Origin of the sequence: Paenibacillus sp. FSL R7-0297 (assembly GCF_038009025.1) — a bacterium.
Lineage (GTDB): Bacteria > Bacillota > Bacilli > Paenibacillales > Paenibacillaceae > Paenibacillus_AQ.
This window is the reverse complement of the sequence record NZ_JBBPAQ010000001.1, coordinates 1,322,099-1,379,769: the sequence shown is the minus strand read 5'-3', so window position 1 is coordinate 1,379,769 and position 57,671 is coordinate 1,322,099. Positions and strand designations below refer to the sequence as shown.

General features: G+C 52.9%; 48 protein-coding genes and 1 riboswitch (2 of these 49 running past the window's edge). Of the genes, 10 read left to right on the top strand and 38 right to left on the bottom strand.

Annotation, left to right across the window (positions count from 1 at the left end):
* On the bottom strand, nt 1–1,173 hold the 5' portion of the coding sequence (locus MKZ24_RS06045; RefSeq protein ID WP_340781688.1) for a DUF2339 domain-containing protein. 1,398 nt of this gene lie to the left of the window's left edge; 1,173 of the gene's 2,571 nt are visible here — the first part of the coding sequence; the start codon lies at nt 1,171–1,173; its stop codon lies off the left edge, out of view.
* Between the two features lie 147 nt (nt 1,174–1,320).
* On the opposite strand from MKZ24_RS06045, the gene MKZ24_RS06040 reads away from it, so the two are divergent.
* Entirely contained in the window at nt 1,321–2,358 is a 1,038-nt protein-coding gene (locus tag MKZ24_RS06040; protein WP_340781686.1) for a copper amine oxidase N-terminal domain-containing protein, read from the top strand.
* A 90-nt stretch (nt 2,359–2,448) separates the two neighbouring features.
* Here MKZ24_RS06040 and MKZ24_RS06035 read toward each other — a convergent pair whose 3' ends face one another.
* From MKZ24_RS06035 to MKZ24_RS05945, 19 genes are all read right to left on the bottom strand, one after another.
* Entirely contained in the window at nt 2,449–4,023 is a 1,575-nt protein-coding gene (locus tag MKZ24_RS06035; RefSeq protein WP_340781684.1) for a sensor domain-containing diguanylate cyclase, read from the bottom strand.
* Nucleotides 4,024–4,494: 471 nt separating this feature from the next.
* Entirely contained in the window at nt 4,495–4,743 is a 249-nt protein-coding gene (locus tag MKZ24_RS06030; RefSeq protein WP_039304788.1) for a type B 50S ribosomal protein L31, read from the bottom strand.
* A gap of 241 nt (nt 4,744–4,984) precedes the next feature.
* Nucleotides 4,985–5,773, bottom strand: a complete 789-nt coding sequence (locus tag MKZ24_RS06025; RefSeq protein WP_340781682.1) for an SDR family oxidoreductase — start codon at nt 5,771–5,773, stop codon at nt 4,985–4,987.
* Nucleotides 5,774–5,823: 50 nt separating this feature from the next.
* A complete protein-coding gene (locus tag MKZ24_RS06020) occupies nt 5,824–6,678 on the bottom strand; it encodes a diguanylate cyclase domain-containing protein (RefSeq protein WP_042240708.1) in 855 nt (284 codons plus the stop codon).
* Nucleotides 6,668–8,764: a cellulose biosynthesis cyclic di-GMP-binding regulatory protein BcsB gene (locus tag MKZ24_RS06015; RefSeq protein ID WP_340781681.1), complete on the bottom strand. Its 2,097-nt coding sequence runs from the start codon at nt 8,762–8,764 to the stop codon at nt 6,668–6,670. The genes MKZ24_RS06020 and MKZ24_RS06015 overlap by 11 nt, the downstream gene beginning before the upstream one ends.
* A gap of 43 nt (nt 8,765–8,807) precedes the next feature.
* Nucleotides 8,808–10,058: a glycosyltransferase family 2 protein gene (locus MKZ24_RS06010; protein ID WP_042240711.1), complete on the bottom strand. Its 1,251-nt coding sequence runs from the start codon at nt 10,056–10,058 to the stop codon at nt 8,808–8,810.
* Nucleotides 10,059–10,095: 37 nt separating this feature from the next.
* Entirely contained in the window at nt 10,096–11,676 is a 1,581-nt protein-coding gene (locus MKZ24_RS06005; RefSeq protein ID WP_340781680.1) for a hypothetical protein, read from the bottom strand.
* Entirely contained in the window at nt 11,673–13,220 is a 1,548-nt protein-coding gene (gene wsfD, locus MKZ24_RS06000; RefSeq protein ID WP_340781679.1) for a glycan biosynthesis hexose transferase WsfD, read from the bottom strand. The genes MKZ24_RS06005 and wsfD overlap by 4 nt, the downstream gene beginning before the upstream one ends.
* A gap of 18 nt (nt 13,221–13,238) precedes the next feature.
* Nucleotides 13,239–14,402, bottom strand: coding sequence for a hypothetical protein (locus MKZ24_RS05995; protein WP_340781678.1), 1,164 nt, complete (start codon nt 14,400–14,402; stop codon nt 13,239–13,241).
* A 189-nt stretch (nt 14,403–14,591) separates the two neighbouring features.
* Nucleotides 14,592–15,608 carry a potassium channel protein gene (locus MKZ24_RS05990; protein WP_340781677.1) on the bottom strand — a complete coding sequence of 339 codons (1,017 nt, stop codon included), beginning with the start codon at nt 15,606–15,608 and terminating at the stop codon, nt 14,592–14,594.
* A 99-nt stretch (nt 15,609–15,707) separates the two neighbouring features.
* On the bottom strand, nt 15,708–16,100 hold the full coding sequence (locus MKZ24_RS05985; RefSeq protein ID WP_042240724.1) for a DUF350 domain-containing protein: 393 nt from the start codon (nt 16,098–16,100) through the stop codon (nt 15,708–15,710).
* On the bottom strand, nt 16,097–16,750 hold the full coding sequence (locus MKZ24_RS05980) for a hypothetical protein (RefSeq protein WP_042240727.1): 654 nt from the start codon (nt 16,748–16,750) through the stop codon (nt 16,097–16,099). Before MKZ24_RS05980 ends, MKZ24_RS05985 begins: the two co-directional genes overlap by 4 nt.
* Nucleotides 16,737–17,960, bottom strand: coding sequence for a glutathionylspermidine synthase family protein (locus MKZ24_RS05975; protein ID WP_042240730.1), 1,224 nt, complete (start codon nt 17,958–17,960; stop codon nt 16,737–16,739). Before MKZ24_RS05975 ends, MKZ24_RS05980 begins: the two co-directional genes overlap by 14 nt.
* The gene (locus tag MKZ24_RS05970) at nt 17,957–18,661 is read right to left on the bottom strand and encodes a hypothetical protein (RefSeq protein WP_340781676.1); all 705 of its coding nucleotides are present in this window, start codon (nt 18,659–18,661) and stop codon (nt 17,957–17,959) included. Before MKZ24_RS05970 ends, MKZ24_RS05975 begins: the two co-directional genes overlap by 4 nt.
* Before the next feature lie 29 nt (nt 18,662–18,690).
* Nucleotides 18,691–18,897, bottom strand: coding sequence for a hypothetical protein (locus MKZ24_RS05965; protein WP_042243779.1), 207 nt, complete (start codon nt 18,895–18,897; stop codon nt 18,691–18,693).
* Between the two features lie 207 nt (nt 18,898–19,104).
* Nucleotides 19,105–20,241 carry a response regulator gene (locus MKZ24_RS05960; RefSeq protein ID WP_340781674.1) on the bottom strand — a complete coding sequence of 379 codons (1,137 nt, stop codon included), beginning with the start codon at nt 20,239–20,241 and terminating at the stop codon, nt 19,105–19,107.
* A gap of 39 nt (nt 20,242–20,280) precedes the next feature.
* Nucleotides 20,281–23,349: a hybrid sensor histidine kinase/response regulator gene (locus MKZ24_RS05955; RefSeq protein WP_340781673.1), complete on the bottom strand. Its 3,069-nt coding sequence runs from the start codon at nt 23,347–23,349 to the stop codon at nt 20,281–20,283.
* Nucleotides 23,350–23,488: 139 nt separating this feature from the next.
* Complete coding sequence (locus tag MKZ24_RS05950) at nt 23,489–24,787, bottom strand: nucleobase:cation symporter-2 family protein (protein WP_039304744.1); 1,299 nt, start codon at nt 24,785–24,787, stop codon at nt 23,489–23,491.
* Nucleotides 24,781–25,410, bottom strand: coding sequence for a xanthine phosphoribosyltransferase (locus MKZ24_RS05945; protein WP_042240744.1), 630 nt, complete (start codon nt 25,408–25,410; stop codon nt 24,781–24,783). Before MKZ24_RS05945 ends, MKZ24_RS05950 begins: the two co-directional genes overlap by 7 nt.
* 166 nt (nt 25,411–25,576) lie before the next feature.
* Nucleotides 25,577–25,680, bottom strand: a riboswitch (purine riboswitch).
* Nucleotides 25,681–25,925: 245 nt separating this feature from the next.
* On the opposite strand from MKZ24_RS05945, the gene MKZ24_RS05940 reads away from it, so the two are divergent.
* Together MKZ24_RS05940 and MKZ24_RS05935 are read left to right on the top strand one after the other, a co-directional pair.
* The gene (locus tag MKZ24_RS05940; RefSeq protein WP_340781671.1) at nt 25,926–29,552 is read left to right on the top strand and encodes a response regulator; all 3,627 of its coding nucleotides are present in this window, start codon (nt 25,926–25,928) and stop codon (nt 29,550–29,552) included.
* Between the two features lie 8 nt (nt 29,553–29,560).
* A complete protein-coding gene (locus MKZ24_RS05935) occupies nt 29,561–30,736 on the top strand; it encodes an ATP-binding response regulator (protein ID WP_042240745.1) in 1,176 nt (391 codons plus the stop codon).
* A gap of 155 nt (nt 30,737–30,891) precedes the next feature.
* On the opposite strand, the gene MKZ24_RS05930 is transcribed toward MKZ24_RS05935, so the two are convergent.
* Nucleotides 30,892–31,284 carry a winged helix-turn-helix transcriptional regulator gene (locus MKZ24_RS05930; RefSeq protein ID WP_197073007.1) on the bottom strand — a complete coding sequence of 131 codons (393 nt, stop codon included), beginning with the start codon at nt 31,282–31,284 and terminating at the stop codon, nt 30,892–30,894.
* A gap of 170 nt (nt 31,285–31,454) precedes the next feature.
* Here MKZ24_RS05930 and MKZ24_RS05925 point away from each other — a divergent pair, with 170 nt between their 5' ends.
* The gene (locus tag MKZ24_RS05925) at nt 31,455–32,660 is read left to right on the top strand and encodes an MFS transporter (RefSeq protein WP_340781670.1); all 1,206 of its coding nucleotides are present in this window, start codon (nt 31,455–31,457) and stop codon (nt 32,658–32,660) included.
* A gap of 446 nt (nt 32,661–33,106) precedes the next feature.
* The gene (locus MKZ24_RS05920; RefSeq protein WP_340781669.1) at nt 33,107–33,949 is read left to right on the top strand and encodes an aldo/keto reductase; all 843 of its coding nucleotides are present in this window, start codon (nt 33,107–33,109) and stop codon (nt 33,947–33,949) included.
* Nucleotides 33,950–34,338: 389 nt separating this feature from the next.
* Here the strand turns inward: MKZ24_RS05920 and MKZ24_RS05915 are convergent, their stop codons facing one another.
* From MKZ24_RS05915 to MKZ24_RS05905, 3 genes are all read right to left on the bottom strand, one after another.
* Entirely contained in the window at nt 34,339–35,265 is a 927-nt protein-coding gene (locus tag MKZ24_RS05915; protein ID WP_340781668.1) for an AEC family transporter, read from the bottom strand.
* A gap of 569 nt (nt 35,266–35,834) precedes the next feature.
* Nucleotides 35,835–36,317 (bottom strand): transcription elongation factor GreA, encoded by a 483-nt coding sequence (gene greA / locus MKZ24_RS05910; RefSeq protein ID WP_042240755.1) that lies wholly within the window; start codon nt 36,315–36,317, stop codon nt 35,835–35,837.
* Nucleotides 36,318–36,486: 169 nt separating this feature from the next.
* The gene (locus MKZ24_RS05905; protein WP_340781667.1) at nt 36,487–37,950 is read right to left on the bottom strand and encodes a DHA2 family efflux MFS transporter permease subunit; all 1,464 of its coding nucleotides are present in this window, start codon (nt 37,948–37,950) and stop codon (nt 36,487–36,489) included.
* A 258-nt stretch (nt 37,951–38,208) separates the two neighbouring features.
* On the opposite strand from MKZ24_RS05905, the gene MKZ24_RS05900 reads away from it, so the two are divergent.
* The 3 genes from MKZ24_RS05900 (at nt 38,209) to MKZ24_RS05890 (ending at nt 40,667) form a co-directional block, all read left to right on the top strand.
* Nucleotides 38,209–38,646 (top strand): MarR family winged helix-turn-helix transcriptional regulator, encoded by a 438-nt coding sequence (locus tag MKZ24_RS05900; RefSeq protein WP_340781666.1) that lies wholly within the window; start codon nt 38,209–38,211, stop codon nt 38,644–38,646.
* An 88-nt stretch (nt 38,647–38,734) separates the two neighbouring features.
* On the top strand, nt 38,735–39,904 hold the full coding sequence (locus MKZ24_RS05895; protein WP_340781665.1) for an ATP-grasp domain-containing protein: 1,170 nt from the start codon (nt 38,735–38,737) through the stop codon (nt 39,902–39,904).
* 13 nt (nt 39,905–39,917) lie between these two features.
* Nucleotides 39,918–40,667 (top strand): esterase family protein, encoded by a 750-nt coding sequence (locus tag MKZ24_RS05890; RefSeq protein WP_340781663.1) that lies wholly within the window; start codon nt 39,918–39,920, stop codon nt 40,665–40,667.
* 67 nt (nt 40,668–40,734) lie between these two features.
* Here MKZ24_RS05890 and MKZ24_RS05885 read toward each other — a convergent pair whose 3' ends face one another.
* The 7 genes from MKZ24_RS05885 to MKZ24_RS05855 all read right to left on the bottom strand — a co-directional run bounded on the left by MKZ24_RS05885 (nt 40,735) and on the right by MKZ24_RS05855 (nt 47,201).
* Complete coding sequence (locus tag MKZ24_RS05885) at nt 40,735–41,022, bottom strand: DUF6509 family protein (RefSeq protein ID WP_042240761.1); 288 nt, start codon at nt 41,020–41,022, stop codon at nt 40,735–40,737.
* A 124-nt stretch (nt 41,023–41,146) separates the two neighbouring features.
* Nucleotides 41,147–42,244 (bottom strand): 23S rRNA (adenine(2503)-C(2))-methyltransferase RlmN, encoded by a 1,098-nt coding sequence (gene rlmN / locus MKZ24_RS05880; protein WP_042240763.1) that lies wholly within the window; start codon nt 42,242–42,244, stop codon nt 41,147–41,149.
* 193 nt (nt 42,245–42,437) lie between these two features.
* Nucleotides 42,438–43,757 carry a polysaccharide deacetylase family protein gene (locus MKZ24_RS05875; protein WP_340781661.1) on the bottom strand — a complete coding sequence of 440 codons (1,320 nt, stop codon included), beginning with the start codon at nt 43,755–43,757 and terminating at the stop codon, nt 42,438–42,440.
* A gap of 5 nt (nt 43,758–43,762) precedes the next feature.
* Nucleotides 43,763–44,485, bottom strand: coding sequence for a hypothetical protein (locus MKZ24_RS05870; RefSeq protein WP_042240764.1), 723 nt, complete (start codon nt 44,483–44,485; stop codon nt 43,763–43,765).
* Nucleotides 44,486–44,815: 330 nt separating this feature from the next.
* Nucleotides 44,816–45,172: a nucleotide excision repair endonuclease gene (locus MKZ24_RS05865; protein ID WP_197073008.1), complete on the bottom strand. Its 357-nt coding sequence runs from the start codon at nt 45,170–45,172 to the stop codon at nt 44,816–44,818.
* Between the two features lie 108 nt (nt 45,173–45,280).
* On the bottom strand, nt 45,281–46,249 hold the full coding sequence (locus MKZ24_RS05860) for an NAD-dependent epimerase/dehydratase family protein (RefSeq protein WP_042240768.1): 969 nt from the start codon (nt 46,247–46,249) through the stop codon (nt 45,281–45,283).
* Between the two features lie 403 nt (nt 46,250–46,652).
* Complete coding sequence (locus tag MKZ24_RS05855) at nt 46,653–47,201, bottom strand: TetR/AcrR family transcriptional regulator (RefSeq protein ID WP_042240770.1); 549 nt, start codon at nt 47,199–47,201, stop codon at nt 46,653–46,655.
* Nucleotides 47,202–47,647: 446 nt separating this feature from the next.
* Here MKZ24_RS05855 and MKZ24_RS05850 point away from each other — a divergent pair, with 446 nt between their 5' ends.
* Nucleotides 47,648–48,763: an IS110 family transposase gene (locus tag MKZ24_RS05850; RefSeq protein WP_340781212.1), complete on the top strand. Its 1,116-nt coding sequence runs from the start codon at nt 47,648–47,650 to the stop codon at nt 48,761–48,763.
* Nucleotides 48,764–49,320: 557 nt separating this feature from the next.
* Here MKZ24_RS05850 and MKZ24_RS05845 read toward each other — a convergent pair.
* Nucleotides 49,321–50,598: a nitric oxide synthase oxygenase gene (locus MKZ24_RS05845; protein WP_042240772.1), complete on the bottom strand. Its 1,278-nt coding sequence runs from the start codon at nt 50,596–50,598 to the stop codon at nt 49,321–49,323.
* 173 nt (nt 50,599–50,771) lie between these two features.
* On the opposite strand from MKZ24_RS05845, the gene MKZ24_RS05840 reads away from it, so the two are divergent.
* The gene (locus MKZ24_RS05840) at nt 50,772–51,095 is read left to right on the top strand and encodes a putative quinol monooxygenase (protein WP_039294950.1); all 324 of its coding nucleotides are present in this window, start codon (nt 50,772–50,774) and stop codon (nt 51,093–51,095) included.
* A 141-nt stretch (nt 51,096–51,236) separates the two neighbouring features.
* On the opposite strand, the gene MKZ24_RS05835 is transcribed toward MKZ24_RS05840, so the two are convergent.
* The 6 genes from MKZ24_RS05835 to MKZ24_RS05810 all read right to left on the bottom strand — a co-directional run.
* Nucleotides 51,237–52,079, bottom strand: a complete 843-nt coding sequence (locus MKZ24_RS05835; RefSeq protein WP_042240775.1) for an EcsC family protein — start codon at nt 52,077–52,079, stop codon at nt 51,237–51,239.
* A 315-nt stretch (nt 52,080–52,394) separates the two neighbouring features.
* Nucleotides 52,395–52,676, bottom strand: a complete 282-nt coding sequence (locus MKZ24_RS05830; protein WP_042240778.1) for a hypothetical protein — start codon at nt 52,674–52,676, stop codon at nt 52,395–52,397.
* A gap of 78 nt (nt 52,677–52,754) precedes the next feature.
* Nucleotides 52,755–54,176, bottom strand: coding sequence for a hypothetical protein (locus MKZ24_RS05825; RefSeq protein WP_042240779.1), 1,422 nt, complete (start codon nt 54,174–54,176; stop codon nt 52,755–52,757).
* A gap of 272 nt (nt 54,177–54,448) precedes the next feature.
* A complete protein-coding gene (locus MKZ24_RS05820; RefSeq protein ID WP_340781657.1) occupies nt 54,449–54,997 on the bottom strand; it encodes a hypothetical protein in 549 nt (182 codons plus the stop codon).
* Between the two features lie 74 nt (nt 54,998–55,071).
* Nucleotides 55,072–57,063, bottom strand: a complete 1,992-nt coding sequence (locus MKZ24_RS05815; RefSeq protein WP_340781655.1) for an FAD-binding protein — start codon at nt 57,061–57,063, stop codon at nt 55,072–55,074.
* A gap of 121 nt (nt 57,064–57,184) precedes the next feature.
* Nucleotides 57,185–57,671 carry the 3' portion of a MerR family transcriptional regulator gene (locus tag MKZ24_RS05810; protein WP_340781654.1) on the bottom strand. Its footprint extends 356 nt past the window's final position, so 487 of the gene's 843 nt are visible here — the last part of the coding sequence; its start codon lies off the right edge, out of view — the gene reads right to left on this strand; it ends in the stop codon at nt 57,185–57,187.

Here is a 57,671-nt window from a genome sequence, read left to right as displayed (position 1 = left end):
CATGCCCGCTGCACTGCTGTCCGACAGATTAATCAGCAGCAGCATGGAGGGTATATTAAACAGGAAGCTGATGTAATTGACAATAACCCAGCGCTTGCGCAGGGAGACCAGCAGAATGAGCAGGTTCAGCACGAACAGATACCCCATAGCCGCATACACTGCGCTGCCTTCCAGCCCGAACGCCCCTATATAAGAGAACAGCGGCAGATAACCGCCGACAAGCCCCATGGAACAGATCGTCCGCGACTCATAGCGCAGCGATAACAGCACAGCGGATAGAGTGACCAGTACGGATAGACCGATCCCGGCCCATAAACCGATAATCTCCAATAAAAAATAGCTGTAAAAGATCGAGCCGTAGAGTACGGATACCCCGCCTCCGATCAGACCCAGGGCAAAGGCTCCCCTGCCTTTGCGGAACAGCCACTCGCCGCCGCCCAGCATGATAGCGCCAAGCAGAAAGAAGGCGCTGCCCTTCATATAGTCGTTGAACCAGGTGGAATAACTGTATCTGAACCCGGCCCCCACTGCCAGAATCAGCAGCAGAATCCCCAGGCGGTTGATCCAGTTCAGCCCGATCTTCATTTCAATCCGGTTCTGCTTGCGGCGGCGCAGCAGCGTCTCCTCACTGACCCCCTCAGCGGCAAAGACATCCATACGGCTGTCAAGCGCCCCTGTCAGTGACTGTTCCACCTCACGCTGCCGTTTTCTGCGCAGCAGAATACTCTCATTCAGTCTCCCTTGCACCTCTCCCAGCATGGCGGCTATCTGCCCCTGGTCTTGCCCCAGCTCAGCTTGGGCACGTCTGAACGTGACATCAATACGCTGCCTGGTCTCCAGCTCGAAGGAAGTCAGCCTGTCGAGGTAGGCATTATTCTGCGAGCCAAAGTAGGTCTGCAGCTTCTGCCGCGATACCCGGAGAATGCCCAGCTTCTCATCCAGAATCTGCTCACTCAGTGCCGTCCGCAGCTCGGAGTTATCCTGCCGCAATATAGAAGCCTGAATTTTCAGTTCCCTGAGGATCAGCTTATTCTCTTCATTCTCCTTCTTCAGCGCTTCGTTCTCATGAACCAGATCACTGCTCTCATACTCCTCAATCAAAGCCTGGTATTCTTTCAAAAGCCCGTCCTGCTGCTGCTGTACAGCCCTCAGCCGATCTCTGAAATCCTCCATAGCGCCCCCCAGTGCCTGCTATCAGCAATTGTTAATATTTTCATTTTACTATATCTGCCCAGGTAATCCAGTGCAACATAATGCGTCCAACCAGCGTTAGAGAAATAACACATACTTACCTACTGACATACCCAAAGGAGCTGTCCCATGAAAACTTCGCTCAAAACAAGTGCAGCGCTCCTGACGCTGTCGCTGGCCCTCACTACCGGAGTGGTCTCCGCTGCTCCTGCAGCAACCGGCTCGAACCAGACCAAAGCAGCCCAGAGCAAAGCTGGCGCCTCATTACGCGTATATGCCATTGCCATTAACGGCACAGCCATCACAGAGACCGGCTTTCAGCCTTCCGGCACCAAGGAGCCGCTGATTCCGCTGCGTACCGTCGCTGAGTCACTGGGCTTCAAGATTACCTGGAACATGGCAACCAAAGCTGCCGACTTAAATAAAGGAAATATATACACAACTGTGAAGAACGGCGAAGACCGCTATGTGATTAATAAAATGTACACCTCACTCGGAATCGCTCCGCTGACTAAGGCAGACAAAATGTATGTCCCCGCATCCTTTGTAAGTGAGGTACTGCATCAGACCGTTAGTGTGGAGGGGAACAATATCGTGATCACTTCAGCCGTAGAGCATGTCCTTGAGACCGGCGTCATCACCGCCATCCGGAATTCCGGCGACACTTCCTCCATTCAGATTAAGGGTACCGGAACCGCAGGGCTCGTACTGAATGTCAGCGGAGATACGTTATATGAGAAGACCGACGGCACCAAGCTGTCCTTAGCCGATCTCCAGATTGGTATGACGGTAGAGGCCGAGCACGCAGTGTTCTCCACCCGCAGCCTGCCGCCGCAGACGCCCGCTTACCGGATAACTGTCCAGGATACAAAGGCTCAGGCCGATATGCTGGGTACGGAAGGCACGCTTGAAGAGATCATCAGGGCCGAAGACGGCTCACTCAGCCTCCGCATCAAGGGCAGCGCCCTCAGTGACCTGTCGCAAAGCGAGATCGTGCTTCGCCTGACGGAAGATACCCTGCTGGTGAACGGGAGCGGAGAAGCTGTAGAACCATCTGCTCTGGTGCAAGGCATTACGGTTATGGGCTTCTACTCCCCTGTAATGACCCGGAGTCTGCCGCCAATCGGAACCGCGCTCAAAGTCGCTGTGCAGGCCGATCAGCCTTAAAGAATATTATACCTATAGTTCAATAGAAAGCCCCCGGCCTCTGCATCGGCAGAAACCGGGGGCTTTGCTGTATGATGTCCGGGTAACCGGCTAACCCTTGGCCGCCTGCCGCACAGCGGGCTGGCGGCCGAGCGTGACTCTGTTCTTGCCCCTGGCTTTGGACTGATACAGCGCTTCGTCCGCCTCGCGGTATAAGTCCTCGAAGGTCACATCGCTGCGCTCGGTGAAGGCTATGCCAATGCTGACAGTCAGCTGGATGCTGTGCCCCCCGTCAAGCAGGACGATGTGCTCGCCCAGGGCAGCGCGGAAACTCTCCGCTTCTCTCAAGGCCTCAGCCTCGCTGCCGGCAAAGAAGCAGACCGCGAACTCCTCGCCCCCCACCCGGCCGGAAATTCCGTTATGTTGGTACACCTTCATAATCTTCCGGGACAAATCTACCAGCGCCTGATCTCCGGCCAGATGTCCATATGTATCATTAATTAACTTGAAATCATCGATATCGAACAGCAGCAGCGCCATTCCCGCCCCGTACTGCGCGGAATAATTCTGCACCAGCCGCATGAAATGCCTACGGTTGTACAGGCCGGTCAGATCATCAACGGTAGCCTGATGCAGCAGCTCGCGTTCGTACCTCTTCTTCTCACTGAGATCACTGAAGACCATCAGCATACCTGTGGTTTCTGCGCGGGCCCGCTCTGTGGCAATCAGTGCGACGCCGAAACAGGCGCCGTCCTTACCGGAAGGCTCGATCTCGAACTGACCTTCCAACCGTTTGGTATAATGGTCCGAAATCTGCCCGTACTGCTTCAGTAGCAGATGTATGCTTCGGCCCCTCCAGGTCTCCGCCTTCTCCTCCAGCAGCCCGGAGAGCATCGCATCCGCGGCTTCATTGACATCAATAATACGGTCATAGCGATCCGTCAGCACAATGCCGTCTTTCATATTCTCGAAGATTTTATTCTTGGCAAGCGGATATAAGGATAGCCGCGGATCACGGAACAAGGAGAGGTACGCCACGATGATGGGCGGAAGATAGGTAAATGCAGTGAACCCGGTAATCGTAATTTTGAGCAGCGGAAGCAGAAAGACCGTCAGTACCGGAATCACCAGCCCGAGCAGCAGCATCAGATTACGGCGGAAATAATATGCCGGAGCATTCAGGAGGGAGATCGCCAGTAAATAGACAGCATACAACCCGAACAGCTGGTCATACGCAATAAGGATCATACTTAACACCGTAGGCTTCACAGTAATTCCGGTAACACCTGCCACGGTTGCGAGCCCCACCTCGCTGCGCATCAGATGATGATAGGAATCGGTGAAGATCAGCACAACATCGAGCACGACCGGAATACAAAAGAAAATAAGCCTCTTGGCCAAACCCTCAGAGGAACGGGATACATACTCTTTAATAACGGCATAGGTAAAGATCGTACTCAAAAAAAGCGGGCCCTGCTGCATGTTCTTCCACCCTAGCTTGGCTTGAAAGGAATCCGACAGAATCTCTCCGGCCGTAGCCGCGAATATCAGACTGACCAGCAGCATCAATATCCATAAATAGCATCTTCCCGGTGTGTGGCGGTGCTTGAAAGAACCGATGCCCATGTAGAGACTTAGAACGCTGCCCATTACTAAATAAAACGGATAACCCTGCATCCACGGCATGTCATATTTCTCCTATTTTTGAGATAACTTTGCCTTATTATATCCTACTCCTTCGTACAAATGAATCATTCTTCCAAAAATACTACCTGTACCCAAAGTATAACCGTCCGTCCGCCGTTTCATGGAGATGCCTGAACATACACGAAGACCCTACGGGCAGCCCGTAGAGTCTTCAAAAGGTGAGAAGCGAATTTATAGTTATGCAGGATTCCAGTTGCTAGGGTGCTAAACCGGAGTAGAATCGGCGTAATCTCGATCTTCTCCGTCTTTTCAAGTAGTACATGGGTTAATCAACTACCTTTCGGAAAACACGCAGGCATGCCCTTCCAAACGTCTAATTGATACCTTCCACTTCCCACCTAAGCATTAATACCCGCAATGCAGGCCGCTTAAACAAGCGTACATAAACAAAGAGGATACTCCTTCACCATCTGCATGGATGCGGGAATATCCTCTATAGTAGGAATACCATTATTTCTTCTGTGCCAACCGTTGTTTGAACTTGTCAACACGGCCGCCAGTTTCGGTATCTCTTTGTTTACCTGTGTAGAACGGGTGGGATGCGGAGCTGGAGTCTACACGGATCACTGGATAAGTGTTGCCGTCTTCCCATTCCATCGTTTCACCGGAAGACTTGGTGGACGAGCTCAGGAATTTGTAGCCTACGCTTGCATCGAAGAAGATAACCTGGTTGAACTTAGGGTGTATGCCTTCTTTCATTGTAATAACCTCCTTTCCGTACTAATACAACTTCTATGGTATTATGAAGCCATCTCTTGGTCTATTTAAGAATTCCGGTTAGACGAAGGGAGATGCGTAAATCTTCCGATTTTTACACGCCATACTATCATACGTGAAAGCGGGCCGTGAGTCAACCTTTTGAACTGGAAAAAAGGCAGTTTGTCCATCGGTTATCCACCATCTGCAACCAGGCTGTTTCCCTCCGGCTCCGGGATAAACGTTAGAGCGATTTCACCATTCCGCCGTCGACAAGCAGGGATTGGCCGGTAATATAAGTATTGGCAAAAGAACCGAGAAATACTGCCGCTTTACCGAACTCCTCCGGAGTTCCTGTTCTGCCGAGCGGAATCCCTTTCAGCGCCTCCGCCTGGACCTGCTCAAGCGAAGTCCCCACCGCTTCCGCCCGTTTGCCGTCGAGCTGTAGAATCCGGTCTGTACCGATGCGTCCGGGCGCCAGACTGTTGATCAGAATGCCTTCGGGCGCAAGCTCCGTGGCCAGGCTCTTGTTCAGCGCGTTCACCCCTGCGCGGAACACATTTGAGAGAATCAGCCCCTGGATCGGCTGCTTGATCGAGACCGAGCTGATGCTGACAATCCGCCCTCCGCCAGCGCTGCGCATATGCGGCAGCGCTTCACGGATCAGGCGGACCGTGCTCATCAGCGTAAGCTCGAAGCCGCCGCTCCAGTCCGCGTCGGCCATATCCCCGAAGCTGCCGCCCGGAGGCCCGCCGGCGTTCGTGACAAGCACATCGAGGCCGCCTCCGAATCCGGCGGCCGTCTGGACCGCCCGTTCAATATCCTCCGGGCGGGTCACATCCATCTCTGCCACCGCTACCTCTTGCCCCGTTGCTTCAAGTATTGCCAGCCGCGCCGCTTCCAGCTGCGCGAGGCTCCGGCTCGCGATCGTTACCTTCGCTCCCTCACGCGCGTATTCTAGCGCGGTAGCCAGCCCCAGCCCTTTGCTGGCGGCAGCCACCAGTACCGACTTTCCCTCAAGACCCAAATCCATAATGATGTCCTCCTGTCAGAATGGTCTCAAACATGTAACCTTACTCTGCATTATACATCGTACTCCAGCTGCTTTTTAGCCTGGACAATGAAATCCAGCGGATTCTCAATCTTGTCCGCCTCATACTCCACTGCCCCAATCTTCAGCCCCAGGTTCACTTTATACTTGCCGGAGAACTCGGTATCATTCAATTCCTGCAGCCGGAGCTTAATCCGCTCAATGACAATCTTGGCCCCTTCACGGTCTGTGAAGAGCAGGAGCCCCCAGGTGGCGTCCTCCTTGTCCAGCAGATACAGCGCGTCATTGGTGCGGATACTGGACTGGCTGAGCTGGGAGACATCATAGATCGCTTCGGACAGCTGCTCTTCCGGAATCAGACGGCGGATCTCATTCCAGTATTTCACCTTGACGACAAGCAGCGTCAGCGGAATGTGATACCGTGTCGATATCCCGGTGAACAGGCTGGCATCCTTCTGAAAAGAAATACTGTTACGCAGATCCGTATTCTCATCCACGGCGGCAAGATTGGCCGTCCGCTTCTGCAGGCGCTCATTCTCGGCCTGCAGCTCACGGCTGCTGGACGTGAAGACCCAGAGGACGACTGTAATCAGTGGAGTCATAATTAGCCAGAAGTACGTATTTACGCCAATCGATGCCCCTTCGGACACCGTTTGATAGACCACGAAGAAGCCGTATCCGAAGATAAACGCCAGATTCAGCGTCAGTCCCGCAGTTACCGTGGTGAAATACGTGACCAGCGCCAGTAGGAAGGCCACATTCAGAATAATGATGTTCTGGATATAGTGATCCGGAGAGCCGGCAATGAATACGGTGCAGGCAAACATCAGGACCAGGAAGGCCAGAAACCCGAGATCAGAGATTAGGCTGCTGCGGTTACGTCTCACGCTTATCACCACGTTTCTTCATATGTTTGCGGAGCAGGAGCAGCAGCGATACAATGACCAGCGTGATCATAAGAACAGCCGCAACCACAAAGCCCAGCACATCTGAACGCTCAATAATCTGCGCCACTGTTGATTCTTTGGCCGCGCCTGAGAGGGTTTTGAAGCGGTACGCATGAACCTGGCCGTCTTTATCTGCAGCCACACCGTCCCCGTAGACCTTCCAGCGGTCTTTCTCGCTGGCAATCAGCTTCGAGACCAGGTAGTAGCTCTCGGAGCTGACCGCTGTAACCGCAAGCAGGCCCCGTCCGCTCTCGTAGGGTGAGTCCAGCAGCTGCAGCGTACCGATGCCGGCCCCGTACTGCTCCTCGATCGCTATTTTCTCATTGGACAGCAGGGTCGAGCCGTCTTTGTTGTATTTGAAGAAGAGCTTGTCGTTGTTGTCGCGGATCACCTTGTTGTTCTTATAAGTGCCGATGGCAATGATGTTGTTGTCCTTCAGATTATCCGCAGCCACATCATCGCTGTAATAATGGACATCGCCGGTGTTGCCTCCGGCGTATTGGCCAAGCATGTTGAAGATGTTGCCCAGACTCTTATAGGCATAGTCGTCCATCTCCTGCGGCAGAACGACCGCTACACGGTTGAAGATGCCGTCCCGCAGGAACGGGTACGGATAGTTGCTCAGCAGCAGCTCTGTGCGGTCCTTCGTGTTCAGGCGCATCATCGATTCCTTGCTGATATATGCCCAGGGCATCTGCTCCGTATTCGGTGTACAGATGGCATTCGCCATCTCCAGATCAAAAGCCACCGTGACCGAGAAGTTGCCGGAGATGTTCAGGCTCTGCGGCACATCCAGAGTCAGCACATCACCGTCAGCCAGTTCCTTCGTCAGCTTCTTGCTGCCGACCGGCGTATTATTAATGCTCACCGTCACCAGTGAGCGCTCAAAATCCAGATTCCCCGCATAGCGGAAATCGAGGCTGATTTTGCCGTCATCCGCAATCGAGCGGTTGGACGGCAGCGAAACGAAATAAGTCTGCTCCTGATGATTCGGTCCGGTCAGCTTATCCCCAGTCTCTGTGAATGTAACATTCGAGCTGATGGGCGGCGCCGGGTCTGCTACAGCGGTAGCATCATCCACTAGCTTCAGGTCTTCGCTGCTCTGGCTCAGCAGCTCCCCGCTGGCCATGAAGCGTCCGGCCTTGATCAGCAGGCTCTCATCCCTGGAGGTAACCACCAGCACCGGTGAGGAATCCTTGTTCACCAGCTGGATCACGGCATGGGTGCTAAGATCAGCTGTAGTGCTCACCAGCTTCTTCAGCGGGCCCGGCAGATGATCATACATCGCTACCAGCACTACTGCACGCTTGTCCTTCAGGGCTTTCTCACGGTAGGGCAGCAGCGGAATCGTCTTATCGTTCAGCGTATTGCCTTTGGCGAAGCCCGTCAGGGCGTAGGTAGCGCTCTCCAGTTCAGACCCTGTGGCATTCTCCGGCACGGCCAGCAGGCTTTGTCCTCTTTTCACCGTATCCATCCCTGAGAATCTGGCACTGAAATCGGCAATCCCGCCCGTTATCGCCTTAGGCACGTACTTCACGGATATATTGGAGGTATTGAACAGATGCAGCCAGTTGTCCTGCGTATTGTCTATACTGCAGAGCTGATAATCCCCCGTATCGGTCTTCAGATTTCCCTGAATACTTAGCGTGTTGCTGCCTTCCTTAAGGAAGCCCTTGGGCGCTGGAACGCTCAGGCTCTGCTCCCCGTTATTCTCAGTAGACGGTCTGAAGGAGTAGAACGGAATGCCGTTAAGCGACAGTGTCACACTTGACTGCTGGTCCGCATTAATCTGTGACACCTGAAAATGCAGCCTGATGTTCACCGCCTCGACGTTCCAGTAATCCATGACTGTGAAATACTGCTGCTGGGAGCTTGTGCCCGTCAGAGAGATCTCACTGCCCGTAAATGAAGTCTCGTAAGTCATCGTGGCGTCACCGGGAAGCACTGCTGCTGCCAGTGCCGCAGGAATTTGAACCAGGAAAAGGGAGAGGCAAATCAGCCCTATCATTATCTGTTTTTTCATCATGTTCCGTATCTCCTGTATCGCTTATTTCTTCTCCTCCGGCGCTTCAGTAGCGCTCGGTTTTGTACCATTTGGCTTCCCGTTTGAAAATGACGTCTTTGAGATAGTTATACAGTCCATAAGCCGCAACCACCATCCACAGCTGGCAGTACGAAACATACATCAGCAGAATGATCCACAGGTTCGACAGGCTCATCTCGCCTTTCTCCGTTGTCAGCGTAACGAAGATTCCGACCACGAATAGAACAATGGCGAGCAGCCACAGGAAGCTGCTGAGCCCGGCAATGGTCGTATGGACGTACCCCATCGCATGAAGGACAAGCAGAACATCAGAGGTGACCAGCGAGATCAGGAGCAGGAAATAGATCGAGACATAATACAGGATATCGAAGCGGATCTTCGCCGCCTTCCGGTCGAAGAGGAGCGGAAGATTCTTCACAATGACATAGATATTCCCCTTCGCCCAGCGTGTCCGCTGCTTGAACCAGACCTTCACCGTCTGCGGCTCCTGCTCCCAGGTGACCGATTTCGGCTGGAACTTGATCCGGTACCCCATCATATAAATGCGGAAGCTAATCTCCGTGTCCTCGGCAATTGCCTTGACATCCCAGCCGCCGATACTCTCTACAATAGACCTGCGCATAATGAAATTCGTTCCCGGAATCGTACAGAGCTTAAACAGCTTCCAGCGGCCGGCTTGTGCCATCCATTGAAACGACAGCGTCTCAATATTAATAAACCGGGTCAGCAGGCTTGCATCGCGGTTGCGGGTTCTGAACTTGCCGATGACTGCTCCCAGGGTGGAGTCATTCATGATCTCAGCCACAAGATAGCGCAAAGCGGTGCGTTCCGGTGTATTGTCAGCATCATAGATGGCAATGAGCTCCCCCTTGCTGCGGGTGAAGCCAATGTTCAGCGCATTGGATTTGCCTTTGCCGCCGCTAATAGCATCCGTATTAATGATGATCAGATTGCGCTGCGGATTCCTCTGCTGGATATCGCTAAGCAGCTCCGCGCTGTTATCCGAGGAATTATCGTTGATGACGATGATCTCATACCGGTCATGCGGGTAATCGAGCGCCAGCAGGGATTCCACCGTTTTGCTGATGACCACGCCCTCGTTATGCGCAGGGACCATAATCGTCACCATCGGATACTCACCCCTGATCTCCGGCACTGCCTTATTCTCAGTTTCAATATAGTACAGGTAGCCCGCTATAATCAGCGCTACATTCACCAGCAGCAGTGACCAGATGCAGATCACCGCAATGACCATCAGCACGTCTGAGACCGTCATATTATTCTCCTAATGTTGTTTGATTTTTCCGGATTCCTTATTTCAAATATTTCCTCCGGTACAGCCTGTAGCCGATCGTAAGCAGCCCTCCGAACAAGAGCAGTGCAATCAGGATCACAATAATAAAAAACTGGTTCTGCACGCTGAACAGCCTGTTGAAGCTCGTAGCCTGCTCCTCCTGGTACTGGTAATCGGCTGCGACTGTCTGCGGGGTATAGTCGACGTTCAGATAGTTGCCGTTGATGTAAATTACCCCATCCGCTGATTCGATGGTGTTGATATCTGTAACAACGTTATGGGCCTCCCGTTTATAGTCGGCGAACGTATACCACTCTTCCTCCAGATTCTGCATCAGACTGTCCAGTGCAGCCTCATCCTCAGGCAAGTCGACAGTAACTGCCGCATTCAGCGGAAGCTCCGGCATCGCCTTGCCGGTCCTGCTGATCCCTTGCAGGAATTCCAGTGGGAGGCTGTACAGGGTGGACGGGAAGGTGACCGAGGTATCCGTCTGTTCCATATATCTGGCTTCTTCATCCGCATAGAGTACCGCCGAGTCGAAGAAGCCCATACCCGCCGTAGAATACTCCTTGTCATACGTCCAGTAGCCTTCTGCAGCCATACCCAGCGGAGCTACACCGCCCTCCGCCAGCACATTGATGAAGCTGTTCATCTTGACATGCAGCGACCGGTCACTAAGGCTGATCGGCGGTCTGACCGCCGGAGCATTGACAACAATGCTCCCATTACGGGACTGCACCGTTCTCAGGGCTTCCAGATACCGCTTCATCGCCGGAAAATCCGTATTGCCAAACACCGGCCGGACACTGGCGATGAATGGAATTCCGCTCTGATACAGCTTGTCTGCCGTTTGCTCAAGCAGCTCGAGATCGGAGAAGGGATAGATCTCCTTGAGCACCAGATACGTACGGGGCCGGGCGGAGGATTTCAGCCAATCCTTCAATACATATGCCGCGGCCATGCTGCTTAAATCGCCAGGCTTCAGATAGGGCATATAAGTAAATTCGCCGCGGCTTACCGCGTAGGGCATTTGCACCCCGCCATCTTCAAAAGACCACCCGCCGTACGTACGGCCGCCCTGTGAAGCAGTGATATAAGGCATTTCTTCCACTTCCAGCGGAATGCCGGTGAATCCGCCGATGGAGAGGCTTGCGCTGGCTCCATGCCACACGTCTGTCTTCAGCTGCATGGCCTGCTGCACCCGGTCCGGCGGCTGGTATCCGACATACATCACCGACCCTTTATAGCCTGCTGCGTCCTGCAAGTAAGCCCTATTCGTAATCTTCAGCTCCGCACTGTTAATGACGGTGATCATTCCGGAGTAGGCAGACAGGCTGCCTTGCTCATAATCGGATATATTCTTAAGCGTAACCTGTGTACTGTAAGCGGCAAGCAGCCGCTGCAGCTCTGCCACATTCCCTTCATTCCCCGTGCCCCTCGCCAGGCTGTCATAGAGCAGCAGAATATGCTGCGCAGCGGCAGGTGACGCGGCGGCGGAAGCAGCCGGGGCGGAAGCAGCCGGGGCGGAAGCAGCCGGGGCGGGCAGCAGGAGATTCCCAGCCAGGAGCAGCAGTAGAACGATGATCCCTCCGCGTTTCAAAGGCTCACCCCATTATTCAGGGCAGCATATTCTGGGGCCGGCACGGAAGGCGGTGCAGCCGGCATGGATTTCCGGGAGGAGATTCCGCGGCCAATGACGCTCGATATGACCTGGAAAGTGATCAGGTCAAAGGCTAAGGTAAACAGGAATTCATGCTTCGCAATATCGGCATCGCCGGCTCCGATAATGGAGACTACAATGCCGGACAATCCGACAAGCATTGTAGCCAGAATCACGAACAGCCGCTGCATTCCCCGGTAGTCCCGCACCCGGACCGCGCTCACGAAGGAAGGCATATAGACACCTGTAATCACAGCCATCCAGAGGAGGATGAAGGCAAAGGTGCGGGGAGCCAGCTTCTCCTTCAGCGTACTGTATACATTGAAGAAATGACTCTGCGCCCGGAACTCCTTGCCAGCAGATTTCTCATAATTCCCCATCGCCGCGGGCTTGATCGTATAGGCGCTTTCGGCAGCCGTATCGAGAATCGAGCCCAGCTGGTCCGGATGCGTAACATAATATTTCAGAATCGAGACGAAACCGTATTGGCTGTAGAAATCCTTTTCCAGCAGATCCGATTTCACATCCACGGTCCCGTATTGATCATAATAGGTATTCTCTTTGAGAATTGCGTACTGTTCATTAATCCCGAAGGATTGAAGCGCGGTCTCCGGATTCTCTGATTCCATTAGCACTCCGCGGGTCATGGCATGATACTGGTTAATATTCACGAACTCTTTGGAGATATTAAGATAGGTGGCAACACCGGCGAACATCATCAGGGCGGCGGACAGGAGCGTGACCCAGCGGAACAATTTATCCCGGCGGATCCAGACAAGTGAGATAGAGAGCAGGGAAATCACCATGCCCACAGGAGCATTTTGCTGCTTGGAGGTCGTTAGGATCAGCGTGCTGACCAGAAGTACCGCCAGCATGGCGTAATCGTTGTATCGTTTTCGGTACAGCAGCAGCCATGAGGCGAACACCAGAATCATCGTGACCATTACCAGGCTTTCGCCGAAGAACGAATTGAAGTAGGCGGTATACCCCGTGTCCCCGAAGATAAAAACTGCCAGAACCGCAACAATCATCCCCCGCTTCCGGGACATCTTGAACGTAACGGCTTCAATGAGCAAGTAGACAGCAGCTACATACAGGAGCGTATAGATCGCGGCCTGAAACCGGATATCGAACACTTCCTTGCTGAATACCAGCTTATTGACGAACAGCGCCAGCTTGATAAACAGGGACTGGGAGGAGACCAGCATCGAGCTGTTCTCGTTGTAGTACTGGTAGATTCCAAACTGCTTGACGAAATACCCGAAATACTGGCTGTCATAATCCGGGAGGTTGAAGTACAGTCCATTGCTATATATAATCCGGAAAAAGTCACCGTTATCTGCCATTCCCACATAGGGAGCGGTAAAGAGCGCGATGACTGTTACGAGCAATACGCCAAAAGCCGCGGCAAACGCTGGGGTAATCCGAAGGCTGGCAAGGGTTATGCCGGGCCGGGTTGATGTTTTCACTGGGTTGTCTATCATACGGATTCACCTTCGTTACTATTGTTGTGGGTTGGAATAGGAATAAGCGAGGAGCGCCATCAGGTTGTCAAAAGAATACGCCTGGCCGGCAGCCTCATCACCGAACCCGCCATACAGCGGACTTGCAGCATTCACGGCTCTGAATTCATTCATCCGTTCAATACTGGATGTGTAGAGAGACTGATCGCCCAGCACAGCGCCGATCATGGCCGTGAGCGCATAAATCGCCGTAGAACGGATATCATTCGTCCGCTGGCCGTCACGCGTATACTGCCCGTACAGTGTGCCCGCCGTAACCTGCTCTTTGATATAACGGATGCTCGCCGGCTTCTGCCGGTTGCTCTCGGTCAAATGAAGAATGGTAAGCAAAGATTCTACTGTGTTGATATGTTCGGAACTGTACTGGCCTGTCTTGTAATCAAATCTTGTCTCATAGAACGGGAAAGAGTCGGACAAATATCCGTCTTCCAGAATTCCGCCCATATTATTCAACAATATACCGCTTAATTCGCTAGATATCGACAATTTTCGCAACACACTCAGATCAATATAACACAAAGTTACGAACCCGTTGGTGGTTTTGAAAATATTGTCATAAAAATCATACATGTATCCATCTTTTACATTATTATCATAGAATCTTCGGCCATATTTATCGGCTGCTTCCGTATACTCAGGCTGATTAAATACCTCTCCTGCTTCATACAGAGCGCCGATCAGCCGCAGGTCGTCTACCGCTGCATTGACGGTGTATTGCTTCTGTTGCTTAGGACTGAACCTGTAACTGAAGCCGCCCTCCATATCGAAGGTATCGCGGGCCAGCGTCCACTGCTGGTCATATCTCTTCTGATCTCCGTTAAGCACGGCCGCCCTCATCAGAAGAGAAGCCGATTCGCTCAGAACCTCATGGCCTGTAGCCATCTCTGCCGATTCGCCGGTTTCCTGCAAATTCGTATATACCCCGTAGGGGCCAGTGAGCTGCGTATCTATGAATTTCAGTAATTGCTGTACTTCACCCGCTGTGTCAAGCAGCGGCTCCTCCGGCACGTTCGTTCCCGCAGGAGTAACTGCCGGAGAAGAAGTAGCCGCGGATGGTACGGGCCGGGCCTGATTACCGCTGCATGAGGTGATCAGAAGCAGCGATATTCCCAGTGCAGCAGCCTTGCTGAGTGTACTCCCCAATTCATCACATCCTTAAAAGACAAGTCTTTATATTGGCCATAATAATATAACGGTAATTTATGTCACATTGTTTACTGTTTTGGCGAACATTATGTGTCTAAATCATAGATAATTCCATTTATTCAAATAAAAGCAGGGCTGCCTGGATCAAATCGACCCAACCAGCCCTGCTTATGTTTACAATATACTTTAGCCTGTTTTAATTCTCCGGTAAGTCTCCTCATCGGCAACAATATAGAGTCTGGCATCGGCCGGAATCGGCTGCTCCAGCTTACGGTTAATGCCAAGGTCGCCACGGTCGGACAGCAGGGTTGCTCCCTGCCGCAGCAGAGCCTGAAAGGCGTCACCATAGGTATTCCAGGCACTGCTGCGCGGAATCTCATAGATATCATCGCCATGCTGGCGGCTGAGCAGTTGGGTGATCACTTCAGAATTGCCTTCCTGCAGGGCAGATCTTACCGCGAGTCTGGAGATGGCATCATGGGAGAGCACGAACTCGTTCACATGAACATGCTTGAAGTTCTGAATGTTCTTCTCCTGCATGATTTCTACGGTTGTATGTACTTGCGGGGCGATCCGTTCAATACTGGAGGCGATCAGCAGCGTCTTGCCGTCGCTCAGCGAGGCCTCGTCTATGCGGGTATCGCCGAACACGATCGCCGCTCTGGCGCTCCCGATGTTCGCCTTCAGCAGAATATCATCACTGGAAGCATCCCCGCTGATGAAGTGAACCTGCTCCAGCTGTTCCAATGGATGCCGGCCGTTCTCATCAATGATCACGATCTTGCACTTGGCGTCATAACACAGAATTTCATCCACAGCCGCCTGCGTTTTACGGCTCCAGTTAATCAGTATGACATGATTATGCCCGTGAAAGTTCAAGGTTCCGGCTCCTCTCCTGCGCTGCATCTCTCCCATGGCATCGATAACCTTACCGATGACCAAACTGAGCAGTCCGATGCCAAAGATATATATGAATATCGTAAATACCTTACCAATGGCTGTAGTAGCGAAATAGTCGCCGTAGCCTACAGTAGCCATTGTGGTCATTACCCAATAAAAGGCGTTGAACCAGTTATGAAAAGTGTCCGGCTCCAGCAGGAACGCAGTGGTTGCACTCAGAATGATGAATGCCAGGATGATCAGAGCTATGGACTTCTTCTTTAGATGCAGCAGCTTGCCGGAAATTCGGATTAGAAAATGCAATGCTCATCCCTGCTTTCGGGTAGTTAGCTTAAGCCGGCCGGGCAGCTGCCGCCCCAACATCCCAGGTACGGCAGCTGCCCTGCTGTAAGGCCGGTCCTTTTAAATAATCAGGCTGCTGACCGCAAACGCTGTTCCGACAAAGACCATACAGAGTGTTACGCCTACCGCAACATTCCCTTTCTGCAGCTGCTCCGAAATCCGGAACCCGGGAGTGAACAGCTCAAAGATCCAGTAAGAGGCAACCAGGCACACATACCCCACCGCGAACCAGAGCATCATGAACCAGATTGAGGTATTCGTATAGGCCGCCACACCAAGAATGATCGCCGTGGCCAGAAACTTGCCGCCAAAGGCCAGTGATACCGCGACATTCCCCTTCTTCAGCTCCTCCATGTCTTTAAAAGGCGTCATCAGGGTGAATACAACCATACCCAGCACCTGAAGCAGAACAATGGTCAGAATACTAACCACCAGATTAATAACAATCGTCAATTAGCCCACCCCCGGAATTTCGCATAGGCCGAATCATAGTCGGCGAAATCATGTACTTCCTCCAGCACTACGGAGGCTGTCTTTTGTTTCTCGAGTGCTGTATAGCGCTTGTCGTCAATCGGCTGCTTGATCCGGTTGCCGGAAGGCAGCTCAAGTACGGCAAAGTTTCTGGTTTTATCCTGATACTGGGTTTTGTATACCCCGACAAGATCTACATCAGTTGTGATCGATACCTTGAGATTAGCCAGATCCTCCGTTGCTGTCTTCTGGTCCCCGTATGATTTAAGCGTAGTCCAGGAAGACAGCTTGATATCGTTCTTCTGATCGGCATCTGTCACGAGCTCAGCGTCCATGAACTGCAGCGTCCATATGGTATCGCCTGTAGCATAATTGCCGTCGTTAGGCAGCAGCTCATTATCCGGCAGCACGGTCATGTCGCTGCCGATCAGATCGCCTACCTTGCCTTCGACCACCCGGTAATCCCACGGTACCCGCGATACACTGTCCGTTGTTTCTGTATCCGTATGGAACACACTGTTACTGTTTCCTGAGCATGCGCTTAGCAGCATGACTGCCAGAAGCAGCATTGCGGTCAGCGCCCCGCCCCTAATTCTGCGTCCGGCGGCACGTCCCTCTCTACCCTTGTTCATCTTCAAGCCCCCTCACTCCTAGCGCGATAAAATGACTGGCATTGCCTGTAATCGGTCCGCCAGCCCTGCCGAGCAGACCGCAGGGCTTCCCGTTAATCACGAACATGCCGGTCAGCAGGTGAAGCTCTCCTTCACTGGTCTGAATCCGGGCCATTTCGGCTCTTTTTTGATAGACCACCGGGAACAGCTGGCTGCTGTCATAGCCTTCTTCATCCTCTATTTCAAGCGTACCGCTGTCATCAAAAATCCGCACGGACCCGCCTTCCCGGCCGAAGACAGACTTGGACACAAAGCTTTCGGAGAATACCGCCTTATTATACGTAGGCAGTATGTAACGGGAGATGACCTGACGTTCCTCTTCGCTGAACAGCAGGCCCAGCTCATACATCCCCCATACCGCAGCAATCAGCCCCTTGGATTGCAGGATGATGCTGTGCGGACCGTTGAACAGCTGGAGCTTCCCGGTCTCGATGGCGTAGGCCAGGGCGTCGCCGCCTTCATCCACAGCCATCCACTCCTTCGGATAGAGCGCGAACATCCGCTCAATGATCCGGTCCTCTGCGTCCTTCACTACACCTTCATCAATCCACAGGTCCAAGCAATCGACGCAGCGGATATCCAGTCCGCTATGTGCTGCCAGTGCATCTATCGTTCCGGTATCCTCCTGATGGCTGCCATAGGCAACACAGGCTGCCGTATCCGGACGTTCAGCGCCCCAGGCGGCAGCAAGCTGCTGCTTCATTGCGGCATTGGCATTCCCAATACCTGCCTCTGCGCAGATCCACGGCGTAGCAATAGAGGCCTCCACATAGCCGGTCGGCGTATCGGCATTCAGCTCCAGCAGCTTAATCGTCCCGTCTCCGGCTACAGCAAAATCAAACCGGGCATACCGGCTAATCAGCCCCGGCTCAGGCATTGGGCAGTCGTCGAGCATCTGCCACAGCACCGGGGGAATTCCCAGCAGATCATACAGGTCATGCTTAAGATGGACGTAGCGGACCGCCTTATCCAGAACCATCCACAGTCCTGATGAGGCATCCTTCAGTTCCCGGTAGGTCTCTCCGCGCATTACAGCTATCGCATCCAGCCAATATTCCTCTTCCTCCAGGTCAGCCCAGGTGAAGCCCAGCTCATGCAGCTGCTGTACCCGGGGTGCCCGCTCCAGAGCGGACTGGTCCAGATATTCGAAGACGCTCTCTGCCGGAATCATCCGCCGAAGCCGCTCTTGCTTGAGCTTTTGCCGGAGCTTTTACTTGAGCTGGACTTCGAAGTCGAGGAGCTTGATTTGTTCGAGCCCAGCCCGCTGGAGGTGCCGCCGATTCCGCCTGATTTCGAAGAGGTGTTCCTTCTGGTGATGGAGCCGGTCGATGAAGTCGAAGTCTTCGGTTTCACCACTGATCCGGCTACAGGCTTGTTCTGGAAGCTGCCGCTGCTGTAGGTTGGTGGCTTATAGGCAGTACGTGTGCCTCCGTAATAAGTCGGCCGGTCATTGTACCAGCCTCTTGATGAGTAGAACGAACCGCTGTTGAACAGCATGTGATATAGGAGCAAATCATCCCAGCCGAATCCCGAGTTATAACCGCCATAGTTGTTAATTACCGTTGTCCCGCCTGATGTTACCGCTCCCTGCCCTTCCTGGACAGTCTCCTCCTGATTCTCATCCGGATATGGAATATTCCAGTCAACATTCTTGTCGAAATAATTCTTAACTTCCTCGGTAGACCAGGATACCAGCTTCGGTTCATCCCCCGTACCGCCGGTACTCCCGCTGGCACCAGCGCCTCCGGGAATAAATAACGCATTGGCCAGCAGGGCAATGCCGAGCGAGGTCGACAATACGCGGATCGGCTTGCCATCAGGGGTGAACAGCCTGCTTACAGCAGGTTCTTTAACATTTTCGTCTTTTGCCAACTTGGGCCCTCCTTTCCTGATAATGTTCCTTAACCTTCGGTACGCATCGGAACCAGCAGAAGCTCAAGCTTCCCTTCGTCCACATTCAGCCGGCCCTCTACAGCCTCAAACTCACGGCCGCCTACGACTATATAATTCACATGCTCCAGGGCCGTGATCATGTTCATGCTCCAGACGCGCTCCTCAATAATCTGCAGGTCTCCTTCCGGCATCTTCTCGAACAGAATGACCTTCATTCCATTATCCACACCATACCAATCCCTTCTGAACACTCTTATGCTTCTGATACGCTGCCGCTATTATTTCGTTTCAACTCGCGCAGCCTGGAATATCTGTACCCCCAGCACTCCATCCCTATCTATATTATCTGTTCGGGCTCAACTAAATTCTATGCCTAACAAATAATAATGGCAATGTCCTTAGGATGAATACCCCCGGCTGATTTATAGCACCTTCTGGACCCAGTTGTCTATGACATGATCCGGCTGGATGCCTAAATCCCGCTGTAGCAGTTCTTTATACTTATCGTAGTGTTTCCTAAACCCGATGAAATCTCCCAGGTCGGCGTAACTTCTCAGCACCAGCCGGCAGATTTGATCGGAATACGGGTCTAGTGCCTGCAGAATCAGCAGCCTGTCCAGTGCCTGCCGGTGACGTACGGAGGATAATTCATATTCGGCCGAATGCAGCGACATGCGGATAAAGCGGATCTGCAATTCCTTGCGCCGCGTTTCTGCCCAGTCATAATGATGTTCTTCCAGATAGTCTCCGCGGTACAGACTCAGCACCGCTTCTCTGCGCGCCCATTCCTCTTCCGATTCCACAGAGGTATTGCAGTATCCCAGCTCGAATTCTTCCAGATCGAGCAGCACCTTCTCCTTGGTCAGCCTGTAACGCTCCTGCGAGAACTCAACCCGCACATCCATATCCCAAGCCTTAAGCAGCTTACGGATATGGTACACCGTTGTATGCAGGTTGGTTACTGCTTTCTCCGGCTTGAAGTCCGGCCAGACCCAATCCACAATGGTATCCTTAAGAATCCATTGGCCGCGGTTATGGAGCAGCAGGGCGAACACTTCCTGCGCTTTGCTGGTTCTCCACTGCATCTTGCGCCCAGGCTCCGTGCTGTCCATGAACTCCAGACGTTTGAAGCAGAGAATCGAGAGCTGTTTGACGGCAGCTGCAGGCTCCGGGAGCGCCTCCACACGCGCTTCATTCTGCTCTATGCGAATCTCTAGGCGTTCGAGCGTTTTGCTCAGGCGCTGGGAGGTTACCGGCTTCAGCAGATAGTCGGCGGCGTTCAGTTCAAAAGCCTCAATAGCATACTCACTGTATGCTGTGATATAGACAATCCGCGTGCTCCGGTCCAGACCGGCTATATACTCGCCGGCTTCCAGCCCGTTCATCTCAGGCATACCTATATCCAGGAAGACGATATCCGCCTTCTCCCGCTCCAGATGCTCCAGTCCCCGTCTTGCCGAAGTATACTTGCCGGTAATCTCCAGACGTCCGTCTTTCAGGAGCAGGCGCTCCAGATGCTGCAATGCAGGCTTTTCATCATCGATTAGTATCGCTTTCATTGAAAGGACTCACCTCATGTCATCGTTCTCGAGTGTCGCTTATCTAGGAATTGTATAAGATATCGCCGTCCCCTGGCCGGGCACACTGTGAATACTCAGGCCTGTTCCGTACATTTTGAGCAGCCGGCGCTGAATATTCCGCAGTCCGATGCCGCCCTCTGTCCGTTCTTCTGACAGAACCTCCGCAATCCGCTGCGGAGACATCCCGACACCATCATCTTTGACGGCAACCACAAGCTGGCCGGGCAGCAGTTGAATCGACAGCTGCACTGTCCCTCCAGCCTCCTTCTGCATCAGCCCGTGGTTGACGGCATTCTCTACAATCGGCTGAATGCTGAGCGGCGGAACCAGTCCCATAATATCGTCCGGGACATCGAACTCGATATTCAGCCGCTCGTCAAACCGCGCCTGCTCGAGGGCGAGATAGGACTGAACCAGCCCCAGCTCCTTCTCAATAGGAACGGTCTGTCCCCGGTTCTGGAAGTCAAAGCTGCTCCGCAGGTACTGGCTGAGATCCAGCAGCAGATCAGTGGCCTTATCCGGGTCTACCGGACATACGGAGATGATCGCATTGAGCGCATTATACAAGAAATGCGGCTTGATCTGGGCCTGCAGGAAGGCAATCTCCGCCTGAACGGATATCCGGACAGACTTGCGCATATCGAGCAGTGTCTGCACGCGCGCCTTGAACTCACGCAGTTCCACCGGCTTGCTCAGATAATCATTGGCTCCGGCTTCGAACGCAGCCTGGATATCCTCGGGGCGGCTGCTCGCCATCAGCACCAGAATCGGCAGCTCCGACAGAACAAACCGTTCACGGATCGTTTTGCATAATAACAATCCAGGTATTTCCGGCATCACCCAGTCTGCGATGACGAGATCGAGTTCAGGGTACTGCTGTATTTTACCTATAGCTTCGGCCCCGCTGCTGGCCGTAATCACCGAATGGTTCTCCAGCTGCAGCACACTAACCAGCACCTGAAGATTGACAGGATCATCATCCACAACCAGAATGAAGCAGCATTCCGCAGGCGGCGGCAGGACTGGTTCTTTTCCCGGCAGTTGGACTGCCGCCGCCTCCCAGCCGGTAATATCCAGATACTCCTGCTCCAGCAGCGCTTTGCTTTTCCGCAGGATGGGTTGTGTGAAGCGGAAGACAGAGCCGTGCCCCAGCTCCGAATGCACCTCTATCTCTCCTCCGGCCAGCTCAACCAGCCTCTGGGTAATGCTGAGACCGAGTCCGGTTTCCCGGTAGGCTTTCTGGGCTGCGGGTCCGCTTGGATCATATGCATCAAAGATGGAGTGCAAACGCTCAGGAGCAATCCCCTTCCCCGTATCCGTGATAAGAATGGCAACATACTCTTCTTTAACCTCTGCAGACAGCGTTATCACGCCTTGAGGCGTATAATTGACGGCATTTTCCAATAAATTATACAGAATTTGAGCAAGGCGCTGTTCATCCGTCTCCAGCAGGGGAAGCTCCCCGGGCAGGTCCAGGCGGAATTCAAGATTGGACTTTCCGTATACCTGGCGCGTCACCTCCATGATGGAAACAGCCGCGGTGCGGAGATCCACCGCCTGCCGGCGCAGAAAGAGCGAGCCGTGATTCAGCTTCGCGAAGTCAGACATATCATTGATTAAGGCTGACAGCCGCTTGCCCGTCGAGACAATCATGAGCAACTGCTCACTCTGGGCACTGCTCACGGAGCCTGCCGCACCCTGCGCCAGTGTCTGGGCCATGTTGACCATTCCCTGCAGCGGCTTGCGGAGCTCATGGGAAGTATCGGAGATGAAATCGTCCTTCAAGCCATCCAGTGTCTGCAGCCTGCGTGACAGTTGCCCCACCTCAAGGAAAGAGGACGCATATTGCCGGGTCATAATAATCGCCTGAACGAACCCGAACAGGACAATTTCATAAGAGATTATGAAATAGCTGAATGACAGGTTCATAAAACTGACCAGGTAGCAAATAATAACGACGCTGAGACTCTCAATGCTGACCATCATCAGGAACATATTTTTCGGGTTCCGCCTTGTTCCCTGAACCATAGAGTAGAGCACAAAGCCGATACTTACCGCACCCCAGGTCAGCAGCATGCCCTCCAGATAGCTGAATAGATAGGCCGGCATGAATATTGAGATCAGCAGCAGCATGCTCGTAATCATTTTAGATGCCTTAATGACCGCAATAGACATCGGGTAATTCACGGAATTGGCGACATAGCGCAGCAGATAATAGTAGACCAGCGTGGAAGAAGCCAGCTGCAGCTTGAGCACAATTTCATACGGAAGCCCGGGAAGCCCTGCCGAGATCAGCTTCTCGCCGTGGGTCAGAATGTAGACAAAGGCCGCCATGCAGAATAGACCCAGATAAAGGGTGACCCCCCGGCTCTCTCTAACCTTGGAGAACATCAGCAGGAATAGAGAAAGAATAATAAATCCGAACAGCGCCCCGCCGTCTACAAACAGCGCAAATTCGCGGTGCTTCATAATAGAGCCCTGATTACCGATGACAATCGGCATAACGATACCTCCGGAGGAGTAGCTGTAATTCGCCACCTGTACAATAATCTCCATGGTATCTCCGGTCACCGAAGCAAACCCCGTATAGGGTATATTATTCTGCTTCCCCTCAGAAGCCGTGGGAGCAGGGCTGCCGCTGCTGCCAATCTCCTGCCCGTTCACGAAGACCCGGCTTGCCGTACGGATGTTGCTGGTGCGCAGACCGTACACTACGGCTTCCCCATAGGCAATCCTGGCCTGCAGACGGTAAGTGCCGTACCCTTTGGCTGCGGGTTCCCCGGTGACGGATATATAAGGATTCCACTTCCCCGGAACCTGTACCATTCCGGACACGGCAGGCACGCCCGGGTCCTTCCGCTCCTTGGAGAACACCTCAGGCATCAGCAGCGCGCCGCGGTACAGCTCCCATTCCCCGTTCAGCTTCACAACACCGTCTTTGCCGAAGTCCCAGCTGCGCAGATCGATCATACCTTGCCGGGCCTGCGGCATTCCGCGGTTTATATGGAAAGTCTGGAGGACAGAGAGCAATGGAATGATCAACACCAGCACCAGACTGCCTAGAATACTCAGCCAATATTTTTTCATGCGCCATGCCATTCCCTTCTAGCTGTCAATGTATAAATTATACATTAAATTCTATTTACTTAAGTGCACTAAAAAAGCCGATTCCCATTTATTTCGGAATCGGCTGCTTATCTTATTAGATTAAAATTTTAGGAATATTTCACTTTACTTCCGGAGCTGCGACTGCGGAAGCTGTGCTCTCCTGGGTTTTGGACAGAAAGATATTAAGAATAATTGCTGTCAGAGACCCGGATACGATTCCGTTCTGCAGTAGCATTCTGGCGAATTCCGGCAGCTGGTCGAACATGGACGGCAGCACAGCAGAGCCGAGACCGACAGCAATACTACAGGCGGCAATCAGCAGATTGCCATCCTTACGCAGGTCAACATCCGAGAGAATCGACATGCCGGATGCGGCAACCGATCCGAACATGACAATCATCGCCCCGCCAAGCACCGCATTCGGCACGACTGTAGTCAGCGCTGCCAGCTTCGGCAGCAGCCCGAGCACGATCATAATTCCGCCGGCGGCAAAAATAACATTGCGCGTCTTCACCCGGGTCAGCGACAGCAAGCCGACATTCTGGGAGAACGCCGTATAAGGGAACGCATTAAACAATCCGCCGAGCATGATGGCAAGCCCTTCAGAACGCAGGCCGTTCACGATCTGCTTCTGTTCTACCTGCTGGTCTGTAGCCTTGCCCACGGCAAAATACACACCCGTCGATTCCACCATGGACACAATATTAACGATAATCATCGTGAAGATCGCAGTAATGCTGAACTGCGGCCAGCCGAAGTAGAATGGCTGGGCCACACTCACCCAAGAGGCCGTAGTCACTGTAGAGAAATGTACGATGCCCATGGCATAGCCGATTACGGTTCCGACAACCAGGCCTACCAGTACAGATACGGAACGCAGGAAACCTGTAGTCAGGCGGTTCACCGCCAGAATTACGAGCAGTGTAATCAGGGCCAGCAGCAGATTGCGGGGCTGGCCGAAATCAGCGCTGCCCTGTCCGCCGGCCACATTATTCATCGCTACCGGGATCAGCGAGAGCCCGATGATCGTTACTACGGAGCCGGTTACTACTGTAGGGAAGAATTTCAGCAGCTTCCCGTATATCGGGGCTGCCAGTACAACGAACAGACCGGAGATAATAATAGCCCCGTACGCTGTCGGGAGATTGGAGCCTGAAGCGATAGCGATAATCGGGCTGACTGCAGTAAAGGTACAGCCGAGTACAACGGGAAGTCCGCTTCCGAAATATTTGCTGCCCATAATCTGCAGCAGTGTTGCCAGTCCGCAGGTGAACAGATCCGCTGCGATCAGATACGCCATCTGCGTTCCGTTCAAATTCAGTGCCCCGCCGACCACCAGCGGCACAATCACAGCTCCGGCGTACATAGCCAGCACATGCTGAAGCCCGAGGGCGAATATCTTCTGTTTGCTTAGCATCCTGCACTCTCCTTAATTAATTCTTCCGCACGGGCAGTGCCGGTGCAGGGATTATCTATAAAGTGAACTTCTCCTGGAGACATCGAAGCAATCCGCGCCAGGGCATGTACCGGAATTCCGCGCTGCTCCAGCAGGCTGCGTCCTTCCTGGAAGCTCTTCTCAATGACACAGCCGACTCCCATCAGCCGCGCCCCGGACTCCTCCACGATATCGCATAGGCCTATAAGCGCTGCACCGGTAGCCAGAAAGTCATCGACAATCAGCACGTTGTCGCCAGGTCCGAGATACTTCTGCGAGATGCTGATCAGGTAGTCTTCCTGACGGGTGAAGGAATGCACCGGTGCGGAGTAGACCGCCTCGGTGAGGGTAACAGCCTTCTTTTTCTTGGCATAAATAAACGGCACACCCAGCGCAATGCCTGCAGCCATGGCGAACTGGATGCCGCTGGCCTCTACAGTCAGCACCTTGGTAATGGGCTGATCTCCGAAGATAGCTTTGAATTCCTGCCCGATTTGCAGCGCAAGCTCCGTGTCCACCTGATGATTCAGAAACGAGTCTACCTTCAGCACAGTCTCCGATAAAATTAAGCCTTCTTGTCTAATGCGTTCCTCCAGTACTTTCATTACAGCGATTCTTCCTCCTTTAAAATAAAAAGGACAGATCCCCTTGAGTGTTTCTCTCAAGTGAATCTGTCCTTCTGGGTTTTTGTCCCTTAGTGGTGTAACACATAAGCGTGTCCGCATCGCTTGGACCAGTCCTTCCTCTGCCGCAGCACAAGAAACGGAACCCTAGATGCGCTATTTCACTCATAGTCGGATAATTACAGTGGTCATCCGGTAGAAACTTATGGGCCATATTCCCAAGATTATATGAGGTATTATGATAAGCCTGTTTTTAAAAACCTTCGTATATCTTACACGCTCTGTATGATCCTTACAAGCAAAATTTTAAGTATATTTGCTGTGAATTTCAAAGTTTTTCATGAAATACACCCGCATTTCAGCTGGAAATGAACACCTGAAAATCTTGTAAATTTAGGTTTTTCGGTATTTTCTCTATGTCTTCTATTTCGCCCGCCGTCTATAGAAAGTATACTTATACATATTTGGTAGTACTAACTGAACAAAGGCGGCGAACTATGAGGATTAAACAACAGGTTTGGTTAGCAACACTCGCATCTATACTGCTGCTGGGCAGTATGATTACTATATCTACTCTCTATCTGGAGGGCATTCCCCGAATTTTCGCTACTGCATTAGGCGGGGTCGGCATTCTGATTGGAATAGGCCTCATCTTCAGCATTCAGCGGAATATAGACCACGGGCTGGACCGGATTACGAGTATCTCCCGGGATATCGCCGATGGGACGCTTAACCCTGCAGCCGCAGCTACTGTGCGCAAGGATGAATTCGGCCAGCTCGCGGACTCTTACTATACGCTGGCCGCCGATCTTCACCACAGAGCCGCTGAAGAACGCGAACTGCGCATGAAAGCGGAGGAGCAGGCCTGGATTAATACGCAGGTGTCTGAGATGGCTATGCAGCTTCAAGGATCGGTGCATCTGCAGACAGCAGCGCGTGTATTTATCAGCAGGCTGGCTGTCGCTGTCGGCGGAAGCTATGGAGCCGTATATATGAAGCAGGAAGGTCAGCTGAATTTCGCAGCTGGCTATGCCTTTGACGAATCGGCACGCCGCCTCGAACCCATCCAGCTGGGCAGCGGACTGGTCGGACAATGCGCGGTGGATCAGCAGACCCTCGTGCTGGTGGATCTTCCGGAGCATTATATCAAAGTCCATTCCGCGCTGGGTGAAGCTTCCCCTTCATCGCTTATCGTAGTCCCGATTATGCATGAGCGGGAAGTGGTAGCCGTAATGGAGCTGGCAGCTTTGCACCCGTTTGGCTCCAAGGAGCACGAGCTGATCGAGCGGACCGGTCAGAACATGGGAGTGCTGATCAATACTTTGGCCGGCGTGGCCAGAATTGAAGAACTGCTGAGTGAAACCCAGCTGCAGAAAGAAGAGCTCGAAGCGCAGACCGAGGAACTGACGGCACAAACCCAAGAGCTGGAGGCACAGACCGAAGAGCTTATGGCCCAAACCGAGGAACTGCGGCTGCAGACCGATCAGCTCCAGGATCAGGGAGAAGAGCTGAAGATGCAGGCCGAGAACCTGCTGTCCTCCAATGAAGAGCTTCAGGCGCAAATGGAGCTGACAGAGGAACAAAAAGCCGAGATTGAAGCCCAGGCCGATGAACTGAGGCAGCAGACGGAAGAACTGTACGCCTCTAATTTGGAGCTGCAGCAGCAGATGGAGATTACCAGCCGTCAAACCGCGGAGATCAAGGCGCAGGCTGACGAATTGTCTGCCGCCAACCGCGATATGCAGCAGCAGCTGCAGATTACTGAACGCCAGAAGGCCGAGATTGCCGATCAGGCCGAGGAGCTTCAGGCGCAAACGAACCAACTGCTGGACCAGAAGGAGGAACTCCAAGCCCAGACAGAGGAACTTCAGACGCAGACAGAGGAACTTCAGACGCAGACGGAGGAACTTCAGGCCCAGACGGACGAGCTGCAGGCGCAGGCCGATGAACTTCTGACCCAAAAAGAAGAACTCGCGGCCTCCCATGACCAATTGCTGCTTCAAGTTGAACTTACCGAACAGCAGAAAGAGGAGATTCAGGCGCAGGCCCAGGAAATCTTCTTAGCTGCCCAGTATAAATCGGAATTCCTTGCCAATGTGTCGCATGAGCTGAGAACACCGCTGAACAGCCTGCTGATCCTCTCGCAGATTCTCGCCGAGAACAAGGAAGGCAATCTTGAGGCGAAGCAGCTGGAATATGTGCATACCATCTTCTCTGCAGGCAAGGATCTGCTGCAGCTTATCGACGAGATTCTCGATCTGGCCAAGCTGGAGGTCGGCAAGATGACCTCCGTTCTTGAACCGGTCTCTTTGCAGGACCTTAGCAACCACGTCTTCCGCCATTTTGAACAGCAGGCCAAGAAAAAGAATCTCCGGTTCGATGTCCATTCAGACAGCAGGCTACCTGACCATCTGATGACCGACGGCCACAGACTGCAGCAGATCATGAATAATCTGTTGTCCAATGCTATTAAATTCACCCCGGAGCAAGGCTCCGTTTCCCTGTCCATCCGCACCAGCGGCGAAGAAGTAATCTTCTCTGTCAGTGATACCGGCATCGGCATTGCCGCCTCCAAGCTGGGGAGCATCTTCGAAGCGTTCCAGCAGGCGGACGGCACCACCAGCCGCAAATACGGCGGCACCGGTCTTGGGCTCACGATCTGCCGCGAGCTGGCTACCCTGCTGGGCGGAAGAATTGAAGTGGATTCCGTTGAAGGCAAAGGCAGCACCTTCTCGCTGATCATTCCTGCAGTCGAGCCGGGAGAGGACGCACAGGCGCTGGCTGCCGCTACCTTTGCAGCCGCAGCCACTGCGGATATGCCGGGCTGCGAGACCAACAGCCGGGAGAATCCAGCTTTCCGGGAATCGTTCGTTCCCGATATTTCCATCTCGAATCCGAAGCTGCTGCAATATGCCGAGATGGAAGATGACCGCGTCAATCTGCTCCCCGGTGACATCCTCCTGCTGATCATAGAGGAGGATGCGGAATTCGCCACTATGCTGCTTGAACTGGCGCGCAGCCGGGGCTTCAAGGCGATCGTCGCCTTCCAGGGCGATCAGGGTCTGGCGCTTGCACATGCCTACAAGCCCGACGCCATCCTGCTGGATCTGCATCTTCCCGTTCTGGACGGCTGGTCAATTATCAGCCGGCTGAAGAGCCGGCCGGAGCTGCGCCATATTCCGGTGCATGTCATCTCGACAGCCGAGGAGAATCAGCAGAGCCTGGCGATGGGCGCCTTGTCCTTCTGGAAGAAGCCAAGTGATTATGCCGAGCTGGAGGCAGCCTTCCTGCAGATTGAGACGTATATCCGCCGTCCGGTGAAGAGCCTGCTGATTGTTGAAGACAACAAGATTCTGCGCAGCAGCCTTGTCGAATTCATCGCCCATCCCGATGTGAACATTATTGCGGTCGGCACAGGCAGGGAAGCGATGGAGCATCTGGCCAGTCATCATTTTGACTGCATGGTGCTGGACTTAGGCCTGTCGGATATTTCCGGCTTCGATCTGCTGGAGCAGGTCAAAACCAACCGTAAGCTGCAAACCCTGCCGGTCATTATCTATACAGGCAAGGATCTCAGCAAGAACGATGAGCAGCGCCTCAAGCACTACGCCGAGAGCATTGTCATCAAGAATGTACGGTCTATGGAACGGCTCTACGATGATACGGCCTTATACCTGCACCGCAAGCATGCCGATCTGCCGCCAGACAAACAGCGCCTGATCGAGAATCTGCACAATCCGGAGTCGGCGTTTGCCGGAAAAAGCATACTGCTTGTGGATGATGATATGCGTAATATTTTTGCGTTATCCAGTGTGCTCGAAGGTTATAATATGGAGATCAGCTTTGCCCAGAATGGTAAAGAAGCCCTCGAGCATCTGGAGACACACCCGGATGTTGAGCTCGTATTCATGGATATTATGATGCCGGAGATGGATGGTTACGAGACCATGAAGCATATCCGGCTCAGACCGGAGTATGAACAGCTGGTGATTATCGCCTTAACCGCCCGCGCCCTGGAGGAAGACCGGGTCAAATGCCTGCAGGCCGGAGCGAACGATTATATATCCAAACCGATAAATACGACACAGCTGGTGAGTGTGCTGAAATTATGGTTGATTCAGTAGGAGGAATTATGGAGTATCCTATTAATATTTTACTTGTCGATGACCGGCCGGATGAGCTCCTGTCGATACAGGCTTTGCTGGCCGACACCCCTTATCAGCTGATTGGTGCAACCTCCGGCATGGAGGCCCTGAAGTGTCTGCTAGAGCAGGAGTTCGCCCTGATTATTATGGATGTGCTCATGCCGGACATGGATGGATTTGAAACGGCGAAGCGGATCAAAGCGCGTCAAAAGTCGCGTGACATCCCGATTATATTCCTCACCGCGCTGACTTCAGAGCTGGAGAACTATATGATGGCCTATTCAGCCGGAGCTATAGATTTCCTGACCAAGCCGTTCCATCCGATCGTGCTCAAGAGCAAAATTGACGGCTTCGTCCGCCTCTATCAGACCCACAAAGAGCTGCAGCTTAAATCCCAGGAGCTGGAGGCCGCGAATAGCGTCCTGACCGAGCTGAAGGACACTGCCGAAGTCGCTCTACGGATCAAAAGCGGCTTCCTCGCCATGATGAGCCATGAAATCCGCACACCGCTGAACGGAATTATTGCCATGTCAGATGTACTGCGGACCTCTGAGCTGGCGGCGGATGACCTGGAAATGGCCGAAATCATTCATACAAGCGGCCACGCGCTGGTGTCTGTCATTAATCATATCCTGGACTTCACCAAGATTGAATCCGGCAAAATGGAGCTGGACTATGAGCTGTTCAACCTCCACTCCTGCATCAAGGAAACCGTGGATCTCTTCCGGGCACTCGCCAAGGAACGCAATCTGGCCCTGGAGACCTTCATCGATCCTGCCATTCCCGCGCTGCTCGTGGGCGATCCCAACCGTTTGCGCCAGGTACTGAACAACCTGATCGGCAATGCAATCAAGTTCACCTACTCGGGCGGCGTTAAGGTAGGGGTTCATCTCCGGCAAGCGATGGATAGGGTAATGGAGCTTGAGTTCATTATTGCAGATACCGGCATCGGCATTCCTGCGGACAAAATGAAATACCTGTTCCAGCCGTTCACCCAGATCGGCGCTACGATCAACCGTAAGTTCGGGGGGACCGGACTCGGGCTGTCCATCTGCAAAATGCTGGTCGACCTGATGGGCGGAACAATCTACGCTAAGCAGGATGTTGAGCAAGGTGCCGTCTTCATCTTCACGATTCAGGTCAGTGAAGGACAACCGGATTAAGACGGGCCGAGTCCATCTGATGATTTCCGCAACTGTACCGTATTCTTTTGAGCAGAACTCCCGGAGTCCAGGCACATCAAAGAACCGTAAGTCTCCCCCCGGAGACTTACGGTTCTTTGTGTACGCTCATAGGTCTGCTGCGCCTTATTCCACGCTTATTCCACGCCGCCAGGCAGCATTTCCACCTTTTTGTTGTTCAGCACATTGTCCTCAAGCACGGCGAATTTATCGCCATACTCTTTAATAATATGCTGTTCTCCCCAGGCGCACAGGGAATCCAGAATGGACCCGAGCGTCTGTCCATATTCGCTCAGCTCATATTCCACTTTGGGCGGAACCTGATTATAGCTAATCCGGTTGACGATGCCGTCCTGCTCCAGCTCGCGGAGCTGCTGGGTCAGCATTTTCTGCGTAATATTCGGCATATGCCGCTTCAGGTCGCTTGTCCGCAGCTTGCCATGCGTCAGGTGGCATAGTATAACGCATTTCCACTTCCCCCCGATCACTTCAAGCGTAGCCTCGACCGAAATATTATATTTTTTAGCCATTATAGTGCCTCCTGTATGCTCACTGTACATCCCTTTATGTGTCGCCAGCGGGTAGTTTATGGGTACTTTTTGGTACCTATAGTACTTTAAAGTACGTACTGTCCATTTGCGTATCTGTACTCCATAATAGCACTTACCGGCCGGTGATTACCATAGTAGGAGTGAAGAACATGTCTCTGGACACAAAAAGAAGTACCCTCGCGCTGCTGGCTCTGGCGATCAGCGCCTTTGCGATAGGAACAACCGAGTTTATCAGTGTCGGGCTGCTGCCGCTCATTGCTGATGACCTGAATATATCCGTGACCACCGCCGGATTAACCGTAACTCTGTATGCACTCGGCGTAACCTTCGGTGCGCCTGTGCTAACCTCGCTGACGACAAGAGTCTCCCGCAAAACACTGCTGCTCCTGCTGATGCTCGTATTCATCGCCGGTAACAGTCTTGCGGCCGCTGCTGGCGGAATCGGCACTCTGCTGGCCGCCCGGGTGATATCCGCCCTCTCGCATGGCCTGTTCATGTCGATCGCCTCCACCATCGCCGCCGATCTGGTGCCCGAGAACCGCAGGGCCAGCGCCATCTCCATTATGTTCACCGGGCTTACCGTAGCTACGGTCACCGGCGTGCCGCTCGGCACCTTCCTCGGACAGCAGCTGGGCTGGCGGGCTGCCTTCACCGCCATTGTGGTGATCGGCATCCTCGCGCTGATCGCCAATCTGATTCTGGTACCCGCCGGACTCCGCAAGGGGACCCGTACGCCGCTGCGCGAGCAGGTTAAGCTGGTGACGAACGGCCGCCTGCTGCTGGCTTTTGCCATTACAGCCCTGGGCTACGGCGGAACGTTCGTCGTCTTCACCTATCTCTCCCCGCTGCTGCATGAGATCAGCGGCTTCCAGGAGAAGACGGTCGCCGTGATCCTGCTCGTCTATGGCATCGCCATTGCCATCGGCAATGTGATCGGCGGCAGAGCAGCGAACCGCAAGCCGATGAACGCCTTATTCTATATGTTCGCCCTGCAGGCTGCCGTGCTGCTGATCTTCACCTTCACGGCTCCATTCAAGACCGCTGCCCTGATCACCATCTTCTTCATGGGGCTGCTCGCCTTCATGAACGTCCCCGGGCTGCAGGTCTATGTAGTAATGCTGGCTGACCGGTTCGCACCCGGCGCCAGAGATGTCGCCTCTGCCGTCAACATTGCCGCCTTCAATGCAGGCATCGCCATCGGCGCCTATCTCGGCGGGCTGGTCACCGATCATATGGGACTGATCCACACCGCCTGGGTGGGCGCAGTCATGGTCTTCGGGGCCGTTCTGCTCACGGCCTGGAGCCGGGCGCTGGAGAACAGAGACGAGCGTATGCAGCGGACGGAAGCTGCTTAACCTGCAATGCTGTGTACGCCGCAAAAGGCAGTGTGCGCAGTCAAGCGGCATGTATGGTCTGATTTAGGCTATAGCTGCCGCAATCCCTTTCTCGTATTAACTCGCCGGCTATGGCGGGGAGAGCTCCTTGCTTCCTAAAATCCTGCCCAAAATACAACATTACCCTTTTTATTCCGGGCAAATTTCAAGATTGTTGGATAAAAGGCAGCATTTCTCGTCTTGTAAGCAGCTTATCGAAGAAATTATTGTATTTAATACAACAATCCTTTAGAAAATCCAGATATCAGGGAATCAAAGCTGCACTACGTACAACATTTCTGCCCGTCCAGTTTGAAATTAATGTTTTCATTCTGTCATCAGCGAATCAGATCTGCGGATTGAATGTTCCGCTTGTCTAATTATTATCTTACCTTTAACTACACTATTCCTTCAGGAGGTCATTCAATATGGCACAGCATTTACAAGATACAACTATACTTCAGGGCGGCGTGAATATGCCGTGGGTTGGACTCGGAGTTTTTCAGGTAGAGGACGGCGACGGGCTGGTGCAGGCGGTGAAGTCCGCAATTGCCCACGGCTACCGCAGCATTGATACAGCCGCAGTCTATGCCAACGAACGCGGAGTGGGGCAAGCAGTCAAGGAAGCTATGGCCGATAACAAGCTGGCCCGCGAAGAGCTGTTCATAACCTCCAAGGTCTGGAATGCAGACCTTGGTTATGAAGAGACCCTTGCCGCTTACGAGGCCAGTCTTGAGAAGCTGGGCCTAGAATATTTGGATCTGTATCTCATTCACTGGCCGGTGAAGGGCAAATACAAGGAGTCCTGGAGAGCGCTAGAAGCCCTTTATAAAGCCAGCCGCGTCAAAGCCATCGGCGTCAGCAATTTCCAGATTCATCATCTGGAGGATATTCTCCAGGATGCCGAGATCAAGCCGATGGTCAATCAGGTTGAGCTGCACCCTTATCTGTCCCAGCAGCCATTGCGGAGCTTCGCTAAGACGCATGGTATCCAGATGGAAGCATGGGCTCCGCTGATGCAGGGCCAGCTGCTGGATCAGCCGGTGCTGGCTGAGATCGCCGCCAGCCACGGCAAGTCCGTTGCCCAGATCATCCTGCGCTGGGATCTGCAGCATGGGATCGTCACCATTCCGAAATCAACCAGAGAGCAGCGGATCATCGAGAACGCCTCCCTGTTCGATTTCGAGCTGAGCAGCGCCGACATGGAGCGCATTGACAGCCTCAATCGGGATCAGCGGACCGGCCCCGATCCGGACAATTTTGATTTCTAAGCGGTAGGCGTTCCGCCAGGTGTCCAGCACGCATTATAACTGCTATATACGGTACACTTAAGATTTGAATTTGAAGCTTGGTCGTCACTGCGCTGAACATTTGGACTTCCGGCCGTTGTTGTCCCCAGATTTACATGATTCGAACCGCTTTTCGCGGTAGAAATCCGGTGACAAAGCGGTCGCTATCGCTCCTACAATTCCAAATTCCCCCTCCGCTTTGTTTTTGCTTTTCGTTAATTTCTTTAGTGCTTCTTAATATAATAGTAGAAGCTCCCGCCTTCACACTCTGAAGGGGGAGCTTTTTGCTCTTACTCTTTGCTCTTACTCTTTACTCTTTACTCTCATTCTTTACTCTTCGCCCCTTTGCCCTTACGTTGCCTGCTCTGTCTCTACCCGCCCACCACAGCAATCAACACTGGGAGAGCCAGGAAGGACGCCAGCGTAGTCCAGACAATACAGCGCGAGACCAGCGCAGGCGAGCTGCCGAAGCGTTCGGCCAGCACTACGGAATTGACGGCTACCGGCATCGAGGCCAGAATCATCAGCACCGAGAATAAGGTGCCCGTAATATTCAGCGCAAGCAGCACCAGCGCGGCCAGCAGCGGAGCCAGCAGCAGCCGGACGGTCAGCCCCGTCCAGAATGCAAGCTGCACGTTGCGCTCCGTATGCGCAGCCCGGACCTTCACCATCTGTGCGCCGAGGATCGCCAGCACTACCGGCGAGTACGCTCCTGCGGCCATCGATACGCCCGAAGCCAGCTCATGCGGCATATGCAGGCCGAGCGCCCGTAGCAGTAGGGCCACCATGGCTGCATAGATGGCCGGCAGCGAGAAGACCGACTTCACGGCGCTGCGCACCGAGAACTGTGATCTGGCGGCAAAATACACGCCGATTGTATTCACAATCACCATCTGGGCGATGACATAGACCGAGGCCTTGTCCAGGCCAAGCTGGCCGAAGGCCAGCAGCACCAGCGGCAGACCGTAATTGACGCTGTTCGTGAAGGTGGAGATGAGCGTCAGGCCGGCGGCTTCCGGCGGAGCCAGCTTCAGGATTTTGCCGATCAGGGTAGCCAGCCCCCATAAGAGAAACAGATTCAGCAGCGAGAATGCGAGCGTCTTATAGACATCATCGAACGAGATATCCGCCGTAGCGAGCGTATCCAGAATAATCGCCGGACTGAGAAAATACAGGTACAGCGTCAGCAGGGGCTTCGTGTCGAGATTCTTATAACGTCCGAGCAGCGCCCCGGCGGCCACCGGAATGGACAGCGGCACAATAACCTCCACAAGTGTCGATAGCACAGTCTGAATCACAAGCCAGGACCCCTCTGTTCTTTAGTTACTCCCTACTATAACTCCCCCGGCAGGGAGCGTCTAAGACACGGAATCAATATCCTTAATAGCCATTACCTATGGCAGCCCGCCGCTTGCGGACTGTGTAACTAATATGGCCCGAAGGGCAGAATCGGCACCTTACCAAGGGATAGATTAGACCTTACTCCCCCCCGCTCTGCCAAGGTGCCTGACATTCACCTGGAAGTGACGGCATAGCATCCCACTCTGAGGCAATAGTTGGAAAAACGTATCTTAATACGGCTTTTTATGATCCTTTGCCGCAATTAAGTGGATTAACGTCATTTAATTTCCTGCCTTTTCTCTATTCTGATTTATATGCAGCCTATTAAGTGCTGATTTTCCAACTATTGTCCGGCAGGTAATCTTCCGCTCATAAGCAAGTGGAGAAATTCCATCTATTTCGATCCACTGGCTCTACCTCCACCACCGGTTATCAGGCGCAGCGTATAAATTCATATCTTTAGACAAAAAATCCTGTACCCTTATTAAAGCAGGGTACAGGATTTAAGAATTACAGGATTTAAGGTTTACAGCATTTTAATCTCAAGCAGCTCATATTTGATGACGCCCATCGGGGCATTGACGCTGATAATGTCGCCCACTTTTTTGCCGATCAGCTCTTTGCCGAGCGGACTTTCGTAAGAAATCTTGTTGTCCAGCACATCAGCCTCTGCGGGACCTACCACTCTATATTCAATCTTTTCGGAGTATTCCACATCATTCAGAATGACGATGCAGCCCACGCTGACTGTGCTCAGATCCATATTGCTGGAATCTACAATCTGCGCCTTGATCAGCATCTTCTCCAGAATCATGATCCTCGTCTCCATGAAGGATTGATCCTCCTTCGCGGAGTGGTATTCGCTGTTCTCCTTCAAATCGCCGTAGCTGATCGCCAGCTTAAGCCGGGCTGCAAGCTCCTTGCGCCCTGCTCCCTTAAGTTCTCTCAGCTCTTCTTCGAGCTTGGCTAACCCTTCTTTCGTCAAAAACACTTCGTCATTGTTGGACATATTTACAACTCCTATTATTTGCTCGCTTTATTGTATTCTAACTCATATCCGCCCAACATGCGAAGAGAAAGCGCTACAATGGAGAACTTCCACTAGGACCGGCAAGAATCTGGCGTGGCGGGTTTGCTGTGTATCTGGCGATAACTTCAGTAGTCGCCCGCCTTCTGCTTCACGCGTCAGCCTGCGACGCAGGAGCTGCCGCAGCCTTGCCGTCTCCGCTTCTCAGCAGAAAGGTCAGCGGAATTGCCAGCAGGCCAACACCTGTAGCGATCAGGAAAATATCCTGTACGCCCAGGGTCATTCCCTGCGCCTTGATCAGTGCACCTGCCGCAGAAGCTCCGCCGCTGAGTTCCTGCTGATGGGCGAGTGATCTGGAGGCGAGCAAGGAGCTGAACACGGCAATGGACAACGCGCCTGTAGCCTGGCGGACCCAGTTCGTCACAGAAGAAGCATGCCCTGTGATCTGCTTGGGTACGGCTGACATCCCGGCATTCGTTACCGGCATGAAGGCCAGGGCAATGCCAACATTGCGCAGGGCCATCAGCATCGCCACACGGGTATGTGTAACGGCCAGCGTAATATGGCTAAGCTCCCAGGTTGAAGCGCTCAGCAGCAGAATACCGCTGAGAATGAGCCAGAACGGGCCGATCCGGGAATACAGCTTGCCGACGGCCGGCGACATGACCGCCATCACGATTGAGCCCGGCAGCAGCACCAGTGCCGTCTTCAGCGGAGTGGACTGCTGGATATCCTGCAGGAAGACCGGAATTAAGAAGGTCCCCGAGTATAACGCAACGGTAATAATACAGTTGATGATCAGACTGTAGGTGAACCGGTTCTGCTTGAATACCTTAAGGTTCAGCAGCGGCTCCTGCAGCGACAGCTCCCGGCGGATGAAGTAGGTTAAGGCCGCTGCACCAATCAGCAGCAGGGATAAGGTCTTCCATGAGGTCCAGCCCCAGGCATTCCCCTTATTGAACGCCAAAATAATAAAGGCGCTGCTCAGAATCACGGTCACGAATCCCGGCAGATCGAAGCTTCTGCTGCTGGCGGTTTGACGCTGGAACGGCAGGCATTTCAGCGCTACCACGATCGCGATCATGCCGATCGGCAGATTGATCATGAACAGCGACTTCCAGCCGAAGTACCCGGTGAGCCAGCCGCCGAGCGTTGGCCCGAAGGCAGGAGCCAGCATGGAGGACAGGCTCCAGAGGCTCATGGCGAAAGCCTGCTTCTCTTTCCCGATAAACTGATAAATCATCGTCATCGTCGTCGGGATAATCAGCCCGCCGAATATTCCCTGCACAATACGGAAAATAATTAGGGAATGAATACTCCAGGCCACGGTACACAGCCCCGAGAACAAGGTGAAGCCCGATAGGGCAAACACATAGAGATATTTATAGCTCCATTTGTCGCCGAAATATCCTACGACCGGAGCAATTACGCCGGTAGCCAGCAGATAACCCGTAATCATCCATTGCACTGTGCTGATCTCGGCATGGAAGTTTTTCAGAAACACCGGGAACGCAACGTTAATCGTTGTTGTACTGAGAATAGCCATGAAATTACCGAAAAAGATGGCCAGAATAATAAGCCAGAATGATGAATTTTTTGCCGTCTGATTACTCAAGTATGCTCTCTCCTCTGCACTGCCACCACTATAAACCTTAGCTTCACACTAATATAGGTGTATGATACAATCATTTTAGCATATGTGTATTATACAACTATATTTTTGGAAGTCAATATGACTTATTTCATCAGAGTTTCAATATGCTCTCATAAATAACCGGTAGCTTTCGCTAAGGGCTGTATTATCACTTATAATATGGAGACATATAAGGCTGGACCTTAAGAATTACTCAATCATAAAGGACGGATACTAACTATGGCTGATGAACAGACTGATAAAAACCTCGAAACCCTGAACCATGAGCTGATTACGCTAATCCGCCTCGGTTCGCTCGATAAAAAACATGGCGGCCTGGACCGCTCCTCCTACACCCTGCTCCACCATCTGTCGAACCACGATAAGGTAGGCGTTAAAGCGCTCGCCGAAGAATTCGGCCTCGATACCTCTACCATCAGCAGGCAGACGAGCGTCCTTGAGGCGAAGGACTATGTAGTAAAGGTGCCTGATCCGCAGGATGGAAGATCAAGCTATTTTCAGATTACCGCGCTGGGTGCGCAGACGTTTGCCGAGGCCCGGGATATCCGGCTGCAGCGCTATGAGCAGATTTTTGAAGACTGGTCTTCCGGGGACTGCCAGACCTTCAGCGGACTGCTGGCCCGGCTCAACCGGAAACTGCAGCAAAAGCCAGACTAAGGATTGACGAATAATGACGAAACTGGTAGATTGAATTAATCATACAATTTAACTCGGAATTATATTTTAGCCAAAGGGGCTGGTCCGCATGAATTTTATCTTCTTTTCCCCGCATTTCCCCAAGAACAGCGCTGATTTCTGTACCCAGCTGCAGCAGCAGGGGGCGACGGTGCTCGGGATTGGCGATGCCGAATATGACCAGCTGGAGGACAAGCTGAAGTTGGCACTGACGGAGTACTATAAGGTAAGCAATCTGGAGAGCTACGAGGAGATCCTGCGGGCCGTTGCTTTTTTCACCTATAAATACGGTAAGATTGACCGCTTCGAGTCGCTGAATGAATACTGGCTGGAGCAGGATGCCGCCATCCGCACGGATTTCAACATTTACGGCACCAAGTCCGATTTCGTCTCCAACCTGAAGCAGAAGTCCAAGATGAAAGAATTCTTCCATAAAAGCGGTGTGAGCACCGTTCAGTTCTCCACCGGGACTACGCGTGAAAGCGTGGAGAGCTTCATCCAGAGCGCCGGCTTCCCGCTGGTGGTTAAGCCCGATCTCGGCTCCGGTGCCAGCAATACTTACAAGATCAATAACGAAGAGGAGCTGCAGCACTTTTTGGACACCAAGCCGGAGGATGTAGCCTTTATTATTGAGGAATTCATCGATGGAGTCATCCTCACCTATGACGGGCTGGTGGATATTGACGGCAATGTGCGGTTCGCAGTCAGCCACCTGTTCGAGAATAGTGTCATGGAGGTCGTCAACACGGATAACCACCTCTATTATTTCTGTCTGAGAGATATCAGCCCCGAGGTAGAAGAGGCCGGGAAGAGTATTCTGAAGGCTTTTGACATCCGGGAACGGTTCTTCCATATTGAGCTGTTCAAATCACACAAGGATGGCCGGATCATTGCCCTGGAAGTGAATATGCGTCCCCCGGGCGCCTGGATGACCGATGCCATTAACTTCGCATACGATGTGGATGTCTATAAAGAATGGGCCAGCATGGTTGTGCATAACGAAGTCGGCGGCCCGTACGAAGGCAAATATTACACAGGCTATGCCAGCCGCAAGAGTCACAAGCATTATGCGCACAGCCACGAGGACATCTACCGTGAATTCGGCGGGAAGATTGTGAATTATGCCGAGATCGAAGAGGTATTCAGCAGAGCCATGGGCAACAGTGCGTATCAGTTCCGTTCACCCGAGCTTTCGGAGGTTAGGGACATCAGAGGTTATATTCACCAAGAAGAGGGATAGGATGTGTTAACGGATGAGGATAAGCTATCATAAGGAGTACAGCCACAACCTGGGCAGAGACATGGAATATAAAATATACGGCCACGCCGGCAAACCGATGCTCGTCTTCCCCACCTCGCTTGGACGCTTTTATCAATATGAGGATTCGGGCATGATTGACACGCTCTCCTCCTTCATTGAAGCGGGCAAGCTGCAGATTTGGGCATGCGACAGTATTGATGAAGAGACCTTCTTCTCCACTCACTGGAATAATGAGGACCGGGTCCACCGTCATGAGCAGTATGATAAATATATCGCATATGAGCTGATTCCCGGCATTCTCCACCAGAGCAAGCAGAACAACGGAGGGACCGATCAGCGCATTCTGATCTCAGGCTGCTCTATGGGCGCTTATTACAGTGCCAGCTTCTTTTTCCGTTATCCGCACTATTTCGATACCTTAATCGCCCTCAGCGGCGTCTATTCCACCTATTATTTCTTCGGCGACTATATGAGCGAGCAGATCTACCTGAATTCACCGCTGCATTACCTGCCGGGGTTGACGGATGATTATTATCTGAACCAGTACCGTAACAGCAAAATCATCGTCTGTGTCGGACAAGGTGCTTATGAGGATGAGATGCTTCACGAGACCCGTCTGCTTGAGGATGTACTACAGCGCAAAGGAATTCCGGCACGGATCGACTACTGGGGCCATGATGCCAGCCATGACTGGCCGTGGTGGAACAAGCAGATTCATTATTATGTGGAAGGCTGCCTGTAACACTTTATAGAAAAAAAAAGGAAACTGCTAGGTTCAGCAGTTTCCTTCCATTACTTACAGCCGAGTCTTATTCAGGCAAATGCTCTGAACAGAACAGAACCAGTGCTGCTTCCTCGTCTTCTTCCATATCGAAATCGAGCAACTGGCCTGACGAGGTTTCCTGCAGATCGTAGCTGACAATGCTTGTCTGCTCCTCTTCCACTTTAACAATCACACGGGCGGAAACTCCGTTCTCTACGTACAGCTCATCATCCTCAGGTACATCAATATTAACGACGAATTCATATCTCTTGCCGCTTAGTATACCAAAAGGATCTCTTACGTTCTCCACGGTGTAGCTTGTAAATGTCAACAAATCGCATTCCTCTTTTCTCAATTCACTGCTGCCAGATTATTGTAACACAGGGCCGGACAAAAAGAACGGTGCGAAGTGAATCCATCACCGGCACCGTTCTTATAATATCATTCAGAAGCTGCATTTATCCTACAATGGCGCTGCCGGTCTCCGCTGCTTTGCCCTTGGTCTTCTTGATCTGCTTACTGCGAAGCTGTCCGCAGGCCGCATCAATATCGACTCCGTGCTCCAGCCGGGTGCTGACGCTGACACCCTGCTTCTTCAGCGTGTCGAAGAACGCACGTACGGATTCCCGCTCGCTCCGCTGATACTGGCTATGCTCATCTACCGGATTATACGGAATCAGGTTGACATTCGCCAGCTGACGCCGGTCTCCGATTAACTCGGCCAGCTCCAGAGCATGCTCCTCACGGTCATTGATATCCTTCAGCAGGATATACTCCAGGGTAATTCTCCGGTTGGTCTTCTCCAGATAATAATCAATCGCCGGCATTAACTTCTCTATAGGAATGGCACGGTTGATCTTCATGATCTGTGTCCGCAGCTCATTATTCGGCGCATGCAGGGAGATCGCCAGATTGACCTGCATATTGGCGTCAGCGAATTCTCTGATTTTGTCAGCCAGACCACTGGTGGATACGGTAATGCCTTTGCCGGCAATGGCCAGACCCTTGTGATCCTTGATCGTAATCAGGAAATTCAGCAGATGCCGGAAATTATCGAATGGCTCACCAATGCCCATTACGACTACATGGCTGACCTTTTGTCCAAGACCGGCCTGATCCAGATCAAGCTGGACCTTCATAATCTGCTCGACAATCTCGCCGCTGGTGAGATCGCGGCTCTTCGCCAGCAGCCCGCTTGCGCAGAAGCTGCAGCCGATATTGCAGCCGACCTGAGTGGTAACGCAGACGGACAGACCATACTTTTGCCGCATAAGCACCGTTTCAATCAGGTTGCCGTCCTGTAAGCGGAACAGGAATTTGACAGTGCCGTCAGCCGATTCCTGCTTCACATGCTCTTCCATCGTCTGAAAGACATAATGCTCTTCCAGCAGCTGTACACAGTCCGGGTTCATCCCCGTCATTTCTGCAAAGCTGGTAACCCGCTTGCGGTATAGCCATTCCCAGACAGCAGATGCACGGGATTTCTTGTGCCCATGCTCCAGCAGCCAGGCGGTCAGTTGTTCCAAAGTCAATCCATAAATGGATTCTTTATTCATTTCATATCCTCTTTTCAAAACGTTAAAGTTCAATCAATCTATTCTACCTTGCGGGGGACATTAGCAACAACAATAACTTATTGTCTCAAATTTTGTTTATTAAAACAAGGGGAAACACTGCCGATTCCGGGTCTTTTCCGTGCACATACGCAGAAAAAGCGCACCCCTCCATCCGGGATACGCTTCCTGGTTTTTATTTGAAGACGGCGAACTTTAGTCCCTGTGCCTGAAGATACTCAATGATCTCAGGAAGCGCCTGGACCGTAACTGCTTTCTCGTGCAGCAGATAGATGCCGCCGGACGGGTCCGTTGTATAGAAATAACGGAGGACCTGCGGGGCATTATCGGCTTTCCAATCCTCGGTATCCCGGTTCCAGAGCAGCAGCTTCATATGCTGCCGCTTCGCTTCAGCGGCCAGTTCATCGTTGACTGCACCATAAGGCGGACGGAAGATCGTTACCGCCGAGTTCATGTTCGACTCCAATTCCCGGCTGGCCCGCTCCAGATTCTTGCGGTTCTCCTCAGGGCTGTTCCGTGTCATATCACTATGATCCCAGGAATGGCTGCCCACTGGCATACCATGCTCATTAGCATAGCGGACCTCTGCCGGGCGGCGGCTGGCCTTCTGTCCAATAAACAGGAAGTTCGCCGCCACACCATACTCGTCCAGAATATCTACAATCTGCCTTGTGTACTGCGAGGGCCCATCGTCGAAGGATAAGGCCACATAACCCTGAGGCAGGCTGTATTCATAGCTATTCCCGTCCAATTCTATCTCTTCAACCGCAGTCTCCGGAGCAGCTGCAGAGGTATCTTCCTGAGTATCTTCCTGAGCCTCTTCCGGGACTGCCGGGACTTCGCTGCTCTGGTAGGCCACCGTCTGGACCGCCGGTATAACATTAATAAGGGGACTGCTGCTGACGTCCGCAGCTACGGCCGATTGTACAGAAGCAGCTACGGCCGATTGCACCGGGACCTCATGGGCTTCTGCACTGCTGCTGAACAGCTTCCCGTCCATGCGCAGCAGGAACAATGCGATGAGGCAGCTGAACAGAATGCCGCGCAGCAGTATAGCCCGGGCAGGCCGCAGAATGCGGCTGCGCCTCACATGCCCAGGTTTGTGATGATGCAATTCAAGTGACGGTACATGAGCTGCAGGCCCGGGCTCAGCTGGACGTTCTTCCTCCTGCCGCGCCTTCACAAGCTGCGAGGCATACTCCTCGGAGCAGCCATAATACAGCGTTTCGCTAAACGTCTGGTTCATTTTGATCAGGGAGCTGAAGAAGCTGCGGCGGAAAGGGTCCCATTTGGGATAGAGAGACAGACGCACACGCTGACCCGCGAAGGGACCAAGCATACTCAATTGCACATATGTATATTCATCGATGAATAGTATTTGGCGGGCGGAACCGCTGCTGTGGGTTAAACCTACCTCCATCTGATAGACGCCCTGCCTCTGCTCAAGGGACAGCAGCTCTACCATCCGAGCAGCGATCGCCGGGTGCACTGGCATAAATCCTATGTATCTCCGTTGCTGTCGTTACGCTCTGCCGGCGGAGTGTTTCCGCTAAAGGGTACGGTCATGCGGTTGGTGAAATCACTGATCATGCTGGAGAGGTAGGTTTTCTCCTGCCGGACCGTATCGTATTTCTGCTTCAGGTGACTGTTCTCTGTCTCCAGGCGCCCGATCTTCTCTTCGAGCTCATTCATCCGCTTCAGCTTCTCGGAGATGGCATCATTATGTTTTTGTACAAGATTGGCATATTTCTGCTGCTCCAGATCAATAGTGCTCTTGAGCTCATCCATTTCCCCGGATAAGGTCGTGTGCAGCTCACGGTAATCCTCCAGCACCTGGTCCACCTTCAGATTCTTCTCCACCAGCTTATGCTCTAGCTCCAGAATGCTCTTCTCCCGCTCTTCAATTACCTTGTTCAGGTTCCTCAGATCCCGTCCCAGCCTCTCCACATGACTGCTGGAGTGATTCAGCCGGTCCTGCAGCTCATGGTTGTTCGTTTCAGCATGCGCTCTCGCCTGAATCATCTGTTCTACTGCGAAGATCAGGTCCAGCGACTTTTTATCCAGCTGCGCTTTGCCGACGGACACGAGGGCGGGAGCACTTTCAGCCTTCTCATAATTATCGCTATCTTCGGGCGGAAGTTCGGCCAGTTGAACCTTTTGAACCATACCCGGTTTGGCCGGTTTGTCCACAGCTTCTTTCTTCTTAAAAAACGGAGCCGCCATCTATAGAATCACCTCATTATAAATGTCAAAATATGTCGAGCATGTACGTGTTCATTATAGTTGATTTAGCGGATACGTTAGTGAGCCTTAATATCTAACTTTACTAAATGTATCCAAAGGCCCAAGTCGCGCCTTCCAGCTGCTGCCCGGCTCATTTCAAGACGAATCACCCCTGCCATTTGTACTGGATGTTCCCGTAAAATAAGAACTGCAACGCGCCTGATAATCCCGGATTATGCCTGCGTGTTGTCATAGCACCCTAGAGCCAGAGCAAATTCCTGAACAACAAAAAAACGCAGTCTGCAGAGACCACGCTTTTCATCCAAACTATTATTTATACAGTACCTTCTCCACATTGTATTTCGCCTTAAGCTTGTTCACAATGTAAGTCTCATAAATTTCTCTGTCGACCGGGTCTTCCACGATGCAGACTTCAATCTTGGTAACTTCGTCACGGTGTGGCTTCATGACCGATACGTTATCTTCGAAGTGCTTCTTGATCCGCGGTCTCAGTTTGCGTGCCTTGCCTACAAACAGCAGCTCATCCTTGTCATTGTAGAACATGAAGATGCCGCCAGCTTCGCGGGTGATCAGGTGAAAATCCGTAAATCCGTAAATATGGCTGAGCACAGGGTTCTCCTGCTTAAAAATAGTAACTTCCGGTGCCGGAATGGTAATGCTGATCATTAAGCTCACTTCCTCATTGTATATAGAAATAAATAGTATCACAGATTGGGAAACCTGACTATTTCTATCTTCTGCAGATAACCTGTGTTTTATGAGGGGGAGTTACACTTATTTGGCTGCACGGTTCTGGAGGGAATGGATCGTCGCTGTTATCCCCTGTTCAAAAGACGTGGCCGGAACCGGCCCGGCTAACCGCTCGTATTTCGCACCGCTGAGCCGCAGCGGCTCCTTCGTCAAATACAGCATCTCGACAATCTCTTTCATTACCGGTACAAACAGGCCGAGCAGTGACAGACCTGCTGCGCCTAAGGGGATAACCACTTTCGAGCTTCCGGCCGCTTCGCGGGCAATCCGGACGATCTCTTTGCCGGAGATCACGCCGGCTCCAGGAATATTCCAGTTCTGCCCGTAGGCCTCCTCGCGGAGGGCAAGCTCCACCATCATCACTGCCGCATCCGGCAGATAGACGTATTCACGCGGAACATTCATGTTACCGATGAACATCGCAGGTCTACCGGCAGCTATGGCTTCCAGCGTTGATCCGAGGTAAGAGGCTTCATTGGCCGTGGGGCCGTAATAATCCGGCAGGCGGACAATCATTCCCTTCGTGCCGCTCCAGCGCGGGCTGAAGAACATCCGCTCGAATTCCAGCTTTATTTTCCCCTTGCGGGTATGCGGATTCTTCGGATAGTTCTCGGCAATCGGCTGCTCATCCACTCTTCTGCCATACGGATAAATCCCGTCCACAGCCACTACCTTCACCCCCAGCCGGTTCGCGGCCTCCATCACAGCTTCACCCATCGGCAGCAACTTCTCGGCCATTTCGTGATAGGGCACCGATGCACTGTGAAAAATAACATCAGCCCCACGCGCGACCTTAAATACATCATCCGCACGGAACACATCACCGGTCTGCAGGCTCAGCCCTGCCGGATTCCCCAGCTTGGCCGCGAGCTGTTCCAGCTTCGGCATGGAGCGCCCAAAGGCTACAGTCTCGATCCCTCTTCGAAGCAGCTCGGCAATAATCACCGTTCCTGTCCCTCCTGTTGCTCCCAGTACCAGCGCTTTATTTATCATTTGAAATTCCTCCTGTTAGAATGAATTGTTATTGATTATTAATCACAATTAGTGATTGATCACTAACTATATAATAAATTTAAATTGTATATAGCTTAGCTTAAAGCGACTCATTGAAATTATCTTATTCATGGCCGCTTACCTGCGCTCAGAATGAAAATGATGGACACCTAACACTATTTAGTTTCGTTCAAGCTTTGCTTGTTCTTTGCTTGTTCTCCATTGCATTGTTGGTTATTGATCAGTCACTACTTAAACTTAAAAAATGATGATCCGGCTGGATCGGGGATTATGCGGCTGACTCTTAACTGTCGTGCTTACCTGTTGCTCTGAATATTGCTTAATCCACCTACTCCGCTCGATGCACAGTTACACCCGATCATCCTGCAGCCCGCACCGATGCTTACAGATGCTTCGGCTTCAGCTCCGGCATTCCCAGCGTGAGGGCGATATTGCAGAGCATACCGTTAGCCATAAAGGTGCTCACCTCCACCTCAGGATGCGCAAACCCTGCTGCCGAGAACTTGCTCTCCATCAGACGGGCTACCTCCAGAATTCCAGCCTGCATCGACTGGCGGATAGCTTCATCCCGGATGCCGATGGCCTGCACCTGTAGAATAATCTCATTCGGATGGGTCTCCATCAGTTGCTCGTATACCTGAATGGCCTCTGCAAGTAACTGGTCTGCAGGAGCCTGAAGCCCTGAGAAGGTGCGGAGAATCCGTTCAAAAGCCCGCTCCAGCGCAGCTATAAACAGCTCCTCCTTATTCTTAAACAGCTTGAAGATATACGGCTGGGATATCCCCACCTTCTCGGCCACCTGCGCGGTTGTAGCCCGGTAATAGCCATGCTCTGCAAACACAACCACAGCCGACTCCAGAATCTGCTCCCTGCGGTTTACCGGAACGGCCTCCTCTCCTCTGGAACGGATAGTGCCCGATTGCTTGTTCATATAGGTCTCCTTTTCTGCCGGAATGATAGGTGATAATTTGACTGTCTTTTGGTTATTGATCAATCACTCTCTTATTTAGCAGTATATACTTCAATCTTTAAATAATCAACCACAGTCTGAAAAATAATAATTACTGAACAAAATCTCCCGGAAGGCGAATCAGCACCAATCAGCACCTCTCTAAGGTTAATTTAGACCTCACTCACCGTTCCCGGCTAATCCCCCTTTGTATTATCAGCTGCAAATATCAGCTGCGAAAATGGAAAATTAAGGTGATATACCTCCACTTCCTAATTAATTGGATAGACGTATCTTAATTCGGATGTTTCGGAGTATTCGAGGTAAGTAGTTATGATGAACGAAAGGCAGCCCCTGTTCGCACACCTTAGGTTAAAATGGGAGTAAGGACAACCATTTCAGAGCTAAATGCGAAAGGAGCTGTTACTATGAAGAATACCATAAAATACGTAGGTTTGGACGTGTCAAAAGAAAAAATTGCAGTGGCGATTGCAGACGAGGGACGGGACCCCGCACGGTATCACGGAGCGATTGCCCATACGCCAGATGCTGTAGGACGACTCATTCGGAAACTGAAAAGCCCGGAGGTTACTCTTGAAGTCTGCTATGAGGCAGGACCCACCGGGTATGATTTGTATCGCTGGCTGACCAAGATGGGAATTTCCTGCACGGTCATCGCCCCCTCACGTATTCCTCAGCGTTCAGGCGATGCCATTAAAACCGACCGACGGGATGCAGAGCGGCTCGCTCAGCTCCACCGTGCGGGAGAATTGACGGGCATTCATGTACCCACTCCGGAACTCGAGGCTCTTCGGGATCTCATCCGAGCCCGGGAGAATGCTCGGGAAGAACTGCACCGGGCCCGGCAGCACCTCGTTCATTTTCTGTTACGGCACCAGATCCACACCCCGGAAGGGATGAAAAAACGCTGGACGAAACGATACCGGCTGTGGCTCTCTACCTTGACGTTTGAGCATACCGCGCAAGAACGGGTATTCACCGAGATGCAACAACAGTTGCGGGAGGTGGAGGAGCGCATTAAACGGCTAGAGGAGGCCATGCGGAAAGAAGCCGAAATCTGCCCGTACGCCTCTGTGATTCAAGCGCTCCAGGGTCTTCGGGGGATTGCCCTGCTCACGGCCATGACGCTCGTCGTTGAAATCGGGAATTTTGAGCGGTTCCGTTCGCCTGCGCAGCTGATGAGTTACCTGGGACTGGTTCCGCGGGAATCTTCTACAGGACCCAAGACAAGACGGGGCCGCCTGACTAAAACAGGAAATGCCTCCGTAAGGCGTGCTTTGGTGGAATCGGCCTGGAGTTACCGTTACCTTCCGGCGGTCAAAGGCGATTTAGAAAAGCGGTTAGAAGGGCAAAGGGCTCATGTCCAGGAAACGTCATGGAAGGCGCAGGAGAGATTGCACAAAAAATATGTGCAGATGGTCAAACGGGGAAAACACCGAAACTTGGTGATCGCAGCGGTGGGACGGGAATTGGTCGGATTCATTTGGTGTGTTGCGGTAAAGGCAGAAGCAGGAATCGCATAATATAGAACAAGAAAAAGCCTGTCCCCAAAGGATGAATCCTTGGGGCATGGAGACAACGAGAAAGGTTCGAGGAGAATCCACGAAATCCAACTGCACAAAACCCGGATGGGTTTGACGTGCGACAATAGTTTAGGGAAGCTCCTTCGACGTAGGCCTAACATGTGGAACCAACCCACGGATAGCAGTGTGCCAGCCGACGACTCGCATGTTGTCTCCATGCCCAAGGGATTGAAAAAACCTTTGTTAAAAAGGGAAGAAACAGGGGGATTGACAAATTCGTTCATAGCAGTTGGATAAGTGCAATTAAATTTCATGTATTTCCTCCGTTCTGATCTATTTCAGCTTATTAAGTGCTGATTTTCCAACGCTTTCCTCGTAAGGGCTCCTCGGTTCATGAGCAAGTGGAGAAAAAGCAACTATTTCCGGCCGTCATACAGCCAAGCCCTTTCCCCTTGACAGCTGTGCAGCCTGAATTGCGCTTTGCCGGACCAGCCCCCATTTCAACCGCGTGCAGGGAGATTGCACGCGGCGCTAAGCCAATTGTTCCATATCATTATTTATTTTAACGGACCGGAGTTAGTGGGGTGATGGAAAGGACATGTCATCGCTTCGGCAGCACCCTGTTGCTCAGACTCTGCTGCCGGTTCATCCGTCTCCGCATGCAACGAGGCAGAGCCGCCAGCTTCACTGGATGGACCCGCTGCTGCATTTAACCTGTCCGCGTACGCCTTCTTCTGGTACATGAAGCGCGGACTTAGATGCAAATCTCTCAAGGTATTATCATTCCAGATCGGCGTGGACGAAGGCGACATCGGGGGGATCAGCCAGCCCCACTTGCCAGATACTTCGCGCCCCTGACGCTTCTCCTGTTCCTGGAAGCGGACGAACTGATCTGCCGCTGTATGATGATCTACAATACTGACCCCGGCCTGCTTGAAGGAATGCAGTACCGCGCGGTTCAGCTCCAGCAGCGCGCGGTCTTTCCACAGCGAGGTATTAGTCGAACGATCCAGGCCCAGCAGATCGGCCACTGCCGGCAGGCGGTTATAACGTTCTGTATCCCCCAGATTCCGGGAGCCGATCTCCGTTTCCATATACCAGCCGTTGAAGGGCGCCGCCGGGTAACGGATGCCGCCGATCTCCAGGCACATATCCGAGACTACCGGAACGGGATACCAGCGCAGGCCCAGCTCCGTGAACCGTTCGATCTCCGGATGACTGAGCGGAATCTCCTGCACAAGTCCCGGCGGGACAGGGAACCAGCGGGGTTCCTCCTCGCCGATGCTGATAACGAGCGGCAGAATATCGAAATCCCCGCCTGTACCCTGCCAGCCCAGCTTCAGGCAGACTGCAGTGAACTCATCCGAGGCCGGATCACCGGCACGCAGCTGCTCCCCGTCCCCGGGATAGCCGGCATAACGGATCAGCTGATGATTCCAGATCCGGATAGCTCTATCCGGCTGCTCTCCGCTGCGGAACACGGTAATGACCGGCCGGATCCTGCCGCCGTTATTCGCATGCTCCACATGCCGGAATAGCGCCTCGGCCACCTCCTCCATAGTCTCTGCCCCGCGCGCGTCAAGCACTGTAAGCGAATGCCAGAACAGCCTTCCGATACAGCGGCTGTTATGACGCCAGGCCATCCTCGCCCCGTGGGTTAGTTCTTCCTCCGTATGTATATAGGCGCCCGTAAGGATCACCTCTTCATGTATATCTGCAAGACGCCGCTCCCGCTCACTCTCGGACTTGTCCAGCTCCTGGTAACATGCAGTGATGAAGGATTCCGCCTGCCCGATTAACGCCCGGCTGCTGTGCTCTTGATCGTTATTGTTCATTTCGTTCACTCCCTGTTAGTCCGTTGGACATACGCACTCCTGTCCATTAGCTCAATCATAGTAATTGCAGGAGTAAGGATCAAGCTCACTCCACTCCTTGTTTCTGGTAAAATAATGTTGATCAACTCCGCCATTGGAGCGGATAACTACATCTACATGCTGGAGTGATGAGGTTGAGCAAATTTGGAATGTATGCAAAATTCACCGCTAAACCGGGTGAACGGGAGGCATTGGCCGCCATTCTGCTGGAAGCCGCAGCGGCGGCTGAGCCTGTTCAGGAATGCGAGCTGTATATTGTGAACCTCTCGGAATCAGAGGCGGATATCCTCTGGGTCACAGAAGTATGGAGCAGTGCGGAAGCGCATGCTGCTTCCCTTGCCCTGGAGGCCACCCGTGCCACGATCCAGCGGGCCATGCCGCTGATTGCCGGAGTCGAGCCGGTCAAGCTAATACCTGTAGGCGGAAAAGGGCTGGCGTTCGGTTCAACTGCCCCATAGGCGGCTGAATCCTTATAGCTTCCCTGAAATAGAGGCAAGGAATGCAGCCCTAGGGCAGTAATCCTTGCCTCTATTTCATCATGCCCGCCTTGCCGGCAGCCCCGCTGCCATTTATGCGCGGTTCGGCTTCAATCAGAGCCCTTATTTCAGCTCCAGCTCAGCCAGCCTGGCGATAATCCGTCTTTTGCGGTATAGCATACGGGCAGCCTCCGTCACATCCTCCAGCGTCTTCCGGTTGAGATACGCGCCAAAGAACATGCCCGCAACCGGAACCGTCTGGAGCAGCTTTTTCCAGCCCCAATTGTCACGGTATACCATAACAACCTCTTTCCAGCCCTGAATCTTCGAGACTGCCGCGTTCGTTCCGGCAATGATGTTGCCGTCCCCGCCGGCCTGCAAATTCAGCTCCCGCAGAATCGTCCGCTTGCCGACAATATCGGAGGATGCGAATTGCATCACCTTCACAGTGAATATCCGTTCCGCCTTATCTGTCGGATCGTAGCCATAGCATAGGCCAATCTCCTGGATGGCCTTCAATGAAAGGCCGAGCACAGCCGGAATATCGGCAGCAAGGGTGAAGATTCCGCCGAAGCCGGTAGTTGCCCCTTGGGCAGTTGCCGTATTCCGGCTCCTCTCTGAGAGCCGGAGCGCTGCCGCATCCATCACGGCCAGCGGATACGGCCCGTTCCCCGTACCCCCGGCTGCCACGCTTGCTTCCCCGATCAGCGTGCCTACCTTGCGCCCGGCAACCAGATAGTTGCCGCCATTCTGGATGTAGCTGCCCAGCTCATCCAGCAGCTTGCCTACCTTCTCATGAATAATCTTCGGTGTGATTTTATCAAGCAGCTTGAACGGCAGGCGGGTAATCCGGTCCCAGATCATCAGCTTATTCTGCTCTTTCTCCCACTTGGCAATCCGGGCAAGCTCGGCATGCAGTGTCTCCGGTGTCTCCAGCGGTACCCGTGAATCAGTAGCTTCTGACATATTTATGCCTCCCTTGAATGATGGTCTTGCCATGTTTGTTGCGTCTTAGTGGTATTACTACGTAGACTCTCTCTGATCCGGTTCATGTAAATTATAGATGTGCCTGATACCTTATAACCTTTTTCACTCCAAATGATTGCACAAGTTAGCATAAGCTGGCCCCTAAGTAGGTAAATAGCAAACAGGCATTCCCGGAGTCAATCCGGAAATGCCTGTTACACCAGTAACGCAGGTGCTTAATAGCCTGCCGAATTTAGGCCAGCTTCAGACTCGGTGCAGATCACGTTGGCTATTGCTCAGGCTTTAACTCTGGCTTTAGCCACGGGCCTTGCCGCCAGGTTCGTCCAGTGAAGCGAGTCTGCGTTTCTCTTCGGCCAGCCTATCTTCAGTCAAGTCTACACCGTGTCCGCCGACTGATCCTTCGGGAGCATGGCGAACGGCTTCCTCGGCATGCTCCAGGCTATTCTCTGCCTGGTCAATCATCTGCTCTGTCGGATGGCTTAACGCCTGAGTTACAGCGTTATGCAGCTTGGTCACAGAATCCTGCGCCTGATCCACCGTGCTGTTCGTCCGCAGACTGGATTCGTAATGCTTCATAAGTATACTTCCCCCTCAATCACGGTTTCTGTTCTTCTCTAGGATGGATTGGAGTGCGTATTCTTATGCAGACATTTCCTACACCAGAAACATGGCGGTGAGAGTCGTCGCCGCCAGCCCCAGCAGGACCGGCTTCAGATTGCGCCGGGCCAGCTCGAAGGGGCTGACGCCGCAGATTGCCGCGGCGGGAATGAGCGCCCACGGGATCAGGGTGCCGCCGCCGACCCAGATGGCGGCCACCTGCCCAAGGGCGGTCAGGGTCGCCGCGCCGGAATGGATCGCGGCGGCGAACAGCCCGGCAATCGAGCCGGCCAGCGAGATGCCGGAGAAGCCGGAGCCGTCGAGACCGGTGATCGCCCCGATCACCGTCAGCGTCACGGCTCCCACGGCACCATTCAGCGGCACGTGATCCGCCAGGGCAACGCCCAGGTCGTTCACGATGCCATGCGAGCCGTCCGGCAGCACCTGGCCGAACAGCCCGGTGAAGGCCGAGTCGCCAAGATAGAAGAAGGCGGCGATCGGGATGACCGGTCCGAACACCTTGAAGCCGAATATGAATCCTTCAATGAGATAAGCCGTGATTTTCTCCAGCCCCTGGCCCTGGCGGCGGTGGGCCAGCAGGGTAATGACAATCAGGATCAGCACGGCGGTTCCGCCGACCAGAGCTGTAGCATCACCGCCCTGCAGGTGCAGCATGAACATGGCTATCACATCCAGAAGGAAGAGCAGCGGGATGGCGATGGCCAGCGCTTTTCGAAGACCAGCGCTCATGAGTACCGTCCTGTCATCACCCGGTCCTGCTGCAGACAACGGCCCTGCTGTACCTTGGGCAGCGACCAGGCCGTCTCTCCACGTTCCGTTCTTCTGGTCTCTGCGCATCATCCAGAAGGCAGTGACAGTAGTTACAACACCCATCACGATAACCAGCGGAATACTTGCCTGCATGACGCTGGATACGGGAAGACCGGCAGCATCCGCAGTCAGCTTCGGCGCTCCCTGGATAATATAATCCCCGGAGAGGGCGATCCCGTGCCCGAACAGATTCATTGCCACCGCTGCACCAAGTGCAGGCAGGCCGACCCGGACAGCAACAGGCAGCAGTACCGCACCGACCAGGGCCACCGCAGGGGAAGGCCAGAAGAAGAAAGAGGTCACCATCATGATCAGCCCGATCCCCCAATAGGCCATCGCTGGTGTGCGCAGAAACCGGGTGAGCGGGGATACCATCGTCTCGTTGATGCCTGTAAGAATCAGAATCCGGCTCATCGCCACAATAATGGAGATGATCATAATGGTGCCGAGCAGCTCTCTGGTAGCATATACAAAGGAATTGAAGATTCCAGACACCGACCCACTGAGCGTAGCCGTTGCCAGCAGACCCAGCGCAAAAATCCCGGTCACACAGATCATTGTCGTATCACGCCGCCGGATCAGCAGCGCCAGAATGAACACAATAAACACTAAGTACACCCAATGAATCGCCGTAAGCTGGATACCCATTATTCTACGCGCCCCCTTTCCACTTCCTTATAGCAGGTTCAGTGCTATATGCTATGCAGGGGCATAGGCTGGTGTTCGTACAACCGGGCACATCTGCGCCATCCTTACAAGTGGAAACGGCTTTGCCGTCCTTTTAAAGGACGGTACCGTTTCAGCGAGAAATAGAAGGATAATTTATAGCGTAAAACATATAAATTCTTATATTTTAAAAAAAAGACCCCGGAATCCACGCAAACCGCGGACTCTGAGATCAATATATAGGTGTCTCCCTATTAAGACTGCCGGTTTGCCCTCCGCGCCCGGATGAAGGCGAGCTGCTGCAGCCGGTCCTGGGTGGAGCTTCCACTCCACAGGCCAGGTTGCCCGGCAGGGCCCCCGCTGCTCTTCCCTGCTTCATCCGGTGAAGGGGCAGAAAGGGACAGGGTACAAGTACCATCCCTGTAGATGATCAGGCTACGATCAGCAGAGAGGTGATCTTTGGCGACATACTCATCGATGTAGCTGTATATTTTTCTTAAGGTCACAGGATCTTTGCTCATCTGCTGAAGGATATTCGGGGCAATTACAATCTCCCGCACCTCATCCCGGGCTCCCTTGCCCGCACTTTCCGCACTATTGCTCCCGTCCTTGGACACCGCTGTGATCCGGACAGACAGGCCGTATTTCTTCCTGATTCTGCGTGCCTGATCTTCAATGGCTGCAGCAACAGCTGCCAGCGTCTCCGAAAAACTAAGCGCAGACGACTCTGCCGGAGCGTGGGCCTCCTGATGCGGTGAACGGGTCAGTGAAGCGGCTTGAATCCGGGATATGGGAATATACATCGAACATTCCTCTTCTCGATAAAAGTTCAGGACAACTCTTTATCGGTGAAAAGAGGGAGATTACTTAAACCGTTCTATTCTGTGCCCAGTGCCCCGGCCGCTGCATCCTCGCCGCCAAGCCGCCCGGAGGTGAAGGAATACCCAAGTCCGACGCCATTTCCTACATAAGTATCATTAAAGAGTACGCCTTCGGACTCCACGCCCACGGCATATAATCCCTTGATAGGCACACGCTTGTCATTCAGCACCTGGAACTTGGTATTTACAAGCAGGCCGCCCACCGAGCAGAGATTGTTGATCTCGGAAATAATTGCATAATACGGGCCGCTCTCACCCATGGGAAGCAGATATTCCTTCGCTTTGCCGAACTCGGTATCGATGCCGGTCTTCGCCGCTTCCTGATACAGCTTAAAGTCAGCAGCGAATACCGCAGCGTCCATACCCGCATTCTTCGCCAGTTCCTCCAGGGTACTGCCTTTGAAGCCGTCGCCGTTGGCAACCATGGACTCGAATACTTTATCCGCATCCTTCCAGGGCTGGTCCAGCGTGAATTTGTCTTTGTAAGGGGCATAGAATTCCGGCGGCATTCCCGGCAGTCCGGGTGCCTTCAAGCCATTCATCCCCTTGGTCTTGAGGGCATCAATCTGCGCCTGCGAGAGGATAACCAGATGATAAGCTCCGTTAAAAGCACTCGTATTCGCCGCTGCTACTGCGGTAAGAGTTGCCGCTTCATCTCGGAATCTCGCTCCGGAAGGGCCGACATTCATCAGCGTTGGCAGGTAGGAGAGCATCAGCGGATAGCTGGCTTCGAACGGCTCATATTCCGCCTTCAGCTTGTCCGTTGCTCTGGCCAAGGTCTGGTGAAGCATTTGTCCCCCGAAGTTATCGGGAACCTTCGCCCCAATATCCCAGGACATTTGCAGCCCTTCGCCGATATTCTGTCCAAGTCCGCCATTCACGCCTTCGAAGCCGAAGGCTTCCTTGACCATCTCTTTATTGCCGGCATAACCGCCGGTAGCCATGACAATGCTTTTGCCGGTGATCTCAAGCACCGTTCCATCCGCCTTCTCGGCAACCACTCCGGTAACCTCTCCATTACTGCCTGTAATCAGCTTCCGGGCTGTTGTTTCGGTGATTACCTGTCCGCCGCCCTTTTCCACAGATGCTGCAAGCATCGCCTTCAGCAGATCCTGGCGGGTGTCATAGGCCGGTAACATATGCAGCTGTTCTCCGCCAAAGTTAAGGAAGGTAGTGGTGTAGCCCTTGCCTGTCAGCCAGTCATAGGTTTCACCCGACTGGGTCACGTATTGGCGGATTGCCGCTGCGTCTACTCTCCAGTGATTATTAACGATCCAGTCGCCAATCTCCTTCTCTACTTCCACTTTAAGTCCGCTGCTGACAGCGGCTGAAGAGTTGTAGAACTTACCTGCCCAGGACAGATTACTTGCTCCGCCAATCGTAGCTGTTTTCTCAATAAGAATGACCTTTGCACCTTTATCGGCTGCAGAGACTGCCGCAGATACGCCGGATGCGCCTGCACCCACAACAACGACATCCGCAGACAGCTGCTCCGTCTTGCCTTCTCCCGATTTCACTACAGCTCTCGATTTAAAAGCCTCCACGTTGCCGCCCGCCTGCTTCACCGCATCTTCAACAGCTGTCAGGATCGCCGTGCTCGACTCCGAAGCGCCGCTGACTGCATCTATGGCCAGGGTCTGGCCGGCAATAATCTCTTCCTTAATCTTATTGATAGCCTCCACACCAATGCCGGCCGTTTCGTTCTGGCTGACCACCTGGATATCCGTGATTACGGATTCGGCGTTGAGTGTGACTTCTACCTGAATCTTGCCGTCTTTGCGGTCAGCTTCCGCTTTATAGGTTCCCGCTTTAAAAGTTTCCGGTACCGCACTGGTATCCGCCGGCTGCGTAGCCTCCGGTGATGATGAAGGCTGCTCCGATGCTGCCGGTCCGGCTGAATTATTGCCGCTGCAGCCGCTGATGAGCGACAGAACCAGGATCAGACATACGCTTACTTTTAACAATGGCCGTACTGCTTGCTTATGCATTATTTCTCCCCCTGTGTGGTTAGTGCAGCCCCGCTTCTCTCTCTATAAGAACTGCTGACTACGCACAGAGTGTAAACCTTGGTACAGCACCAAGGTCAATGAATTATATGTGAAATATTTCTCAAAGTATGCAGGCGGGCGGTTCCGTTTCTGCTTGTTTTGCCGGAATATTGATCTCCAGATAGGTTTTGTTGCCGCTGTTCGTGCGCTCTGTAAACAGGATTTTACCGCTGATATCCCCGCTGACCGTATATCTCTGCGCCTTCGCATAATCCAGCATGAATCCGAAGGACTCCCGTTCGAGGTATTCCTCATAGGTGCTGGCAATCACTGCAGAGATGCAGGTTGCCGGCTCCAGATACTCCACACTGTCATTCAGGCAGACCTCAAGCTTCTGCTGATCCTCTTCCAGCAGGGCAAGCCCCCAGCTGTAATCCAGCTCTTCGGTTCCATAGATGCATTCTGTATTCTCAATACGGAAGGAATAGAAGGTGAACGGCAGCAGCTCCATCCAGGCCTGGACGGTTCTTTTGAGACCCTCCTTCTGCAGCAAATGGTTCTTGTTCGTCTGCTGAATCCGGTACATACCCGGCACTTGCTTGATTCTG

Excerpts from the sequence above, each read along its gene's own strand:
- MKZ24_RS05950 (WP_039304744.1), bottom strand. The coding sequence starts at position 24,787 with ATGCTAAGCAAACAGAAGATATTCGCCCTCGGGCTTCAGCATGTGCTG.
- MKZ24_RS05975 (WP_042240730.1), bottom strand. The coding sequence starts at position 17,960 with ATGATTCCGGCAGAGAGCGTCTTCGAATATCTGGACCAGTCCGCTCTG.
- MKZ24_RS05935 (WP_042240745.1), top strand. The coding sequence starts at position 29,561 with ATGGAGTATCCTATTAATATTTTACTTGTCGATGACCGGCCGGATGAG.
- MKZ24_RS05855 (WP_042240770.1), bottom strand. The coding sequence starts at position 47,201 with ATGAACAAGCAATCGGGCACTATCCGTTCCAGAGGAGAGGAGGCCGTT.
- MKZ24_RS06040 (WP_340781686.1), top strand. The coding sequence starts at position 1,321 with ATGAAAACTTCGCTCAAAACAAGTGCAGCGCTCCTGACGCTGTCGCTG.
- MKZ24_RS06035 (WP_340781684.1), bottom strand. The coding sequence starts at position 4,023 with ATGCCGTGGATGCAGGGTTATCCGTTTTATTTAGTAATGGGCAGCGTT.
- MKZ24_RS05860 (WP_042240768.1), bottom strand. The coding sequence starts at position 46,249 with ATGATAAATAAAGCGCTGGTACTGGGAGCAACAGGAGGGACAGGAACG.
- MKZ24_RS05825 (WP_042240779.1), bottom strand. The coding sequence starts at position 54,176 with ATGGGTATCCAGCTTACGGCGATTCATTGGGTGTACTTAGTGTTTATT.
- MKZ24_RS05920 (WP_340781669.1), top strand. The coding sequence starts at position 33,107 with ATGGCACAGCATTTACAAGATACAACTATACTTCAGGGCGGCGTGAAT.
- MKZ24_RS05940 (WP_340781671.1), top strand. The coding sequence starts at position 25,926 with ATGAGGATTAAACAACAGGTTTGGTTAGCAACACTCGCATCTATACTG.
- MKZ24_RS05835 (WP_042240775.1), bottom strand. The coding sequence starts at position 52,079 with ATGTCAGAAGCTACTGATTCACGGGTACCGCTGGAGACACCGGAGACA.
- MKZ24_RS06015 (WP_340781681.1), bottom strand. The coding sequence starts at position 8,764 with ATGATGAAAAAACAGATAATGATAGGGCTGATTTGCCTCTCCCTTTTC.
- MKZ24_RS05845 (WP_042240772.1), bottom strand. The coding sequence starts at position 50,598 with ATGAACAATAACGATCAAGAGCACAGCAGCCGGGCGTTAATCGGGCAG.
- MKZ24_RS05820 (WP_340781657.1), bottom strand. The coding sequence starts at position 54,997 with ATGTATATTCCCATATCCCGGATTCAAGCCGCTTCACTGACCCGTTCA.
- MKZ24_RS05980 (WP_042240727.1), bottom strand. The coding sequence starts at position 16,750 with ATGAACAAGGGTAGAGAGGGACGTGCCGCCGGACGCAGAATTAGGGGC.
- MKZ24_RS05955 (WP_340781673.1), bottom strand. The coding sequence starts at position 23,349 with ATGAAAAAATATTGGCTGAGTATTCTAGGCAGTCTGGTGCTGGTGTTG.
- MKZ24_RS05895 (WP_340781665.1), top strand. The coding sequence starts at position 38,735 with ATGAATTTTATCTTCTTTTCCCCGCATTTCCCCAAGAACAGCGCTGAT.
- greA (WP_042240755.1), bottom strand. The coding sequence starts at position 36,317 with ATGTCCAACAATGACGAAGTGTTTTTGACGAAAGAAGGGTTAGCCAAG.
- MKZ24_RS06025 (WP_340781682.1), bottom strand. The coding sequence starts at position 5,773 with ATGGATTTGGGTCTTGAGGGAAAGTCGGTACTGGTGGCTGCCGCCAGC.
- MKZ24_RS06010 (WP_042240711.1), bottom strand. The coding sequence starts at position 10,058 with ATGACGGTCTCAGACGTGCTGATGGTCATTGCGGTGATCTGCATCTGG.
- MKZ24_RS06030 (WP_039304788.1), bottom strand. The coding sequence starts at position 4,743 with ATGAAAGAAGGCATACACCCTAAGTTCAACCAGGTTATCTTCTTCGAT.
- wsfD (WP_340781679.1), bottom strand. The coding sequence starts at position 13,220 with ATGATAGACAACCCAGTGAAAACATCAACCCGGCCCGGCATAACCCTT.
- MKZ24_RS05960 (WP_340781674.1), bottom strand. The coding sequence starts at position 20,241 with ATGAAAGCGATACTAATCGATGATGAAAAGCCTGCATTGCAGCATCTG.
- MKZ24_RS05830 (WP_042240778.1), bottom strand. The coding sequence starts at position 52,676 with ATGAAGCATTACGAATCCAGTCTGCGGACGAACAGCACGGTGGATCAG.
- MKZ24_RS05870 (WP_042240764.1), bottom strand. The coding sequence starts at position 44,485 with ATGGCGGCTCCGTTTTTTAAGAAGAAAGAAGCTGTGGACAAACCGGCC.
- MKZ24_RS05865 (WP_197073008.1), bottom strand. The coding sequence starts at position 45,172 with ATGATCAGCATTACCATTCCGGCACCGGAAGTTACTATTTTTAAGCAG.
- MKZ24_RS05890 (WP_340781663.1), top strand. The coding sequence starts at position 39,918 with ATGAGGATAAGCTATCATAAGGAGTACAGCCACAACCTGGGCAGAGAC.
- MKZ24_RS05875 (WP_340781661.1), bottom strand. The coding sequence starts at position 43,757 with ATGCCAGTGCACCCGGCGATCGCTGCTCGGATGGTAGAGCTGCTGTCC.
- MKZ24_RS05925 (WP_340781670.1), top strand. The coding sequence starts at position 31,455 with ATGTCTCTGGACACAAAAAGAAGTACCCTCGCGCTGCTGGCTCTGGCG.
- MKZ24_RS05965 (WP_042243779.1), bottom strand. The coding sequence starts at position 18,897 with ATGAAGGTCATTCTGTTCGAGAAGATGCCGGAAGGAGACCTGCAGATT.
- MKZ24_RS05850 (WP_340781212.1), top strand. The coding sequence starts at position 47,648 with ATGAAGAATACCATAAAATACGTAGGTTTGGACGTGTCAAAAGAAAAA.
- rlmN (WP_042240763.1), bottom strand. The coding sequence starts at position 42,244 with ATGAATAAAGAATCCATTTATGGATTGACTTTGGAACAACTGACCGCC.
- MKZ24_RS05815 (WP_340781655.1), bottom strand. The coding sequence starts at position 57,063 with ATGCATAAGCAAGCAGTACGGCCATTGTTAAAAGTAAGCGTATGTCTG.
- MKZ24_RS05900 (WP_340781666.1), top strand. The coding sequence starts at position 38,209 with ATGGCTGATGAACAGACTGATAAAAACCTCGAAACCCTGAACCATGAG.
- MKZ24_RS05945 (WP_042240744.1), bottom strand. The coding sequence starts at position 25,410 with ATGAAAGTACTGGAGGAACGCATTAGACAAGAAGGCTTAATTTTATCG.
- MKZ24_RS05930 (WP_197073007.1), bottom strand. The coding sequence starts at position 31,284 with ATGGCTAAAAAATATAATATTTCGGTCGAGGCTACGCTTGAAGTGATC.